Source organism: Gemmatimonadota bacterium, assembly GCA_009835325.1.
In the GTDB taxonomy this organism is placed as follows: domain Bacteria; phylum JAAXHH01; class JAAXHH01; order JAAXHH01; family JAAXHH01; genus JAAXHH01.
The window spans coordinates 38,668-96,338 of the sequence record VXWP01000083.1; the positions used below are offsets into that span (position 1 = coordinate 38,668).

The 57,671-nt window shown below is 62.8% G+C and carries 48 protein-coding genes and 1 pseudogene (2 of these 49 only partly in view); 31 read left to right on the plus strand and 18 right to left on the minus strand.

Going from position 1 to position 57,671, the window contains the following annotated elements; all coding sequences use genetic code 11:
• Both F4Z81_11080 and F4Z81_11085 read left to right on the plus strand, forming a co-directional pair.
• Window positions 1-3 (plus strand): annotated as a pseudogene (locus F4Z81_11080) (RNA polymerase sigma factor); it begins 510 nt to the left of the window's first position.
• A gap of 43 nt (window positions 4-46) precedes the next feature.
• Entirely contained in the window at window positions 47-1,723 is a 1,677-nt protein-coding gene (locus F4Z81_11085; GenBank protein MXW05598.1) for a hypothetical protein, read from the plus strand.
• Window positions 1,724-1,848: 125 nt separating this feature from the next.
• Here F4Z81_11085 and F4Z81_11090 read toward each other — a convergent pair whose 3' ends face one another.
• Both F4Z81_11090 and F4Z81_11095 read right to left on the minus strand, forming a co-directional pair.
• The gene (locus F4Z81_11090; protein ID MXW05599.1) at window positions 1,849-2,412 is read right to left on the minus strand and encodes a DUF4976 domain-containing protein; all 564 of its coding nucleotides are present in this window, start codon (window positions 2,410-2,412) and stop codon (window positions 1,849-1,851) included.
• A complete protein-coding gene (locus tag F4Z81_11095) occupies window positions 2,135-3,250 on the minus strand; it encodes a sulfatase-like hydrolase/transferase (protein ID MXW05600.1) in 1,116 nt (371 codons plus the stop codon). The genes F4Z81_11090 and F4Z81_11095 overlap by 278 nt, the downstream gene beginning before the upstream one ends.
• A gap of 283 nt (window positions 3,251-3,533) precedes the next feature.
• Between F4Z81_11095 and F4Z81_11100 the strand changes: the two genes are divergently transcribed.
• The 5 genes from F4Z81_11100 (at window position 3,534) to F4Z81_11120 (ending at window position 13,083) form a co-directional block, all read left to right on the plus strand.
• Window positions 3,534-4,235: a M48 family metallopeptidase gene (locus tag F4Z81_11100; GenBank protein MXW05601.1), complete on the plus strand. Its 702-nt coding sequence runs from the start codon at window positions 3,534-3,536 to the stop codon at window positions 4,233-4,235.
• A 261-nt stretch (window positions 4,236-4,496) separates the two neighbouring features.
• A complete protein-coding gene (locus F4Z81_11105) occupies window positions 4,497-7,745 on the plus strand; it encodes an isoleucine--tRNA ligase (GenBank protein ID MXW05602.1) in 3,249 nt (1,082 codons plus the stop codon).
• A gap of 14 nt (window positions 7,746-7,759) precedes the next feature.
• Window positions 7,760-9,205, plus strand: a complete 1,446-nt coding sequence (gene pyk / locus F4Z81_11110; GenBank protein ID MXW05603.1) for a pyruvate kinase — start codon at window positions 7,760-7,762, stop codon at window positions 9,203-9,205.
• A 64-nt stretch (window positions 9,206-9,269) separates the two neighbouring features.
• Entirely contained in the window at window positions 9,270-10,790 is a 1,521-nt protein-coding gene (locus F4Z81_11115; protein ID MXW05604.1) for a sodium/solute symporter, read from the plus strand.
• Window positions 10,777-13,083: an MFS transporter gene (locus F4Z81_11120; GenBank protein MXW05605.1), complete on the plus strand. Its 2,307-nt coding sequence runs from the start codon at window positions 10,777-10,779 to the stop codon at window positions 13,081-13,083. Before F4Z81_11115 ends, F4Z81_11120 begins: the two co-directional genes overlap by 14 nt.
• A gap of 4 nt (window positions 13,084-13,087) precedes the next feature.
• On the opposite strand, the gene F4Z81_11125 is transcribed toward F4Z81_11120, so the two are convergent.
• Genes F4Z81_11125 through F4Z81_11135 form a run of 3 tightly spaced genes read right to left on the minus strand, consistent with a single transcriptional unit; the run spans window position 13,088 to window position 16,218 of the window.
• Window positions 13,088-13,804 carry a ribonuclease activity regulator RraA gene (locus F4Z81_11125; protein ID MXW05606.1) on the minus strand — a complete coding sequence of 239 codons (717 nt, stop codon included), beginning with the start codon at window positions 13,802-13,804 and terminating at the stop codon, window positions 13,088-13,090.
• A 4-nt stretch (window positions 13,805-13,808) separates the two neighbouring features.
• The gene (locus F4Z81_11130) at window positions 13,809-14,726 is read right to left on the minus strand and encodes a nucleotidyl transferase (GenBank protein MXW05607.1); all 918 of its coding nucleotides are present in this window, start codon (window positions 14,724-14,726) and stop codon (window positions 13,809-13,811) included.
• A 34-nt stretch (window positions 14,727-14,760) separates the two neighbouring features.
• Window positions 14,761-16,218: a GHMP kinase gene (locus F4Z81_11135; GenBank protein ID MXW05608.1), complete on the minus strand. Its 1,458-nt coding sequence runs from the start codon at window positions 16,216-16,218 to the stop codon at window positions 14,761-14,763.
• Window positions 16,219-16,478: 260 nt separating this feature from the next.
• Between F4Z81_11135 and F4Z81_11140 the strand changes: the two genes are divergently transcribed.
• The 15 genes from F4Z81_11140 (at window position 16,479) to F4Z81_11210 (ending at window position 31,057) form a co-directional block, all read left to right on the plus strand.
• Window positions 16,479-18,689 carry an AAA family ATPase gene (locus F4Z81_11140; protein ID MXW05609.1) on the plus strand — a complete coding sequence of 737 codons (2,211 nt, stop codon included), beginning with the start codon at window positions 16,479-16,481 and terminating at the stop codon, window positions 18,687-18,689.
• 70 nt (window positions 18,690-18,759) lie between these two features.
• Entirely contained in the window at window positions 18,760-19,044 is a 285-nt protein-coding gene (gatC, locus tag F4Z81_11145; protein ID MXW05610.1) for an Asp-tRNA(Asn)/Glu-tRNA(Gln) amidotransferase subunit GatC, read from the plus strand.
• Between the two features lie 7 nt (window positions 19,045-19,051).
• Window positions 19,052-19,822, plus strand: a complete 771-nt coding sequence (gene kdsB / locus F4Z81_11150; protein MXW05611.1) for a 3-deoxy-manno-octulosonate cytidylyltransferase — start codon at window positions 19,052-19,054, stop codon at window positions 19,820-19,822.
• The gene (kdsA, locus tag F4Z81_11155; protein MXW05612.1) at window positions 19,819-20,649 is read left to right on the plus strand and encodes a 3-deoxy-8-phosphooctulonate synthase; all 831 of its coding nucleotides are present in this window, start codon (window positions 19,819-19,821) and stop codon (window positions 20,647-20,649) included. The genes kdsB and kdsA overlap by 4 nt, the downstream gene beginning before the upstream one ends.
• A 19-nt stretch (window positions 20,650-20,668) precedes the next feature.
• The gene (locus F4Z81_11160; protein ID MXW05613.1) at window positions 20,669-21,565 is read left to right on the plus strand and encodes a lysophospholipid acyltransferase family protein; all 897 of its coding nucleotides are present in this window, start codon (window positions 20,669-20,671) and stop codon (window positions 21,563-21,565) included.
• Window positions 21,566-21,713: 148 nt separating this feature from the next.
• Window positions 21,714-22,340, plus strand: a complete 627-nt coding sequence (gene lptC / locus F4Z81_11165; GenBank protein ID MXW05614.1) for an LPS export ABC transporter periplasmic protein LptC — start codon at window positions 21,714-21,716, stop codon at window positions 22,338-22,340.
• Entirely contained in the window at window positions 22,237-23,727 is a 1,491-nt protein-coding gene (locus F4Z81_11170; GenBank protein MXW05615.1) for a hypothetical protein, read from the plus strand. Before lptC ends, F4Z81_11170 begins: the two co-directional genes overlap by 104 nt.
• Window positions 23,728-23,748: 21 nt before the next feature.
• On the plus strand, window positions 23,749-24,483 hold the full coding sequence (gene lptB / locus F4Z81_11175) for an LPS export ABC transporter ATP-binding protein (protein ID MXW05616.1): 735 nt from the start codon (window positions 23,749-23,751) through the stop codon (window positions 24,481-24,483).
• 15 nt (window positions 24,484-24,498) lie between these two features.
• The gene (gene rpoN, locus F4Z81_11180; GenBank protein ID MXW05617.1) at window positions 24,499-25,923 is read left to right on the plus strand and encodes an RNA polymerase factor sigma-54; all 1,425 of its coding nucleotides are present in this window, start codon (window positions 24,499-24,501) and stop codon (window positions 25,921-25,923) included.
• A 48-nt stretch (window positions 25,924-25,971) separates the two neighbouring features.
• Window positions 25,972-26,274 (plus strand): ribosome-associated translation inhibitor RaiA, encoded by a 303-nt coding sequence (gene raiA / locus F4Z81_11185; protein ID MXW05618.1) that lies wholly within the window; start codon window positions 25,972-25,974, stop codon window positions 26,272-26,274.
• 10 nt (window positions 26,275-26,284) lie between these two features.
• Window positions 26,285-27,268: an HPr(Ser) kinase/phosphatase gene (gene hprK, locus F4Z81_11190; protein ID MXW05619.1), complete on the plus strand. Its 984-nt coding sequence runs from the start codon at window positions 26,285-26,287 to the stop codon at window positions 27,266-27,268.
• A 38-nt stretch (window positions 27,269-27,306) separates the two neighbouring features.
• Window positions 27,307-27,570 carry an HPr family phosphocarrier protein gene (locus F4Z81_11195; GenBank protein MXW05620.1) on the plus strand — a complete coding sequence of 88 codons (264 nt, stop codon included), beginning with the start codon at window positions 27,307-27,309 and terminating at the stop codon, window positions 27,568-27,570.
• A 1-nt stretch (window position 27,571) separates the two neighbouring features.
• Window positions 27,572-29,332 carry a phosphoenolpyruvate--protein phosphotransferase gene (gene ptsP, locus F4Z81_11200; GenBank protein MXW05621.1) on the plus strand — a complete coding sequence of 587 codons (1,761 nt, stop codon included), beginning with the start codon at window positions 27,572-27,574 and terminating at the stop codon, window positions 29,330-29,332.
• Window positions 29,333-29,369: 37 nt separating this feature from the next.
• The gene (locus F4Z81_11205; GenBank protein MXW05622.1) at window positions 29,370-30,344 is read left to right on the plus strand and encodes a phytanoyl-CoA dioxygenase family protein; all 975 of its coding nucleotides are present in this window, start codon (window positions 29,370-29,372) and stop codon (window positions 30,342-30,344) included.
• On the plus strand, window positions 30,341-31,057 hold the full coding sequence (locus F4Z81_11210) for a hypothetical protein (GenBank protein MXW05623.1): 717 nt from the start codon (window positions 30,341-30,343) through the stop codon (window positions 31,055-31,057). The genes F4Z81_11205 and F4Z81_11210 overlap by 4 nt, the downstream gene beginning before the upstream one ends.
• Before the next feature lie 47 nt (window positions 31,058-31,104).
• On the opposite strand, the gene F4Z81_11215 is transcribed toward F4Z81_11210, so the two are convergent.
• From F4Z81_11215 to F4Z81_11225, 3 genes are all read right to left on the minus strand, one after another.
• Window positions 31,105-32,223 carry a TRAP transporter substrate-binding protein gene (locus F4Z81_11215; GenBank protein ID MXW05624.1) on the minus strand — a complete coding sequence of 373 codons (1,119 nt, stop codon included), beginning with the start codon at window positions 32,221-32,223 and terminating at the stop codon, window positions 31,105-31,107.
• Between the two features lie 94 nt (window positions 32,224-32,317).
• Window positions 32,318-33,265, minus strand: coding sequence for a ribose-phosphate pyrophosphokinase (locus F4Z81_11220; protein ID MXW05625.1), 948 nt, complete (start codon window positions 33,263-33,265; stop codon window positions 32,318-32,320).
• A gap of 139 nt (window positions 33,266-33,404) precedes the next feature.
• Complete coding sequence (locus tag F4Z81_11225) at window positions 33,405-34,913, minus strand: hypothetical protein (protein MXW05626.1); 1,509 nt, start codon at window positions 34,911-34,913, stop codon at window positions 33,405-33,407.
• A 170-nt stretch (window positions 34,914-35,083) separates the two neighbouring features.
• Between F4Z81_11225 and gcvT the strand changes: the two genes are divergently transcribed.
• The gene (gcvT, locus tag F4Z81_11230) at window positions 35,084-36,181 is read left to right on the plus strand and encodes a glycine cleavage system aminomethyltransferase GcvT (GenBank protein MXW05627.1); all 1,098 of its coding nucleotides are present in this window, start codon (window positions 35,084-35,086) and stop codon (window positions 36,179-36,181) included.
• Window positions 36,182-36,205: 24 nt separating this feature from the next.
• Here gcvT and F4Z81_11235 read toward each other — a convergent pair whose 3' ends face one another.
• The 7 genes from F4Z81_11235 to F4Z81_11265 form a co-directional block, all read right to left on the minus strand.
• Window positions 36,206-37,165, minus strand: coding sequence for a carbohydrate kinase family protein (locus tag F4Z81_11235; protein ID MXW05628.1), 960 nt, complete (start codon window positions 37,163-37,165; stop codon window positions 36,206-36,208).
• Between the two features lie 90 nt (window positions 37,166-37,255).
• Window positions 37,256-38,002, minus strand: coding sequence for an isochorismatase family protein (locus F4Z81_11240; GenBank protein ID MXW05629.1), 747 nt, complete (start codon window positions 38,000-38,002; stop codon window positions 37,256-37,258).
• A 15-nt stretch (window positions 38,003-38,017) separates the two neighbouring features.
• On the minus strand, window positions 38,018-39,706 hold the full coding sequence (locus F4Z81_11245) for a dihydroxy-acid dehydratase (protein MXW05630.1): 1,689 nt from the start codon (window positions 39,704-39,706) through the stop codon (window positions 38,018-38,020).
• Window positions 39,688-40,416 (minus strand): phytanoyl-CoA dioxygenase family protein, encoded by a 729-nt coding sequence (locus F4Z81_11250; GenBank protein ID MXW05631.1) that lies wholly within the window; start codon window positions 40,414-40,416, stop codon window positions 39,688-39,690. Before F4Z81_11250 ends, F4Z81_11245 begins: the two co-directional genes overlap by 19 nt.
• A 1-nt stretch (window position 40,417) precedes the next feature.
• On the minus strand, window positions 40,418-41,983 hold the full coding sequence (locus tag F4Z81_11255) for a Ppx/GppA family phosphatase (GenBank protein ID MXW05632.1): 1,566 nt from the start codon (window positions 41,981-41,983) through the stop codon (window positions 40,418-40,420).
• Between the two features lie 7 nt (window positions 41,984-41,990).
• Window positions 41,991-42,932: a D-glycerate dehydrogenase gene (locus F4Z81_11260; GenBank protein MXW05633.1), complete on the minus strand. Its 942-nt coding sequence runs from the start codon at window positions 42,930-42,932 to the stop codon at window positions 41,991-41,993.
• 70 nt (window positions 42,933-43,002) lie between these two features.
• Window positions 43,003-43,959: an LD-carboxypeptidase gene (locus tag F4Z81_11265; GenBank protein MXW05634.1), complete on the minus strand. Its 957-nt coding sequence runs from the start codon at window positions 43,957-43,959 to the stop codon at window positions 43,003-43,005.
• A gap of 197 nt (window positions 43,960-44,156) precedes the next feature.
• Between F4Z81_11265 and F4Z81_11270 the strand changes: the two genes are divergently transcribed.
• The 4 genes from F4Z81_11270 to F4Z81_11285 all read left to right on the plus strand — a co-directional run bounded on the left by F4Z81_11270 (window position 44,157) and on the right by F4Z81_11285 (window position 49,838).
• A complete protein-coding gene (locus tag F4Z81_11270; GenBank protein MXW05635.1) occupies window positions 44,157-44,837 on the plus strand; it encodes a gluconate 2-dehydrogenase subunit 3 family protein in 681 nt (226 codons plus the stop codon).
• 13 nt (window positions 44,838-44,850) lie between these two features.
• Window positions 44,851-46,515, plus strand: coding sequence for a GMC family oxidoreductase (locus F4Z81_11275; GenBank protein ID MXW05636.1), 1,665 nt, complete (start codon window positions 44,851-44,853; stop codon window positions 46,513-46,515).
• Window positions 46,516-46,562: 47 nt separating this feature from the next.
• Complete coding sequence (locus tag F4Z81_11280; GenBank protein ID MXW05637.1) at window positions 46,563-47,840, plus strand: aminotransferase class I/II-fold pyridoxal phosphate-dependent enzyme; 1,278 nt, start codon at window positions 46,563-46,565, stop codon at window positions 47,838-47,840.
• A 165-nt stretch (window positions 47,841-48,005) separates the two neighbouring features.
• Window positions 48,006-49,838, plus strand: a complete 1,833-nt coding sequence (locus F4Z81_11285) for an ABC transporter ATP-binding protein (protein MXW05638.1) — start codon at window positions 48,006-48,008, stop codon at window positions 49,836-49,838.
• 59 nt (window positions 49,839-49,897) lie between these two features.
• Here the strand turns inward: F4Z81_11285 and F4Z81_11290 are convergent, their stop codons facing one another.
• Entirely contained in the window at window positions 49,898-50,629 is a 732-nt protein-coding gene (locus F4Z81_11290; GenBank protein ID MXW05639.1) for a hypothetical protein, read from the minus strand.
• Between the two features lie 316 nt (window positions 50,630-50,945).
• Here F4Z81_11290 and F4Z81_11295 point away from each other — a divergent pair, with 316 nt between their 5' ends.
• Together F4Z81_11295 and F4Z81_11300 are read left to right on the plus strand one after the other, a co-directional pair.
• Complete coding sequence (locus tag F4Z81_11295; protein ID MXW05640.1) at window positions 50,946-51,923, plus strand: TIM barrel protein; 978 nt, start codon at window positions 50,946-50,948, stop codon at window positions 51,921-51,923.
• Window positions 51,857-53,125, plus strand: a complete 1,269-nt coding sequence (locus F4Z81_11300) for a D-galactonate dehydratase (protein ID MXW05641.1) — start codon at window positions 51,857-51,859, stop codon at window positions 53,123-53,125. The genes F4Z81_11295 and F4Z81_11300 overlap by 67 nt, the downstream gene beginning before the upstream one ends.
• Window positions 53,126-53,180: 55 nt before the next feature.
• Here the strand turns inward: F4Z81_11300 and F4Z81_11305 are convergent, their stop codons facing one another.
• The gene (locus F4Z81_11305; GenBank protein ID MXW05642.1) at window positions 53,181-54,311 is read right to left on the minus strand and encodes a hypothetical protein; all 1,131 of its coding nucleotides are present in this window, start codon (window positions 54,309-54,311) and stop codon (window positions 53,181-53,183) included.
• 39 nt (window positions 54,312-54,350) lie between these two features.
• The gene (locus tag F4Z81_11310; GenBank protein MXW05643.1) at window positions 54,351-55,442 is read right to left on the minus strand and encodes an exo-alpha-sialidase; all 1,092 of its coding nucleotides are present in this window, start codon (window positions 55,440-55,442) and stop codon (window positions 54,351-54,353) included.
• Window positions 55,443-55,721: 279 nt separating this feature from the next.
• Between F4Z81_11310 and F4Z81_11315 the strand changes: the two genes are divergently transcribed.
• Window positions 55,722-56,240, plus strand: a complete 519-nt coding sequence (locus F4Z81_11315; GenBank protein ID MXW05644.1) for an Rrf2 family transcriptional regulator — start codon at window positions 55,722-55,724, stop codon at window positions 56,238-56,240.
• Between the two features lie 102 nt (window positions 56,241-56,342).
• A protein-coding gene (gene sufB / locus F4Z81_11320) for a Fe-S cluster assembly protein SufB (protein ID MXW05645.1) crosses the window boundary here: on the plus strand, window positions 56,343-57,671 show its 5' portion. It continues 105 nt past the right edge of the window; only the first 1,329 of its 1,434 coding nucleotides appear in the window; its start codon is at window positions 56,343-56,345; the stop codon falls past the right edge of the window.

Below are 57,671 nucleotides of genomic sequence, written 5' to 3' on the forward strand. Positions count from 1 at the left end.
TGATTTACCGAGCCAGAAGACGATTGCGAGAGGAGTTGACCGGACTATGCCGACCATGACCAGCGAATCGTTGCACCAGGACGCGTGTCCATCCGAAATCGTCTGCTCGACCTATGCCGATGGCGAGCTGGCCGGTTCCGAAGCACGGGCGTTCACTGCTCACCTGGAAAACTGCCCACGGTGTCAGGGCCTCGTACAGGCGTTCCGCAGGGAAAGAGAAGCCCTTTTCGAAATCGTGGGAAACGCGGAGGACTTTCTGGCTGAAACGCAACCGGCACCGGTCTCTGCGCCTTCGCCCATCCACACCATGAAGCTGCTGGGACTGGTCATCGGACTCGCGGCACTGATGCGGGTGGGCATTGGCTGGGTGATGGGACTGGAATTACCATGGAGTATCGAGTGGCTGAATCCACTGAACGTTTCCGGTCAGTTGTCCATGCTCTTCAGCACTGGCGCTTATTTCATCGAATACTATCAGAACGGAGGTACGACCATGGTTACGCTGATAAGCGATATAGGCCTGACTGTCGGGCTCATCATGCTGCTGGGTTCGTTGTTTCTTCTGTTCCGGAGACCGATCGGCACGTTGGTTGTGCTTGGAGGGCTACTGTTGGTTTTGGGATACGTCCGCCCCGCGGAAGCCATCGAAATACGTTCCAGTGAGGATATCTCGGTGGATGCCGGCGAGATCGTCGACGACACCTTCGTCGCCTTCGGCCGCACGGTCAGGATCGACGGCGAGGTGACGGGAGACCTGATTGCCTTCGCCCAGTCGATCGAAATCTCGGGTTCGGTCCTGGGGGATATCTACACATTCGGCAGGACCATCGAGGTAGAAGGACAGGTGGGCGGCGGATTCGCCGGGTTCGGCCAGGTCATTCGCATAGGAGATTCGATCGGTCAGGGCGTCTACGGATTTGCGCAGTCGCTTCGGTCCAGCCCTGACGCAACGATCGAGGGAGACCTCTTCGCGTTCGGGGAGAACATCATTGTAGGTGGATCAGTCGGCCGGAACGTTACGGTGTTCGGCAATACGCTGACGATATCGGGCGCGGTGAAGCGGGACGTTACTTTCGCAGGCCGCCTGGCAACGGTCCAGTCTTCCGCATCCATCGGCGGGGACATCGACGTGGGGTTGCCTGACGAGGATAGCCTGGAGGTGGATTCCGCCGCGATCGTTGGCGGCGAAACCATCGTGGAAGTTCCCGAACCGGATCAGGACGAGGGTGAGGACGGGCTCTTTTCAGCCTGGACCATTGCCTGGACGGCCCTTTGGCTGGTCACGGCGTTCCTGTCGGGCCTGCTGCTGCTCTGGGCGCTTCCCGTGCTCCGGCGCGTGCCGCTGGACAATCTGACCGGCATACTTACGTCCGCGGGACTCGGGTTCGTGCTGGTCACGGCCACGCCGGTCCTGGCGGTTGTGCTCGCCGTGACGTTCATCGGGCTGCCCGCCGGACTGGTCATTGGCGCTGTATGGGCATTGAGCCTGTATGTGTCCAAGATCGTCGTGGCCCACTTCCTGGGCAACGCGCTGTTGCGGCCGAAACAGGAGGGCGTCCGTGCACTGTTGCTTCCCCTCCTCGCCGGCCTGGTGCTGGTCCTGATCGCCGTCAGCCTGCCCTACGTGGGCTGGGTCATCAATCTGCTGCTGGTCATCATCGGCATGGGCGCCATGGGGCAAGCGCTGTACCGGAGCGCAGGTAACCGGGTGGCCGTGGCCTGACGATCATAGAGGCAAGGCCGGAAGGGTGGGACCAGATCGGGCGGCCGCGTTCGGACTTTCGGACGCGTCCGCCCGATTTTCATTAAGAGCAAGACCTCAAGTGGCAGGCGTCACGTACTCTAACCTCACGCGTCGTACCCGGTCCAGAAGGCCCGGCCCCACTCGCTATCCGCGTCATCCCATTCGTCCCGCCAGTCGGAAAGCCTGGATCGGAGGGCCGCAAGCCGGTCGGCATGAGCAGTTTCGCCGGCCAGATTGCGGCATTCCAGCGGGTCGCGTTCCAGGTCGAACAGCTGGGTCGTCCGGCACCCGTCGACCACGTATTCGATCAGTTTGAACCGGTCGTCCTTCACCATGCGCTGCCACTGGCGGTAGGCCGCGAACAGCGTGTCCCTCGGGTGTACGCCGGGATCATCGAACGCCGGCGCCAGGCTCACACCCTCCACGGAACCGGGCGTATCCAATCCCGTCACATCGCACAGGGTAGGGAAGATATCGAGCAGGTAAGCGTAGGCGCTGCGTCGCACACCGTGCGGGATGCCCGGGCCCGGAGAAGACCAGGGGGACGCGTATGCTGTGCTCGTAGAGATTCTGCTTGCCGAACAGCCCGTGCTGGCCGATCGCCAGGCCGTTGTCCCCGGCGAAGACGACGATGGTGTCGTCCGCCATGCCGCGGTCTTCCAGCGCATCCATGACCCGCCCCATCTGCGCGTCGAGATGGGAAATCATCGCGTAGTATTCGGCGATGTGGCGCCGCACGCTCGCGGGATCCCGCGGGAACGTCTCCAGGACTTCGTCCCGTACCTTCAGGTCGCCGTTATCGAAGGGATGGCCGCCCATGAAGTTCCGCGGCAGCGGGATGGCCTCGGGATCATACAGCTCCAGGAACTCCCGGGGCATCGTCCTGGGGTCGTGGGGCGCCATGAACGAGACGTACATGAAAAAGGGATCTTCGGAATCATACCCCTGTAACCATTCGGCGGCACAGTCGGCGAAGATCTCGCTGGAGTGCCGCCCGGCGTGCACGTGGTCCCCCTTCCGGGTTTTCACTTCGTTCGAGCGGAAGGCATCCGGACACTGAGGCAGCCTTCCTTCGTACTTCCCCTCCGGGTCGTAGTTGAAGACCGGTACGTTCCAGTGGTCGTCCATGCCCCCGAAGAAGATCTCCGCGCCGTCCGAAAAACTGCGGGCGTATGACGAGACGCCGTTGTGCCATTTTCCCGTGCCCCAGGTGCGGTAGCCGTGGGACCGCAGGTATTCCCCCATCAGCGTGTGCTCCGGCGGAATGTCCGCACCGGCGCCGTCGAGATGAAACAGCGTGCGGCCTGTATGCAGCATGGCCCGGCTGGGCATGCAGATGGCGGCCGATGTGCCCCCGGGGATATGGGCTTGCGTAAAGGACACGCCCCGGTCGACCAGCCGGTCCATGGCGGGCGTGTGAACCAGGGGATTCCCCAGCGCGTGAATCGTATCGAAGCGCTGATCGTCTGTAAAGAAGAACAGGATATTGGGCTTGCCGCGGCTCAAATCGCGTCCCTTTCCAGGCTAAGGGTTCGTACGGCTGCGGACTCCGGAGGATTCATCGTGAATCTGGAATTAACGGGTTGGCATGATCAAAGTCAAACCGGTTAGTTGGTCGGGGGGAACGCTCTGTTCTCCTTTTGCAGGTCCGCTTTCCGTCCTATATTGCGGAGTCGTCAGGAGAAAAGGGTACTCTCGGCGGGGCCGAGACGACAGGATCCGACTGCCGTAGACCTGGACCGAAAGCGAGCAACCTATCGCCGCGACAAGAACATCAAAGGTTTATCGATTGCGCGTGGACGATATCGAGGTGGAAGTCCACCGGAAGCGGATCAGGCACCTGTACCTCAGGGTAGGTCCACCCGACGGACGCCTGAGGGTCTCCGCGCCGCTTCGCGTCGGTGATGATTCGATCCGCCAGGCTGTGGCGAGACGAATGCCCTGGGTCCGGCGGCAGCAGGAAAGGCAGCGCCAAAGGGAACGGGAATCCGCCCGGTCCTGGGTATCGGGCGAGCGCCATTTCGTGGAGGGGATCGACCGCGTGTTAAACGTCACAACCCACGAAGGACCGCCGCAGATCGGCCTCCTGGGCGACTCGACGCTGGAAATGCGCGTTCGACCAGGTACCGGCCGGGACGAACGGGCGGACCTGCTCTCTGCCTGGTACCGAGAACGGCTGAAAACGAGTATCCCCCGCCTGATCGCGGCATGGGAACCGTTTATGGGCGTGACGGTGAAGGAATGGCGGATCCGTAAGATGAGAACCCGCTGGGGAAGCTGCAGCGTACGAAACGGCCGGATCTGGCTGAGCCTGGAGCTGGCCAAAAAACCGATGCGATGCCTCGAGTACGTGATCGTCCACGAAATGGCCCACCTGATCGAACCCTCGCACAATCGCCGCTTCTGGGCCATCCTCGACCGACACCTGCCCGACTGGCGCGCGCGCAGGGACGAACTGAACCGGTTCCCGGTCATGGACGGCGAGGGGTAGAATCGCGGTCCGTTGATCGTTGTCGTCCACCGGGTTGCCGACCCAGTCGCTGACCCGGCCGGCCACTTGGCCGCCAGCCCTCTTGCCAGCCCTGCCACAAGCCAGAAATACCTTGTGCAACACCCCCTTACGGCCTATTTTCAGACCGGCGTTCCGGATCGGCCGAGATGCCCTTTCAGGCGGCAGTTTCCGAATGCCGGGTGGTGCTAAAACAGCAAGATAAGTCGTAAACCGTTTAACCTTTGGAGTATCGAGTTACCAGTGTCTGGCCAGATGTTCAAGCCCTTTGACGGAAAGATGGAATACCCCGCCATGGAGGAGCGCATACTCGCATGGTGGGCGGAGCATCGGATTTTCGATAAACTGCGCGCGCAATTGGCTGAACGCCCCATCTGGTCCTTCATCGACGGTCCGATAACCGCCAACAACGCCATGGGCGTCCACCACGCCTGGGGCCGGACGTACAAGGACATGTACTGCCGCTACAAGGCCATGAAGGGGTTCAACCAGCGGTGGCAGAACGGGTTCGACTGCCAGGGACTCTGGGTGGAAGTCGAGGTCGAGCGGGCGCTGGGATTCGATTCGAAGCGGGATATCGAGACCTTCGGCCTGGCGGAGTTTTCCCGGGCGTGCCGCGCGAGGGTGGACGAGTACGCGGAGCGGATCACGCGTCAGTCCATCCGCATGGGCCACTGGATGCAGTGGTACCATGAAGACGGCCATCCGGCGTCCTACTTCACGCTGGACGACAACAACATCGAACATATCTGGCACTTTCTCAAGGCCTGTGACGACCGGAAATGGCTGTACAGGGGCCACCGGTCCATGCCCTGGTGCTGGCGGTGCGGCACCAGCCTGAGCCAGCACGAATTGGTCGACTCCTACCAGGAACAGACCGATCCCTCCTGTTTCTTCCGCTGCCGCGTCGGCGGCCGTGAAGACGAGTACTTCCTGGTCTGGACTACCACGCCGTGGACCCTGACCGCGAACACCGCGCTGGCGCTGCACCCGGAAGCCGAATATGCGAAGGCGGTCCTGGACGGCGCGCACTACTACCTGATGAAATCGCTTGTCGCCACGGTATTGCCGCCGGAAGCCGAAGTCGTCGAGACGGTGAAGGGGGAGGACCTGATCGGCCTTCCGTTCCACGGTCCGCTGGAGGATCTTCCGGCGCAGCGGGAGGTTAACCGCACCACCGTCGCCTGGGAAATGGTCTCGGACGAGGAAGGCACGGGGATCGTCCATATCGCGCCGGGTTGCGGCGCCGAGGACTATCAGCTCGGACAGGAGCTGGACCTGGCCATTATCGTGCCGATCGATGAAAATGGCTATTTCACGGACGACATCGGTCCGCTCGCGGCCACCCATGTACGGGATTCGGCCGAGGGCGTCCGGCGCGAGCTGGAATCCAGGGGCGTGCTGTTCCGCTGGGAAGACTACACGCACCGGTATCCCTTCTGCTGGCGGTGCAAGACACCCCTGGTCTTCCGCCTGGCCGACGAGTGGTTCATTTCCGCGGACGAGATCAGGGCGCCCATGAAGCGGGCCGCCGCCACGGTCCAATGGGTACCCGAGTACAGCGGACTCCTGATGCAGGACTGGCTGGACAACATGGGGGACTGGTGCATTTCGCGCCGGCGATTCTGGGGGCTGCCCCTGCCCTTTTACTGTTGCGGGAACTGCGACCATATCAATGTCATAGGAAGCACGGCCGAACTGCGCGAGCGGGCCGTGGATCCTGCGCTCGTTGACGACCTGCCCGAACTTCACCGCCCTTGGATCGACGAAATCGAGATCACCTGCGAACGGTGCGGCGAAGCCGCCCGCAGGGTGACCGAAGTGGGCGACTGCTGGCTCGACGCCGGGATCGTGCCCTTTTCGACCTTGAATTACCTGCCGGAACACCGCGGGATCGAAGGCACGATCCGGTCGGAGCGCGGACCGGAAGCCGAAAGGGACAAGGCGAGTGTTGCCTCGCCCGGTCCGGAATCCACCTGGGAATCGTGGTCTCCCGCGGACTGGATCACGGAAATGCGGGAACAGATCAGGCTCTGGTTCTATTCCCAGTTGTTCATGTCGGTGACCCTCTACGACCAGTCGCCGTTCAAGGCCGTGCTCACCTACGAAGAAATGAGGGACGAAAACGGCGAGCCCTTCAGCAAGAGCGGCGACAACGCCATCGCCGTGGAGGACGCCACGGCCCGCATGGGCGCCGACGTGATGCGGTGGCAGTACGCCGGCGCGCCGCTGAACATGGTCTTCCGGTTCGGTTACGGTCCCGCCGAGGAGGTAACCCGGAAGATGCTGCGGCTGTGGAACGTTTACGCGTTCTTCGTGACCTACGCCAACCTGCCGGATTGCCCGCCGATTTCCACTGCCGCCCCCGTAACGGACCGCAGCGAACTTGACCGATGGGTGCTCTCGCGGATGCATCAGCTGATCCGCCATTGCAACGACCGGATGGACCATTTCGATTCGGCCGCGGTGGTCCGCGAAACAGAACGGTTCATCGACGTGCTTTCCACCTGGTACGTCCGCCGGAGCCGGCGGCGATTCTGGAAGAGCGGCGATGACGCGGACAAGCAGTCGGCGATCCAGACGCTTTACGAAGTGCTGGTGACGATGAGCAGGCTGATCGCGCCCATCCTGCCTTTTTCCGCCGAGGAGCTCTACCGGAGCCTGGTCCCTCCCGTCGACGCATCGGCGCCGGAGAGCGTCCATCTCTGCGCATATCCTGAGGCGTCCGGCGAACTGATCGACCAGGATCTCATGGACGACATGGATGACCTGATGCTGGTGATCGAACTGGGCCGCTCCGCGCGCAACGAAGCCCGGATGAAAGTCCGCCAGCCGGCCATCCGGCTGCTGGTGCAACCCGCGAGCTCCCGGCAGGGCAGAACCATCGAGCGGATGCGCTCGCAGGTGCTGGAAGAACTGAACGTGAAAGACCTGGAACTGGTCGACAGCGAGGACGCGTTTCGCGGATACGCGGTGAAGCCGGTTTTCTCGAAGTGGGGTCCCCGGTTTGGCAAGCGGCTCAACGCCGTGCGGCAGGCGCTGGAGACACTGGACGGCGACGAGACCGGCGCCCTTGTCGCAGGCGGCGAGGTCCTTACGCTCGAGGTGGAGGGTGAACGGGTCGATCTGTCGCCCGAAGAGCTCGAGGTCGAACGGGTGGACGCGGACGGGCTGTCCGTGACTTCGGACTTCGGATGCACGGTCGCCATCGACACCACGGTAACCCGCGATCTCCTGCTCGAGGGACTGATGCGGGACTTCGTCCGCCACGTGCAGAATCTCCGCAAGGAAGCCGACTTCAACGTGGACGACCGGATCACGCTTTACTACGAGGCGGACGGCGACCTGGCCGAGGCCATCGATACCCACGCCGACTACATCAGGACGGAAACGCTGTCGACGGCGCTTCGCGACGAGCCCGTACCCGGAGATGTCCATTCCGGCGAACTCAGGCTCGGTGAGCACGTCGCCCGCATCGGGGTATTGAAGTAAGCTTCGGTTGCCTGATGCGGCCCGGCCCGCGAAAGGACGGACCGATGCGACGTACCAAAATCGTTTGCACCGTGGGTCCCTCCATCCGTTCGCCCGAGATGATCCGCCAGGTACTCGAGGCCGGCGTAGACGTCTTCCGTCTCAATTTCTCCCATGGCACCCCGGACGACCACAGGTGCAGCGTCCACCGCATCCGGTCCGCCGCGGACGACCTCGGCAAGCCCGTCGCGATCCTCCAGGACCTGCCCGGTCCGAAGATCCGCGTCGGTACGTTTCAACACGGTCCCGTTCAACTCGATGCGGGCGATGGTTTCACCCTGACAACGGAACCGGTGCCCGGCAGCCGGACCAGCGTGTCGGTGAATTACGCAGGCCTTCCGGAGGAGGTATGCCCGGGACAGCGCCTGTTGCTGGCCGACGGTCTGGTCGAACTGCGTATCGAGGCGGTGGAACCGCCCGATATTCGGTGCAAAGTACTCCTCGGCGGTTCACTCTCGGATCACAAGGGCATCACGGTACCGCGTGGAGCAAAGGGTATCAACGCCTTCACGGACAAGGACCGGGAACTGCTGGTGGAAGGGCTCGATATGGGCGTGGATATGGCCGCGCTTTCCTTTGTCCGAAACCGGGGTGACGTGTTGAGCGCACGCAAGCTGCTGGACGACAGGGGGGCAAGCCTGCCCCTGATGGCGAAGATCGAAAAACCGGAGGCCGTGGACGCGCTGGACGACATCCTCCCGGCCGTGGATGCGCTCATGGTCGCGCGGGGAGACCTGGGCGTGGAAATCCCCTACGAGGATGTCCCGCTGGTGCAGAAGGACATCATCACCAAGGCCCTGCAGGCCGCTAGGCCCGTCGTAACGGCCACGCAGATGCTGCGGTCCATGGTCGACAGTTCCCGGCCCACGCGGGCGGAGGCCGCCGACGTGGCCAACGCGGTCCTCGACGGATCGGACGCGGTGATGCTATCGGAAGAAAGCGCTACGGGCGCCTATCCGGTGGAGGCCGTGCATGCGCTGGCGACTATCGCGGAACAGGCCGAAGCCAGGTTGTTCCAGCGAACGGTGCACGGAAACCCGGTGCGTCGAGGGATCCCCGGCGTTTCGGAAGCAATCAGCCATGCGTCCTGCGTCCTGGCCCTGGAGGCAGGCGCGAAGGCCATCGTCTGCTGCACGCGGTCGGGTCACACCGCCCGGGTGGCCGCGCGACACCGGATCAGCGTGCCGATCATCGCCGTGAGCCCGGAGGTGGCGACCGTTCGCCGCCTCGCCCTGGTCTGGGGCGTCAAACCGGTGCTGTGCGCCGAGTTCGACACGACGGACGGGATGATCCGCACGTCGCTCGACGCGGCCCGCGAGGCCGGTGGTCTCAGCCGGGGAGGCCACATCGTCATCGTCGGCGGATCGCCGTCGGCAGGACCCGGTCACACGGATTTCGTCCGAATCGCCGCCGTGCCCTAGCCGCACGTGGTACCTGTCGTCCTGTAGATACATTGTATACACTACGCAGTGGAAGCGAGGATCCATGACTCCCGGCGGACTGACGCCCGTCGACTGGACCATCATCATCGGATACGCCCTGGCGACCATATCGCTGGGCTATTACTACAGCCGCAGGCAGAGCACCGTCAGGGAGTATTTCACCGGCGGGGGGCGCATGCCGCCGACGCTGATCGGCTTCTCGCTGTTCGCCACGCTGCTCAGTACCATCTCCTACCTGTCCATTCCGGGCGAGGCCATCGGCAAGGGGCCCGTCTGGATGCTCAACTACCTGACGATTCCGATCATCTTTTTGGTAGTCGGCTACGGGCTGATTCCCGTCTACATGCGGACGCGCGTGACCAGCGCCTACGAACTGCTGGAGGACCGGCTCGGTCTGGGCATCCGCCTGCTGGGCGCGGTGATGTTCATCCTGCTCCGGCTGGTCTGGATGGCTCTGCTGATCTACCTGTCCGCCAAGGCCATGACCGTCATGCTGGGCGTGGGTGATGACTGGATCCCCGTCATCACCCTGGTTACCGGGCTCGTGGCGGTCATCTACACCTCGCTGGGCGGACTGCGGGCCGTGGTGATTACCGACACGCTCCAGACCCTGCTCATGCTCGGCGGCGCCATACTGGTAATCGTGACGGTTACCCTGCATTTCGACGGATTCGGCTGGATTCCGGGCTCCTGGCAGCCCCATTGGGACGCGCAGCCTGTCTTCAGCCTGGACCCGTCCGTGCGCCTGACCGTAATCGGCTCCATGATGGCGTCCATGACGTGGGCGATTGCCACGGCCGGGGGCGACCAGACCGTGGTGCAGCGTTTCATGGCAACCACCGACGCCCGCGCGGCCAGGCGGTCCTACCTGACCCAGCAACTGGTGGGGCTCTGCATCGGGGTCACCCTGTGGGTCGCGGGTTTCGCCCTCCTCGGATTCTTCCAGGACCAACCCGGCCTGCTGCCCGCCGGCGCCGACCTGGACGGACTGGCCGACCATGTGTTCCCCCATTACATCGCCTACTACCTGCCGCCCGGCGTATCGGGGTTCGTGGTCGCCGCCATGTTCGCGGCCGCCATGTCCAGCCTGGACTCGGGCGTCAATGCGATTACGGCCGTGGTATCTACGGATTTCATCGACCGGTTCAGAAAGTCGCCGGCTACCGAGAAACAGTTGACGCGTACGGCTAAAACGCTCGCCTTCGTCATCGGCGCCATTGCCGTGGGCGCGAGTTCGCTGATGGAACTGGTACCCGGCAACATCACGGCGGTGACCAACAAGACCTCGAATCTGCTGACGACGCCTATATTCGCCCTGTTCTTCTTCGCGCTGTTCGTGCCGTTCGCCCGCCCGGCCGGCGTCGTCGCAGGCGCAGTGTGCGGCGTCCTCACCGCTTCGCTCATCGCCTTCTCCGGTCCGCTCTTCGGCATGTTGCCCGATGGGAACGATCCGGTCAGCTTCATGTGGATCAGTCCCGTGGCCCTGGCCGTGAACCTGGGGGTCGGCACGACGGTCAGCTGGATACTGGCGCGGAACGGGAAATCGAATCATGCAACAGGATAAGAAACTGACCCGGCTGCAGACGGCGCGCGGGATGCGCATGTGGAACGTGAACGGCATGCTCGAGTCGGTGCATTCGGCGATTACCACGGGCGTCTACACCACGGGTTACGCGCTGCATCTCGGCGCATCCAGCGCCATGATCGGTTTTATCTCCGCGTCCATTTCCATCGGCCAGTTGCTTCAAGCCTTCTCGCCGCTGCTGATCGAGCGCCTGCGACGGCGCAAGTCGCTGTGTCTTTCCGCCAATGCCGTCAGTTCGTCGCTCTGGCTGCCCATCGCCTTCATCCCCTTTCTCTTCTTCGAGGTATACCAGGTGCTGGCACTCATGGGCTGCATCGCCCTTTCGAAGGCCGTCATGTCCCTGGTTTCCCCGGCGCGTCAGTCCTGGCTGACCGACCTGGTACCCGACGAGATGCGCGGCCGCTTCGTCGCCCGGCAGCGCAGTCTGACGGCGTCCGCCGGACTGATCACGTCGGTCTGCGCGGGGTTCTTCCTGAGTTCGTACGCCGCGGGAGACGAGCAGGAAGGCTTCACCACCCTGTTCATCGTGGCCGTGGTCTTTTCCGGCTTCGGGGTCTGGGCCTGGTCCCGCATTCCCGAACCGCAGAAGAGCCGGGGAGAGCATGTCCCTTCGAACCAATTGCTTCGCCTGCCCTTCCGGCACGGTCCCTTTCGCAGACTGATGTTCCTGGTTTCGGGCCGGCTCCTCATCGCCCAGATCGCCGCGCCTTTCTTTACGGTCTACATGTTGCGGACGCTGGAGGTCTCCTACGCCCAGATCGCGATCTACTCAGCGATTCAGACCATCGCCACGATTATCATGAATCCCTTCTGGGGCTACCTGGCGGACAAGTACGGGTACAAGCCGGTCATGTCGCTTACCGCCGTGGGGCTGGCCCTGTTTCCGCTGGGATGGGGATTCGTGACCCTGGAAAACTACTGGGTCATGGTGCCGCTGGTGCAGGTCTGGGGCGGCACTATGAGCGCGGGGTGGGGCACCGCCCGGTTCAATCTCATCGTCAAGACGGCCCCGGCGGTCAACCGATCCGCTTTCCTGGGATGCTACTCCGCGGTATCAAGAGGGTGCGCGGCCTGCGGCGCCGTACTGGGCGGTATAGCCGCCGATCTGTGTACTTCCATCCCCGCCGTTTCTTTCTTCGGCTACACCTTCGCGGGCCTCCAATACCTTTTCCTTGCCAACGGGACGCTTCGCATCGCCTACATGGGCCTGCTGACCCGCGTGACCTCCGATTCGCAGGTCTCTTCCCGGGACGTGATCAACCGCGTGCGCAAGGGGAATCCCATCGCGACCCTGTGGCACCTGGTGCGCATGGGGAAATCGAGCAATCCCTCGGTCCGGGCCCGGGCCGCCCGTGAACTGGGTGAAACGGGCAGTCACCTGGCCGTGGACGAATTGATAGCGTTGCTGGAGGACAGCGACCGCAACGTGCGACGGGAGGCCGTACAGTCCCTGAGCAGGATCGGCGCGGTGGAGGCCGTGAATCCGCTGCTCGAATGCGTGGGCAGCCCGTCGTCGGACATCGCCGAAGAGGCCGTGGAAGCCCTGGGCGCGGTGCCATCGTCGCTCAGCCTCAACATCCTGGTGACCCTGCTGCACGACGAACGCCCGGGCATCCGAAGAAGCGCCATTCTCGCCCTGGATCGAATCGGGGACCGGCGCGCGGAAACCGCGCTGGAAGCCCTGCTCGAGCACGAGCGGGACCCCGCGATCGTCCAGTCCGCCCTGGAAACGCTGGCCAGGATGGGGAATACCGGCATCCTGGGACGGCTGCAGGACCTCATACGGGCCAGCGAAACCAGCCTCGAGCGGGGGGTGCTGGTCATGTCGGCGGGACATCTCCTCGGCGCACCGGATCTGCTGTACCGGTTGCTCCAGTCCGGCGAGATGGACCAGGACCGGGCGACGGTGCGGATTTTCCGATCCGTCCGCCGGCAACTGGGCGGCTGGTCGCGTGTGGAAAGAGCGGCAAGGAACCGGTTCACGGACGCCGTCGACCGCGCCCTGAGCGCGTTCGAGCGTCAGCAGACCGGTGAGGTGCTGACGCGGCTCGTGGAGATCGCACGGGACATCGCCGGGGAAGCGGGTGCGGACCGGGCGGCCGATGATGCGGCGTCCGAGGGAGGATCCGCGGCCGGCCCGGACGATCTCGAACTGGCGTACAGGGTCCTGGCGGACCTGGAATCGGAAGGCCGGAACAGAACCCTGCACGCCGAAGAGAGACTGCTGGCGGTTGTGGCCTTTCAGCGCATGGCGGATCTGGCCACCGACTGAAGGATCAGCCCTTTTTTGCCTTCCAGGCCTCGTATTCGGCCAGGGTCTTTTCATCGGGCGGGTAGACGCCGATGATGCTGGCTCCCTGCTGGATCTTCTGCAGGATGAAGACTTCGCGGTCCTCCTGCGCCACGGCCCTGGCCGCCACTTCTTCGGCAAGGTGGCGCGGGATCACCACGACGCCCTCCGTATCACCCACAATGAGATCTCCGGGGAACACGGCTACGCCGCCGCAGGCGATGGGACGCTGTATATCGCTCGGGTAGTGCACGCTCTTGCTGTTGTGGGCGTTCATGGCCTTCGCATACGCGGCGAGCCCGGATTCGACGATGGCCGGGGTATCCCGGAACGCGCCGTCGCTCACCACCCCCGCGGCGCCGCGCTGCAGAATTCGCGTGGCGAGGATGTCGCCCATGACGCCGGCCCGGGTGTCGCCCCGCGCGTCGATCACGAGCACCTCGCCTTGTCCGATGCTTTCGATACCGATCCGCTGCATGTCCGTCAGGTTGTCCACGGGCACGTGCGTGATGTCCTCCCGGCCGGGTATGTACCGGAGGGTAAAGGCGGGACCGGCTATGCGCGTGTCCGGGGCCAGGGGCGCGACGTCCTGCATGAACGTGTTGTACAGGCCGAATTCCGTGAGTACGGAGGTCAGCGTGGCCGTACTCGGAATGAGCAGGGATTCTAAGGTTTCCCGCGATGGTGCCTGCTGTTCAGACATGGTATCAGCATTCCTTTCTGTGGTTGGAAATGCCGGTTGGACCGGCGAAGGCCGCCACAGCCTCCACGTATCCTTCCGGCGAACCCGTGTCGAAGTGATCGCCGTTGATTTCCAGGGCGAAGTACGCCCGTTGAGTGGCCAACATGGCTTGTGCCCCGGTCAGTTGAAGTTCGCCGTTATCCATGGTGCCGCCTCCTTCCATCCGCGCCAGGCAATCGAAGATGTCCGGCGTCATGGCGTGCAGGCCGAACCAGCAGAGGTAAGTGTCCGCCGGCATGCCCTCCACGCGCAGCCGTTCCCACGCCAGGTCCGGTTCGGGCTTTTCCACCGCGGTGTCCAGTTCGTAGAGTCCGTTCCACCGGGGCACGGGACGGCCCGAAACCGTCCCGAAGCGGCTGATTTCATCGACGGATTTGCGGATCACGCCCGAAACCGGGGCCTGCAGTTCCGCGTAGGCGTCCAGCAACTGACGCGCGCAGCACCGGTCCTCCCCGCTGAGGTACAGGTGATCGCCCAGCATGACCAGGACCGGATCGCCGCCGATCCAGGCCTTCGCGCGAAGGGCCGCGTCGCCGAACCCCCGGGGACGGTCCTGCGTGATGAAGGTCAGTTTCTCCGAAAGTGCGCCGGGGGATTCGGCCGCGGCGAGCAGGTCCGCACGGTTTCCGATTACGGATTTCAATGGGCCGGGCAACCGCGAGAAGTAAGCGCGGATCAGTGCCTCGTCTTCCGGTGCAATCACCAGGCCGATTTCCTCGATGCCCGCGTTGACCGCCTCCTCGATGATCAGTTGCAGCACGGGGCAAACCCGTCCCCGGACGTCCACGATGGGGAAGAGCGCCTTGCGCACGGCGCGGGTCGCCGGCAACATGCGGACGCCGTGTCCCGCCAGGGGGATGACCGCTTTTCGTATTGGTTTCAAACCGGTCCGACTCCTTCAAACCCGCCGTGAATGTTCAGGGGATCCGATAGACGCGGTGCCCGAATTCGAGGGCACCGGGCGAAGTTCCGGTGAAGAGTTCGGCCTCGATCCCGGTCGCTTCGCCGTAACGTTCCAGCAGATGATCCAGGTGGTCGAACATGCGGTCGTTTCCCGCGACGGCGACCGTCCCGCCTGCTCCTCCGCCCGTAATCCTGGCGCCGTAGAATCCGGCTTCCACCCCCAGTTTCCTTACTTCCCGGACGATCCAGGCCGTTTCGGTGGACCCGAGCCCGCACCGGTGCGTGTAACTCCAGTCCGAGGCGAACATCAGCCTGCCCGCCCGTTCGAGTAGTGCCGGTTTTTCGGAAGACCCCGCCCGCCGGATGCACTCGGTGAAGTCGGTCACCCTACGGTGTTCGTACACCGGGTGTTCCACGCGGCTGCGCACCTTGTACACGACCTCCGGGACGACGGTCGTCACGGGATCGGGCGTGGTTCCGTAACGCCGCATGAACACCCGGCCCGAGATGCTAGATGGCAACAGGGACCGGCAGGAATGCACATATTCGGACGTGGACAGGTTGCACAGGTAGCCCAGGGGGAGATGCGCGGCGGCTCCGTTGCCGGACCGCACCTGATCCCGCAGGATCGCCAGGCCCATGAACGCGCCGATTCTGCTGTTCGTATACCGCGCGCCCTTGATTTCACGGCGGATGCCGGAGTTGATGCCGATAAAGCGTATCCCGTCCGGGATCGGAATCTGTTCCCGCACGGTATGGGGCTGGCAAAGCAGGGAAAGGAGATGGCCCCGGGTACCCATTGCGCAGGTGACCTGGTCCATGATGCCGCAGGCCGCGCCGACCAAGTGGTTTTCCACCTTCTGGGAAAGGACGGCCAGCGTCATCCCGTCCAGGTTGATACCGTAAAGCAAGTTCAGTCCATGCATGGCCGCGATTTCCAGCGCGGCCGACGAGGACGCGCCGACCCGAAGCGGTATGTTGCTCCCCAGCACGATCGTGGCGCCGTGGGGGAATCGTTCCATATGCCCTTCGCCCTGCAGCACACTGAAAGCCCCGGCAACGTAGGCCGCCCAGGCGGATTCCGGCGTGCTGGAGAAACGCCGTTTTACGGATTCGTAATCCACGGTGCCCGAACCCGGCGCCAGGTCGTCGAGCGCCAGCGTAACGTCCGGAGAAAGGCCCAGTTCGTCCACGCCGGCGCTGTGCACGACCACCTTCCGGTCGTCCCTGGCCTGAAGGCCCATCAGAACAGCACGGTCGAGGGTCATCTCGCAGACCAGCGAACCGCTGTAGTCCGCGATGCCGCCCATGCAGTCGAGCCGCGCGGGCGCCCGCACGACGTAAATCGGTTTCCGTACCGCGAAGCGCATCCCCAGCGGGCCGAACGGACTCTCCGGCGAACAGGCCAGGGCGTGCTCGAAGGCCTCCGCGTCGGCGGGCAGGTTTCCACGATCCGTCAGGCAATCCAGCATTTGCAGCGATCCCGCGTTTCATGCTCCGGACAAACAGGTTGGAAACGATCCGCCTTAATATATCCGACTGCCCCGGATATTCAACGAAACTTTGGCTCGGACGTCCTTCGACGGTCGTCGCCCGGGCCATGATTGTATTGACAGGACCGATTTTGGCCGTGTATTATGATATCGCCCTGCTCACCGAAATTTCCAGATGGATGAAGCTGGCTGAATTCCGGGTGGACTGTCCTTCTCTCTTGGCCGTTTGGGAACGGTGAATGAACCTCGCTGGCGAACTGAATCCCGCTCAAGTCAAGGCCGCGTCCTATGTCGATGGGCCGTTGCTTGTGCTCGCCGGCGCCGGCAGCGGCAAGACCCGGGTGTTGACCTTCCGGATCGCTTACCTCGTCGAACATCTCGGCATCGAGCCCTATCACATCCTGGCGGTCACCTTTACCAATAAGGCGGCCGCCGAGATGAAGGACCGGATCGACCGGATGCTCGGGCAGGGCGACGTCCCCCAGTGGGTGGGCACCTTTCATTCCCTCTCGGCCCGGATACTGCGCCGTGAAGCGGAGATCCTGGGGTTCCGCCGCGATTTCGTGATCTACGACGGCGAAGATCAACTGGCCCTCATCCGCCGGATGATGAAGGAGCTGGAGATCTCCGACAAGCGCTACTCCCCCGAGGCGGTTCGCAGCTATATCAGCGGAGCCAAGGACCAGCTACTATCGCCCGACGAGTACAAGGCGCAGAACACGGATTTCTTTGAACAGCAGGTGGTTTCGCGAATCTATGACGCATATCAGCGCGCCCTGGAAGACTGCAACGCACTGGATTTCGACGATCTCATCATGCGGCTGGCGGTCGGTTATGCGTCACATCCGGATCTGCTCAACCGGTACCAGGAACGGTTCCAGTACATCCTGGTGGACGAATACCAGGACACCAACCGCGCCCAGTACGAATGGATCAACCGGCTGGCGCGCAAATACCGGAACCTGTGCGTGGTGGGGGACGACGACCAGTCCATCTACGCCTGGCGCGGCGCGGATATCCGGAACATCCTCGAGTTCGAAAAGGACTATCCCGAGGCGCGGGTCATCCGACTCGAACAGAACTACCGTTCCACCCGGCTGATCCTGAAGGCGGGTAACGAAGTCATCCGCAACAATAAGGGCCGCAAGGGGAAAGAGCTGTGGACGGACAACCCTGGCGGGGAGAAGATCGGCCTGGTCGAGACGATGGATGACCGGGATGAAGCCCGGTGGATATCCCGTAAGATCCAGGAGATGCGTAACGATTCCGGCCGGGTGCTGAGGGATTTTACCCTCCTCTATCGAACCAACGCGCAGTCGCGTACGCTGGAGGACGAGTTGCGCCGCGCCGGCCTGCCCTACGTGATCGTCGGCGGCGTCCGGTTCTTCGAACGGAAAGAAGTCAAGGACGTCCTGGCCTATCTGAAGGTCCTGGTCAACGGCCGGGATGCCATCAGCTTCCGACGTATGGTCAACACCCCCGCCAGAGGCATCGGCGCCGTCAGCGTGTCACGCGTCGAGCAACTGGCCGTCGAGCGGGGCATGGACTACCTGGAAGCGCTGTACCATGCCGGAGAGGCGGGCATTTCGGGTAAAGCGCACCGCGCCGCCTTGGAACTCGGGGAGTTTCTGCTGCGTCTCAGGTCGCGCCTGTCAGAGATATCGGGCGCGGAGGCGGCAAGGCGTGTGCTCGAAAAGACCGGCTACCTGCGGGCACTGGAACTGGAGGCCGCGAAAAACGTGGAGGCCGAGACCCGGGTGCAGAACGTGAACGAGCTGATGGCCGCCCTTGAAGAGGCGACCGAGCGGCCTGAGGAGGGACAGCCGGTCTCCGGGCTGGACGATTTCCTGGAGGAAGTGGCCCTGGTAACCGATATCGACCGGTGGGACGAATCCGTGGACTGCGTCACGCTCATGACCCTGCACAACGCCAAGGGCCTGGAGTTTCCCGTCGTCTTCATCACGGGCATGGAAGACGGCCTTTTCCCCATTTCGCGCGCCATGGAAAGCCCCACCGACCTGGAAGAGGAGCGGCGGCTCTGTTACGTGGGCATCACGCGCGCCCGGGAACGACTGTTCCTCACGCACGCCAATCTGCGTCGCAGGTTCGGGGGAACGCAGACCTCCCTGCGGTCCCGTTTCATCGACGAGATTCCCGACGACCTGGTTTCCGAGGAGCGCACCGGCCGGTTCTATTCGCGGTCGTCCTGGCCGCAGGAAGAAAAGGCCTCCGCCCCCCCGTTCGAAGACGATATCACGACCCCCCGGACCGTGGAGACGCCCATGGGCAGGGTGCGGATATCCCAGGGACAGGATGTCAAACACCCTATCTGGGGCAAGGGACGCATCATACAGGTCGCGGGAAGCGGGGACGACCTGCGGGCGACGATACGCTTCTCGGATACGACCAAGAAGGTGATCGTGAAATACGCTGCCCTGGAAATGATATAATGACAAATCGATGTATTGATATATTGAATAAGCGCCGGTCGATCCGGCGCATGCGAAGGGGCGACAAACCATGACGGTAACCGTCAAAGACGTCGATCATGTCGCGGCATTGGCCCACCTGAAGTTCTCGGATGAAGAACGGGAACAGCTGGTGGATCAGTTGAATGCCATACTCGCGTACATGGAGAAGCTCAATACGCTCGACACGACGGCCGCAGGTCCGACTTCCCACGTGCTGCAGCTGAAGAACGTCCTCCGCGACGACGAAGCCGGAACGTCGCTGAGCCAGGAAGAAGCGTTGCGGAACGCACCGGCGTCCGATCGCGGCCATTTCACGGTACCCAAGGTAATCTGAAGGCGATATGGGATCCGATATCCCGAGAATCACGGGTCTCATACCGGCCCGCTACGCTTCGACGCGTTTCCCCGGCAAGGCGCTGGCGCCCTTGCGGGGCAAACCGATGATACAGCATACCTACGAGCGGTCCAGCCGGGCGCGGTGCCTCACCGATCTGTACGTCGTGACCGACGACCGGCGCATAGCGGACGCCGTCCGCGGGTTCGGCGGCGAGCCGATCATGACCGCGCCGGATCACCCGAGCGGTACGGACCGGCTGGCCGCGGCCGTACGGGAGATGGATACGGACGTGGTCGTCAACATCCAGGGAGACGAGCCGCTGATCACGCCCGAAGCCATCGAAACGGTGGTGCAGCCCCTGATCGACGATCCGGACCTGCCCATGACGACCCTCGCGCACCGGATCACCAGGACGGAGGACCTGCTCAATCCCCACATGGGCAAGGTGGTCTTCGACGGACGGGGTCTGGCGCTGTACTTTTCCCGCTCGCCGTTGCCCTGGCCGGGGGCACGGCCGGACCGGGAGTACCTGCACGAACACCGGTTCTACAACACCGTGGGTCTCTATGGTTACCGGCGGTCGTTCCTGCTCACGTTCGCCGGGCTTGAACCGACGCCCCTGGAGCGGATCGAACGGCTGGAACAGTTGCGGGCCCTGGAAAACGGATACCGCATCACCGTACGACAAACCGACTACGCCCCACTTGGTGTCGATGTGCCCGAAGACCTGGTAAAGGCGGAACGCAGGCTGGCCGCGGAGGAAGATGCGTCGTGAAAGAAGTCGTCGTGGGAGACGTGGCCATTGGCGGCGGAAGGCCGCTGGCGCTGATCGCCGGGCCTTGCGTGATCGAGAGCGAGGCCGTGGTCATGGAGACCGCGGAACGCCTGATTACGGTCACCGGGCGCCTGGGCATCCCGCTCGTGTTCAAATCATCCTATGCGAAGGCGAACCGCTCTTCGGCAGCCTACTTCGCAGGGCCCGGGCTGCACGAGGGGTTGCGCGTACTCCGGAAAGTTCGAGAGCTCGGCGTGCCCGTGCTTTCTGACGTTCACGCGTTGCCTGAGGTAGAAGAGGCCGCGGAGGTCCTGGACGTTCTGCAGCTTCCCGCACACCTGTGCATGCAGACGGAACTCACCCTCGCCCTGGCCCGGACCGGAAAGCCCGTCAACGTAAAGAAGGGACAGTTCCTGGCGCCGGAAGACGTGGCGTCGGTCGTGTCCAAGATCGAAAGCACGGGCAACCGGAGCATCCTCCTGACCGAACGGGGCGTCTCATTCGGATATCACGACCTGGTCGCCGACATGCGGTCGCTGGCCATCATGCGCCGGACGGGATACCCCGTGGTATTCGACGCCACCCACGTGGTGAGGCTATACGGCCGTCCGAGCAGCGACGCGAGCGGCGGCACCCCTGAGTTCATCGAACCTCTATCCCGTGCCGCGGTGGCCGCGGGATGCGAAGCGGTATTCATCGAGACCCATCCCCGGGTTTCCGAAGCGCTGTGCGACGCCGCGAGCATGTTGCCGCTCGACCGCCTGGAACCACTGCTGCAAAGCCTCAAGGCGATCGACGAAGTCGTGCGGCCCCACACCGTGGATTGACTTCCATGCGAGTGCACTCTTGGCCTCTCTGATCAAGCGCATGCGAAATGCCGTGATCTATCAGGCGGTGTGCGCGATTATCGGCCTGATGAACGCGTTGCCGAGACGGCAGGCGTTGTCCGTCGGGGGGTGGATCGGCGGACTGGCGTACCTGGCCGCCCGCGGTCCCAGGCGCCTTGCCCTTTCCAATCTGACGCTGGCCTACGGCGAAGCGCAGTCGCGCGGGCAGATCAGGCGGCTGGGCCGGACTGTCTTCCGGGAGCTGGGACGGAATGTCGTGGATGTCGCCCGGCTGCCCCGGGTCACGGCGGAGAACGTGGATGGACTGGTCAGGGCCGATGGCCTGTCCCTCCTGGAATCGGCCTATGGCGAGGGGAAGGGCGTGGTAGCGGTCAGCGCCCACCTGGGCAACTTCGAACTGATGGGCGCGTTCCTGGCGCTCAAGGGATTCGCGGTAACCGTGGTAGCGGCCCCGCTTTACGATGCCAGGCTGGACGCGCTCCTGCGGGAGAACCGGGTGCGGAGCGGATTGGAAGTGGTGCCCCGCGACCGGGCAACTACCGCCATACTTCGCGCGCTGAGAAAAGGGCATGTGGTGGGGCTCCTGGTGGACCAGGATACCCGGGGTGCCGGCATCGCGGTCCCCTTCTTCGGCCACCCGGCGCGTACTCCGACCGGACCCGCGGTGCTGGCGGACCGAACGGGCGCGCCCATCGTGCCCATGGCCATTCGCCGTTTGCCGGACGACACGCATCTCGTGATGGTCCGGCCGCCGATCCGGCCCACCGGACGGACGCCGGAAGACGTGGAAACAACGACGAGGGCGTATACCGGGGAACTGGAACGGTTCATCAGGAAAGCGCCGTCGCAGTGGGTATGGATGCACGACCGCTGGAAGGCGTCCAAGGAGGCTTGACACGGCGCGCGTGGCGACCTGACAAGGCGTCCAAGGAGGCTTGACACGGCGCGCGTGGCGACCTGAAAAGGCGTCCAAGGAGGCTTGACACGGCGTCAACGGCCCAACTTGATCTTGCAGCTACGGATCAAACCAGGTATATTCAGTCATGCCGACTACCCACGATCTTCATGTTTCGCCCCGCCTGATTCTCCATGCATTCAAAAGGCACGCCCGTTACCGGCCGTGGCGCCTGGTCGTGGTAATCGTCCTGTGCGCGGCTGTCCTTTTCCCGGCCGCATGCCAACCCGTGGATCCGCCGGTTCCGGAAGAAGGCGCGCAGGATGCGCTGCCGGACCAGGAAGCGTGGAACACGACTATATACCTGAGTCGGGATGGCAGGCAGGAAGCCACGATCCGGGCCGGGCACCGCCTTTATTTTTCGGAAACCAACGTCACAGTCATCGATGAGGGTATCCACGTCGAGTTCTTTGAAGAAGACGGCAGCCTGGCCTCTACGCTCGAAGCGGAGTGGGGCGAAATCGACGGGCAGACCCACAACCTGCGCGTCCGGGGCGGCGTAACCGTCCACAGTACGGAACGGGGCACCCTGGAAACCGATTCCCTGACCTGGTTGAACGCGGCGAATCTCATCGTAACGGATGCCGCCGTACGATTGACCGGGGACACGGATGTCATTGCGGGCGATGGGTTTGAGGCCGATCCGGGCATGCGCGGATATATCATCCGGCGCAACATCAAAGGCCGTTTTCTGCCGGATGAACAACCGCAATGACCCCTTCGCAGCGCAGCACTTCGACCGCCGTCACGGGGGGCACGCATCCTTGACGTTCAACGGAAATTCCGGTATATTGTATCGTGGTACAGGGTCCGTCAGATGGTTGATTACGGTCTGCTGTTTCATCGTGCTTTCCGCTACTCAGGCAAGTGGCCAGGAGCGCCGCGAGCCGGTGCAAATCGAGGAAGCGGGCAGCTTCCGGGCTACCGGTGTCGACGAGGTTTTCGATCTGGCCGAGTCTGTGAGGCTCAAGCACGGAGATACCGTGCTGACGAGTGACCGGGTGAACTATGATCGCTTGAAAGGTATCGTACATCTTTTTGGAAACGTACGCATGATCCGCGGGACCACCACGCTCACCGCCGACGCCGCGGTGTACTATGAACAGGACCAGCGGGCTATCGGAGCGGGGCAGGTGAGGCTCGACGACACGTTGGACGGCGTGGTGCTGACGGGCAGTCGCATGGTATTCACCCAGGATCCCCATCGCGCCGTGGCGACGGGCAAGCCGAACATGACCTGGCGGCAAAACGAAAGCAGGATCAACATCGAGGGCTTTCGTCTTGAGTACTACTTCACTGAAACCAACTCCCTGCTGAAAGCACTGGCCGAGGAATCCGTCATCGTGGTGGACGAGGGCGAAGGCGTGACCATTTATTGTGATCACGCGGAGTATTTCAAGGCAACGGATAGCGCTCGTTTCAGCGGCGATCCCCGGCTGGTCAAGCGACTGGAAGGCGATGAGGGCGAAATCGTGGCGAACGGGAAAGGCATGGCCTACGCCTTCGAAGACCGGACCGCCGACGTGTTCGATTCGGTCAGCGTCGTGAAGGGAACGCTGGAGGGGATCTGCGATACGTTGCGCTTCGACAGCGAAGGCCAGCAGATCGATCTCCTCGGCAACCCGGTGATCCGGAGCGTTCACAGCGAGATCACCGGGGATGAGATCATCCTCGAAATGGAGGACGGCGAGGTCATACGCGCCCTGGTTACGGGCAACGCCCGGGGTTCCTATACCGCGGAAGAGCAAGAGGGGACGAATCTGGCGGACGATGTGGCGGACCGGACGGCCGGCCAGGCAGACAACCAGACCGACCAGACTGACCAGGCGGAACAGGCGGAACAGGCGAACCGCAGTACCATTGAAGGCCGCAGTATGGTCGTGGACTTCGAGGGCGAATCGGTCAGGATGATTACCGCGCAAGGGAACGCGGTGAGTACCTACAATCCGTCTGCGCTCGAAGGTGGCTCTACCGGCCACAACGTGGTCCGGGCGAAGGAAATCGTGATCGAACTGAATGAAGGCGAACCGGTCAAGGTGAACGCGGACGGTGGCGTGGACGGGTCCTATCTCAACCCTGAAGACGAGGACGGAAACCGTTGAATCGGAGGATCCGTGCAGTGCCTGCGAGCTGAGAACCTGGTAAAGTCCTACCAGAGTCACCGCGTCGTCGACGATGTGAGCCTGCGCGTAGACCAGGGCGAGGTGGTCGGACTGCTCGGCCCGAACGGGGCGGGGAAGACCACCTCGTTCTATATGATCGTCGGCATGATCAAGCCAGGGTCGGGACGGGTGCTCATCGATGACCGCGAGACCGGGAAAAGCCGGAACATTACGCGGTGGCCGATGTACCGCAGGGCCCGTGTGGGGATCGGCTACCTGGCCCAGGAACCGTCGATCTTCCGCAGGATGACGGTGGAACAGAACCTGATGTCCATACTCCAGACCTTGCCCATGACCCGCAAGGCAAGGCGCCGGAAGATGGAGGATCTGCTGGAGGATTTCGGCATCGCGCATCTGGCCAAGCACAAAGCCTATACCCTGTCGGGCGGCGAGCGGCGAAGAACCGAGATCAGCCGCGCCCTGGTGACCGAACCGAAGTTCATTCTGCTCGATGAGCCCTTCGCCGGCATCGATCCCATTGCCGTCGAGGATATTCAGAGGCTCATCGGACGCCTCAAGGAACGAAAACTGGGCATCCTGGTCACGGATCACATGGTACGGGAAACGTTGCAGATCACGGACCGATCCTATATCATGGCCGACGGCCGGATTTACATATCGGGTACGGCCAAGGACCTGGCCGAGGACCCCGAAGCGCGCCGTATCTACCTCGGCGAGCGGTTCCGCCTGGAGTAACCGGAAGGCACGCCCATGGAATTTCAACTTCAGCCCCAGACCAGACAGCAGTTTTCTCCCCAGTTGATGTACTCGCTCAAGCTGTTGCAGTACACCACGTTGGAACTCGAGCAGGAAATCAAGGAGAAGATCGAGGAGAATCCGCTGCTGGAACTCGAGGAAGAGGCGGGAGAGGCGGCGGAGGACCCCACGGGCGAACCCCTGGCGGAGGAACCCGCGTCCGAACGGGACCGAATCGATTGGGATGCCTACATTCAGGACGGCATGCACAACCAGATGGATGCCCGTGAAGAGACGGAAAAAAGGGAAGATCAGCACATACTGGAACGGGAAGGAAAGTCGGATACGACGCTCACCGAGTACCTGATCGAGCAATTGCGTCTTCTCGACCTCTCCGCCCGGGACCGCGAAATCGGGGAATACCTGATCGGAAACCTGAATGACAGCGGTCTCCTCGACGTCCCACTGCTGGACCTGGCGCTGGAGTCGAGCGTGTCGTTCGACGAGGCGGAACGGGTGCTGAAGGTCGTGCAGACCCTCGAGCCTACCGGCGTCGGCGCGCGGGACCTGCGAGAGAGTCTCATGCTTCAACTGGAAGCGTTGAACTTGAGCGATTCCCTAGCATACCGGTTGGTATCGGAACACTGGCGCGACGTCAAGTTGCGGCGCATCGCTTCGATTCGAAAGAAGATCAGGGCGTCCGAGCAGGAAATCGGCGACGCCCTGAACGTGATCGCCGGACTCAATCCCCATCCAGGGCTGGCCGTCAGCGATTCATCCGTTATCGCCATACATCCCGACCTAATCGTCGAGAAAGTAGACGGCGAGTACCTCGTCTACCTCAACGATCGCAATCTGCCCAGGGTGCGTGTCAGCCATGCCTACCATGCCATCCTCAACCGTAACGCGCAATCCTCCGACGAAGACAGGCGTTACGTGAGGCGCAAGCTGACCGAGGCGAACCACTTTGTCAACTCCATCGAACAGCGGCGGTCAACCCTGTTGAAGGTGACGAATTGCATCGTCAGGGCCCAGCGCGAGTTCCTGGATGCGGGCCTTACCAGTCTCAAGCCGATGATTCTGCAGGAAGTGGCCGACGAGGTGGGTCTGCATGTGACGACCGTCAGCCGGGCCACCCAGGGCAAGTACGTACAGACGCCCCGGGGCATTTTCGCGCTGAGGTTCTTCTTCGACGGTCGATTGAAGAAAAAGACGGACGAGGAGACCGGGGAAGCCGCGGCGGGCCAATTGGCGACCAAGACGGTCAAAGACCGCATCGCGCGGATCATCGAGGAAGAAGACGCGCGCGCGCCGTTGAGCGACCAGGCGATAGAGGAGATTCTCCGCACGAAGGAAGGCGTGCAGATCAAGCGGCGGACGGTGGCGAAGTACCGCGAGAACCTGGGAATACCCATTGCGCGGATGCGCAGAAGGATCTGACCCGATCAGCCATACAGCAGATCAGCCATACAGCGAAGGGAGGCGAACGTGCAGAAATCCATGACGGCCCGACACTGCGAACTGGCAGACGCCTACAAGGAGCATGCGGACAGAGAGATCGACCGTTTGAACAGATACAGCGACAACATCCTGAGTGCGGACCTTATCGTCTCGCAGGAAAAATACCGGTACATGGTTGAACTGAACGTGCACGTCGGAGGGCACGTCCTGACCAGCAAAGAGGAGAACGCCGAAGCCTACACGGCCCTTGACCAGGCGGTCAACAAGATGGAAACCCAATTGAAAAAGCACAACGGCAAGCTGCACGATCACAGAACCCGGCGTCACTAGGTAGCGGACGATGGCCACGACATCGCCCCTGAAATCGCGCGTCCTGCTGATCAAGAACCTGGTAGAGCAGGTCGACCTGAAACTGTCCCCGTTGACGGGTGAAACGGGACTGTCCAGGAAGATAACGAACGCGGAGACGAATCGCCCCGGACTCGCGTTGGCGGGATTTGTCGAGCGGTTTTCCAGCAACCGGATCCAGATCCTGGGGGAGACCGAGTTATCCTACCTGAACAGTCTGCCCGCGGACCAGCGGCTTGCGTCGCTGGACCGGCTGTTCGACCAGGGTTTTCCCTGCATGGTGATAACGAAGGGCATGGATCCGCCGCGGGAATTGACCGAGACCGCCGAACGGTTCGATACCGCCGTCCTGGGTACTTCACTGACGACGGATGCCTTCACGCAGTCCTTGATCGAGTACCTGGAACCCTATTTCGCACCGATGACGACCGTGCACGGCGCCCTGGTCGACGTGTACGGCGTGGGTCTCCTGTTCACGGGACGCAGCGGAATCGGCAAAAGCGAAACGGCCCTGGACCTGGTGGAACGGGGCCACCGGCTGGTTGCCGACGACGTGGTTACGGCATACCGGATGCGGCGCGGCGTCATCATGGGTACGAGCAACACGATCACGCAGCATTTCATGGAAATACGCGGCGTCGGCATTATCGACGTCACCAGCATGTTCGGCATACGCAGCATCCGCGTGCGCAAGCGGATAGAAGTCGTCGTAAACCTGGAGGACTGGAACAGCGACGAGGTCTACGAACGGACGGCGCTCGATGAGAAGACCACGACTTTGCTCGACGCGGAACTGCCCTATGTCCGGATTCCCATCAATCCGGGCAAGAACCTGACGGTTATTTCCGAGGTCGTCGCACTCAGGCATCTCCTGAAGGTCGTTGGGATCAACCCGGCGTCCATATTGAATCAGCGGGTGCTGGAGGTCATGAAGGAAGGCGAAAAGGTACGGTATCGCAGGGAAGACTACGAGTAGAAGCATGTCACGCAGGGCTGAATGGATCGGGCAGCGACTTGATAAGGAAAACCGTTTCCGTAAAGAACAGGAAGGGGTTGCACATGCGACCCGCCGAGCAACTGGTTCGCACGGCGTCCAGATTCAAGTCGGAAGTCACGCTGGTCAAGGACGACATTCCGGTGAATGGCAAGAGCATCCTGGGGGTCATGATGCTGGCCGCGGAGCACGGCAGTTCCATTACGGTGGAGATCGATGGGCCGGACGAAACGGATGCCCTGAAGGCGATATCCGACATGTTCGACCAGGATCAGGAGCCGTAATATGAGCGAAGAGCGCCGCGTACTGAAAGGCATTCCGGCATCGCCGGGCATCGCCATAGGCCGCGCTTTTATCTACAATCGCCGCTTCGCCGCCATAAACCAGCGTTCGATCCCCGCCGACGGCGTGGAGGCGGAGATTCTTCGATTCCGTACCGCCGTCGACGAGGCGTTGGACGACCTGACCCGGTTGCAGCGCCGCATCGCAGTGGATTTCGACCAGGACGTAGGGAAGATCTTCCGCGCGCACCAGGCCGTACTTGAAGACCCCGAAGTGGTGGACGTCACCATCGTGCGCATCCGGCGTGAGTTGACCAACGCGGAGTATATCTTCGACGATGTGATGCGGGGCTGGATCGCCAATTACTCTTCGATCGAGAATCCGTTCTTCCGGGAACGTACCGCCGATTTCGAGGACGTGCATTATCGGGTCCTGGCGAAACTCACGGGCAGCTCGCAAAGCGGGATTGAGGCCACGGACGGGGAGATCGTGCTCGTGGCGCACAGCCTGTCCCCTTCGGACACCGCGGAACTGGACCGGGACGCGGTCTGCGGCTTCATTACCGATGCCGGCGGTCAGACGTCACACACGGCGATCGTCGCCCGCGGCCTGGCCGTGCCAGCAGTGGTCGGCACCAACATCGCCACCCAGGCCATATCGGACGGCATGATGATCATCATCGACGGCAACAGCGGGATGGTCCATCTCGATCCGGATGCCGATACGATCGGGCGGTACCGGGAAACGAAGTCTCAGCTATCGGTGCTGGAGCATGAGCTGCAGGAACTCCACGACCTGCCCGCGGAGACGCGGGACGGAAGGCGCATCGAGCTGTCGGCGAATATCGAACTTCCGGCTGAACTGGAAGACGCCCTGAACCACGGCGCGGACGGCATCGGCCTGTACCGTACCGAGTTTCTCTATCTGGTTCGCAACGAATTGCCGTCCGAAGAAGATCAGACCCGGACGTACCAGCGCATCGCGCGGCGCATGGCGCCGAACCACGTGATCATACGGACGCTGGACCTCGGGGCGGACAAGATGCCGAAGCAGATGCCGGACGAAGCCAATCCTGCCCTGGGCCAGCGCGGTATCCGGCTCTGTCTTGACCGGCCGGAAATGTTCAAGGTACAGTTGCGCGCCATCCTGAGGGCCGGTGCGGATGGCAACGTGAGTCTCATGTTCCCCATGATATCGGGATTGCAAGAGCTCAGGAGGGCGAAGGCGCTTTTTGAAGAAGCGCGGAACGAACTGCTGGAGGACGGGGTGCCCGTCGACCAGTCGATGCCGGTCGGAATCATGGTCGAAATCCCTTCGGCGGCTCTGACGGCCTACGACCTGGCGAAGGAGGTGGACTTCTTCAGCATCGGCACGAACGACCTGATCCAGTACACCGTGGCGGCCGACCGGGGCAATCCGAGCATCGCCTCCCTGTACAACCCGTGCCATCCGGCCGTGCTCCGCCTTGTCGCGTCGGTGATCGACGCCGCGCATGACAACGATATCTGGGTGGGCGTGTGCGGCGCCATGGCCGCGCACCCCCTTGCGGCCTGCATACTGCTCGGTCTCGGCGTTGACGAGCTCAGCATGAGCCCCATAGATATCCCCGAGATCAAGAGCCTGATCCGCTCGGCGGATTACCAGGAGCTCAAAACCATTACCCGGGAGGCGCTGGACCTGTCCACGTCGGAAGAGATCATGCGTTTCCTGAAACCCCACCAGCCGAAGACCGAGCTGGACGTGTCGGACATGATGCGCATCTGACGGCCGGGTGTGGACCTGGGAACATGAGAGGCGTACAATGGGTTTTACAAAGGCAGAAACCACGCAGTTCGATACGCGGGGATACGTGGTCAAAGCCGGGTTGCTGTCTGAAGTCGTTTTGCGGCCGTTGATCCTCGCCCTGAGTGACATCGTGGACGAAGGCGCGCGCCGGCTGCACGGCGAGGGAAAACTGGCCAGTGCCTACGAGGAAGAGGGGTTCGAGACCCGGTTGGCGCAGATTTACAAGGAGTCCGAAGAAGCCGGCGAGGCCGTCCTGGCGATGATCATGGGCCGGGGTGGTGGACAGTTCAACGGCGAGTCGATGCTGGAGTTGTTGCGGAATACGGAATTGGTAGACTGTGTTTCAGATCTTATCGGACCGGACATCGTGGGCGCCTCCGCCTATCGTATCCGTCCGAAGCTCCCGGGGCATACACGGACGGAAGTACCGTGGCACCAGGACTCCGGTTACTTCCTGCCCCATTGCGACCGTCACCTGATCGTGACCTGCTGGATCCCGCTGGTCGACACGACGGTGGAAAACGGCTGCCTGAACGTGATTCCCGGAGTCCACAAGGGTGGCGTGTTCCGGCATTACACCGGCGGGCACGGCGGCTACCTGGAGATCCCCGGGGACGAATTGCCGGAGAACCAGCCCATTCCCCTGGAGATGAAACGGGGCGACGTCCTGTTCATGACCAATCTGACCCCCCACGCCTCCTTCGTAAACCATACCGGGATCGTTCGCTGGAGTATCGACTTGCGGTATCAGTCCATGGACGCGCCGAACAACTCGGAGGAGGATCCGGAGACCTACACGCCGGAACGGGATCCGGTCACCATGGCCTGCTATCCGAGCGAGGCCGACTTCGTGATCCGGGATTCGAGTCATCCCGAGCGGGAGGTCACGACGCCGGAAGCCTTCAGGGAACTGCGCGACCGCTACCACGAGGCGAAGCCCTATAACCCGGGCAGGGGCTGGACCCGTCTCAAGGACAGGAAAGAGGCATGAACCCCACAATCACCCGATACATGCGTGCACCGTACAGTGCGCCCAACGGCCTGCAGGTCACCGATGAAGGCCTGTGGGTCGTCGATCAATTCACCGATCGCATCGCGCTCCTCGCCCTGGAAGCGCCCCATGAGTACGGTGCCAGCAGGATACTGCGCGAGCTGCCGACGGAGTCCTCCAACACGAGCGGGATGTCGTATGGCGAAGGTGGGCTGTGGCTGGCCGCGAACGGCCCGGGCGAACGGTGGCGTTTCTCGAAGGAGACCGACGCGCCGCCCGGGACGGGCGAGATCCTCAAGGTCGACCCGCGTACCGGCGCTACCCTGCTGCGCCGGCCGCTTCCAGCCCCCGGCGGCACCCATGGCCTGGACTACGATTTCGTGGAAACCGGCACGATCTGGTTGAGCACGCTAAAGGAGAAGACGCTCACGCAGGTCCGTATCCCGGACTGGTCGATAAAGCGCGTCATTCCGCTGCCCTACGACGCCGGCCACGGCGTCGTGAGGACCGGTGATAACGCCCTGTGGATGGTGTTCAAGGTGGACCGCGTCATCGCGAAGATGGACGTCGAGACCGGAGACGTGCGCGACGAGATCCACATCGGACCGGAACATCCGGAACCGCACGGCCTGGCGCGTTGCGGAAACGACCTGCTGTACTGCGATGCGATGACGGGCTGGATCGCCCGGATCGAAGGCGTTTTCGACGGATAGCGGCAGCGTCCTGCCGCCTCATCGCCCTGCCGCCCCACCCCATGGCCCTACCCCATGGCGCCCGAGTAGTAGATCTTCTCTCCCAGGTCCGTCCATCCGGTGACCGTGTTCCGGAAAGCAGTGAAGGACTCGTACACCCGCCTGCTGTCTTCGTCCGTTTCGACGAGCTGGGCGATGACTTCTTCCGAGTATCCCTTGAGGGTCGTGAGCACGGTATCCGGAAAGCGCCTGAGCTGTACCCCTTCTTCGTTGACCAGCTTCTGAAGGTATTCGTTATTCCTGGCGTCGAATTCGGACAGCACCCAGTGCGTCGACCGCGCCGCCGCGGTCCGGATCACCGTCTGCAGATAGGCCGGAAGTTCCTCGAAAGCACTCTTGTTGACCATGAGTTCCGTCACGGTGCCCGGCTCATGCCACCCCGGATAGTAGTAGTACTGGGCCGCCCGGTAGAAGCCCATGAGGTAGTCGTGGTACGGGCCGATCCATTCGGTGGCGTCGATGACCCCGCGTTCGAGGTTGGTATAGATCTCGCCGACGGGGGACAGAATGGCCGAACCGCCCGCCCGCTTGATCACGTCACCGCCCAGGCCCGGTATCCGCATCTTCAGTCCCTGGAGGTCGTCGGCGGTGTTGATTTCCTTCCTGAACCAGCCTCCCATCTGGAAGCCGGTATTGCCCGCGGGCATGGGGATCAGGTTGAATGGGGCGTAGATTTCCTCCCATAACTCCAGTCCGCCGCCGCTGTAGAGCCAGGCGGTGACCTGTTGCGCGTTCATCCCGAAGGGTACCGACGAAAAGAACTGGGTGGCAGGCGCTTTCCCCGCCCAGTAGTACGCGGCGCCGTGTCCCATTTCCGCCACACCCTGGCTGACCGCTTCGAATCCCTCGAGGGCCGGAATCAACTCGCCGCCCGCATACACCGTGATCTTCATCCTCCCCTCGGACATTTCCTCCACCCATTGGGAAAGGAGTCGCGCACTCTCCTGCAATATGGGCAGGTTCGGCGTCCAGGTGGTGACCATCTTCCACTCATAGGTCCTGTCCGTACGGATAGCGGGACCGCTGCTTTCCTGCCCGGATCCGCAACCAGCCATCAGTGCGGCCCCACCGGCCAATCCGGCCGTGGATGCCGTCTTCAGAAACTCGCGCCGTTTGATCTGGTCCATCCTCTTCCTCCATGAATCGGGTTAGTCCCGCGTTTGGTTCTTATAAGTCGTCCCGCGTCCTGCGGCCGACCGGAAGCAGCCCTCCGGCCGAACCCTACATCGTATCGGCAAACAGGCTGCTCACCGATTCTCCGTTGTGGATCCTTCGAATCGTCTCCGCCAGGAGCGAAGCGACGGAAAGGATGACCATGTGGGGAAGTCGCTTGTCTTCACCGATGGGTACCGTGTTCGTCGTGACGATTTCGTCGATCCGGTCACTCTGTCTGAACCGCTCGATGGCCCCGCCGCTGAATACCCCGTGCGTACAAACGACGGAAATCCGCTGTACGTTGCGTTCTTCCAACAGCTGGATCAGTTCGAAGATACTGCCGCCGGTTGCGATCTCATCGTCCATGATGATCGCATTCTTGCCGGAAACGTCCCCCACGATCATGTCGATTACGACCTTTTCATCCGAGATGCGGCGCTTGTTGCCCGCCGCCACCGGCAGCATCAACTGCCGCGCGAAATGGGCCGCATTCTTCGCGTTGCCCAGGTCCGGAGAAACCACGACCGTGTTGCTCAGATCCCGCTGCTGGAAGTGCTGCGCCAGTACCTTGATCGCGTTCAGGTGATCTACCGGGATACTGAAAAACCCGTGAACCTGCGGTTGGTGCATTTGCAGGGTGAGTATGCGATTGGCGCCGGCCGTTCCCAGCAGATCGGCGACCAGGCGACCGGCGATGGATATGCGGGGAGCATCCTTCTTGTCGGATCTCGAGTAGGAGTAATAGGGTAGCACGGCGGTGGTGCGCGCCGCCGACGCCCCGCGGGCGGCATCCAGCATCAACAACAGTTCAACCAGGTTCTCCTGCACCGGAGGACCCAGCGGTTGGATGATGTAGACATCGCCTTCCCGGCAGTTCGCATTCAACTGGACCTGGAGGCAGTCGTTGCTGAATCGCGTCAGGGTACTGGCTCTCAGCGGTACGTTCAGATAGTGGCAGACCTCTTCCGACAGCGCGGGATGGGAAGAGCCGCTGAATACCACGATACTGTTCATGTATCCGTCTCTGTACGCGCGACCCGATTCAAACTCCGGGCGGCCTGGAGCGATGCTGCTTGAAGCCACCGTAAATCAAGGGAAACCAGGCCCCCATGTCAAGTACAATATCCGGCTGTTCGCGGCGAAATCCGGCCGTTCATGGCGAAGCGGCGATCACGACCAGATGCTTGGAAGCCGTCAGCCTGTCGAGTGTGGGCAGCATCTGTTCTATGTATAGTATGTACGGGCCGGCAGGCAGCCCGCGTCCGTGCTGATCCGTTCCGTCCCAGGTAAAGACATGACGGCTGGCTACCGTCGCTTGATCGATGAGCGTTGTGAGAAACCGTCCATGGATATCGAATACCATGGCGTGTAGAATTCCGTGGGATGCGGGCAGGTCGACTGTCACCAGGCAGACGTCTTCGTAGTTGTCGCCATCAGGTGAGAACGGATTGTTGCTGAAATGCACGGAAACGCCGTCCGGAATGCGGGATACATAGAGTGCGTTTCGCCGGCCCGGGGTACCGCCGCCCGCGTCGGCGGACGGTCCCCAGACGGGCGGATCGAAGTCCGGGTTCACCAGTTCCACGGAACGGCCTGGGTCGGGATTCGAGGCCTCGTCGTATTCCGCGTCATGGACGGGTGTTCCCAGCGCGTCCAGTAGCCATATCGTCGCACCGCTGTTCCGCAGCCTTTCCCAGCCGCCCATTGCCTCCACCACGGTACCGCCGAAGCCGGGGTGCGTTTCCCGGAACAGGGCGGCGTCATGGGCAATGACGACATAGCCATGGCCTTCGATCGTCAGTCGGTCCGTGGAAATGAGGCGCACCCGTTCCACGTGATCCAGCCTCAACGCGCTGCCGGCAAGATCGACCGCACCGCTCCCCCTGTTGTACAGTTCGATCCATTCGGTCCGGTTCGGACCGGGGTTGAACATAATTTCATTGATGACCACGTTTTCCATTGAACTCCCGGTGTCTTGTGGCGCCATGGGTTCCAAAGGTTCGGCGGGTTCTTCCGGTTCCTCCGGCACTTCCGGTTCCTCCGGCTCCACCGGCCCGGACGTGGGAGGAAGGTCGCTCGCCGTGCTGTTTCGGAACCCCGGAGTGGATCCACCGTGATGTGTGGACGGCATACGGTTGGACTCGTCCACCGGCAGGTCGAATCGCGGCCGCTCCCACGAGATGCCGTTACCGCCCGCCGACTCGGTCCATGCGAACTGGTCGATCGTAATCTCGTCTCTTTTGATGAAGACCAGGTCTCCGCTGTTCCCGAGCCCGTTGCCCAGTGTCCGGTCTCCCTTGATGGTCAGCATCAGTAGACGACCGGGATCGCCCGCCGCGGCAATTCGCTCGTTGTATTCGCCTTCGTAGTCCGGATCTACGACCAGCGCGTATGCGCCCGGTGCCAGCACCGTACCCGCCAGGCCGAAGTCATGGGGGCCGGTGAAGTCCGTAATCGTGTCGTTCACATCCCGCGAATCGCCGAGCGGCCAGCCTTCGAGATCCACCGGTCCGTCCCCCGCGTTATAGAGTTCGACGAACTCTCCTTTGGATTCCGAGTGGGGATCGGCCAGTACCTCCGAAATGACGATTCCCGAGCCCGCGGCCTTCCCCGCGAAACCGAGGCATAGCACGGTGATGGCGAAATGGTATATTCGCGTCATGATATGGAACTCCTTTTGATGATGGTGATTCGGATGATTTGACCCTCGATGCCCGCCTGTTCAAATCAGTCGGAGCCCTATCATGGATCTCGTTTTTGTGTTGACACCGCAGGAAGCCCTTGCGTTAAATGCGATGGGTGAAAATCGGGATCACGCAGGGGGAGCGTTGCATGGCGGAACTCCGAAAAACCGCGCTATATGACCGCCACCTGGCGCTGGGCGCGAAGTTGGTGCCGTTCAGCGGCTGGGAGATGCCGGTTCAGTACGAGGGGATTCTGGCTGAACACCACGCGGTCCGTACGGCGGCCGGTCTCTTCGATGTCTCCCACATGGGCCGCGTCGAGATATCCGGACCGGATGCCGTCGCCTTCGCAAACCACGTCACGGTGAATGACGTCGAACGGCTTAAGCCCTATCGGTCCCAGTATACCCTGGCCTGCCGGACCGACGGCGGTGTCATCGATGACTTCCTGGTATATCGAATGCCGGACCGGTTGCTGGTCGTTCCCAACGCGGGCAACCGGGAAAAGGACCTGGACTGGTTCCGCAGCCATGCCGTCGCATATAACGTCGAAATCCGGGACCTGAGCCAGGAGAGCATGCTCATTGCGTTGCAGGGACCCCGCAGCGAGCAGATACTCGATCCGCTGGCGGAGGCCGAACTGGATTCGCTCATGTTTCAGGGATTTGTCGAAACGCGCGTCGGGGGCATTGATGCCCGCGTCTTTCGTACCGGATACACGGGCGAGGACGGCTTCGAGATCTGGTATCCGGCGGAGCATGCGGCCGAGCTATGGGACCTCCTGCTGGAATCCGGTACTTCAGGGGGCCTGAAGCCGTGCGGACTCGGGGCAAGAGACACCCTGCGCCTGGAAGCCGGACTCGCGCTCTACGGGCACGAGATCGACGAATCAATCAATCCCATCGAAGCCGGCCTGGGATGGACGGTCAAGCTGAAGAAACCGGACTTCATCGGCCGGGACGCCCTGCTGGGGGTCCGGCGTGAAGGCGTGAAGCGGAAGCTGGTCGGACTGAAGTTGCTGGAACGGGGGATACCCCGGCAAGGCTATGAGATCCTCCACGACCAGGTCCCGGTCGGCCGGGTCGTCAGCGGAGCGATTTCACCCACGCTGGGGCTGGGGATCGGCACAGGTTTCGTGCCCGCTGAACTGGCGGAACCCGGAACGGACCTGGCGATCGGCATCCGAGGCAGGCACATCACCGCCGAAGTGGTGAAGCTTCCCTTTTATGCCGGGAGCCGGAAGTAGGCCGGCCGGACTTTCCTGTCCACGCTACACGTTTTCCCGCAGGAAGGCCCTTACCTCATCCGCCCCGGGCAGGCCTTCCGAGGCGCCGGGTGTGCCGATCTTGATGGCCGCCGCGGCGTTGGCGAAAGCCGCCATTTCCTCCAGGTTCTCCTTCAACAGAAAACTGTACAACAGTCCGCTCGCAAACGCGTCGCCCGCGCCGACCGTGGACCCGGTCCGGACGTGAAAGGCGGGCTGCTCGACCATGCGGTCTTTGGAGGCCGCCAGGCAACCCCGGCCACCCAGCGTCACCGACACGATGCCGACGCCCGCCTCCAGCAGGTCGGCGGCGGCGCCAAAGGGATCCTGCCGGCCCGTGAGCTGTTCTGCTTCCTCCTGGTTGGGCAGGATGATGTCCGTATACTTCACGGCCTCGTGTACGTGAGATTCCAAGGCGGGATTGAGCCAGTACTTTCCCGGATCGAGGGCAACCGTAACGCCGGCGTCTCGGGCCGTGGCCATCGCGTCGAGGATGGCCGCGCAGGTCGATTTGTCTTCGGTCAGCACATGGCCGGTGACGTATAGGATACGCGCCGACCGAACGAAGTCGCCGGTCAGACAGTGGGAAGGAATGGTCCTGGACCCCGGGCACACGTAAAAGGTGTATTCGCCGTCCGGCGTTTCGAACATGCAGGCCAGCGAAGTCGCCCGTCCCTCCATGACGTGGAGATGGGACGTGTCTACCCCGGCAGCCCGCATGCCCTCCGCGAATTGGGAACCGGGTGCGTCGTCTCCGATCGCCCCGACGAAAGCAGCGCGCACGCCCAACCGTGCCATGCCCATGGCCACGTTCGCGGCCGCCCCGCCCGGTCCGACGCGACAGGTATCACCGACCACGCCGGATCCCCGCACGCCTTCATGGCGACGGTCCGGATGGCGCGGAACACGCATCCACACGTCGAGGTTGCCGTCTCCCACGGACAACAAGTCCAGCACACGATTCATCGAACGGCCCCGAGACCCGGCCAGCGGGAACGACGTGCATCTTCGACGTGACGGCTCTTCCGTCTGGTCAAGGCCCTGCCCTTCCCGTCGTTACGAGAGAATGTCCGAACTGTGCACGGTGGGACACCAGTGCTTCTCGATGAAAGAGACCACCAGGCGGGTGCCCTCATCATGGCTGACGTAGGGCGGCATGGCGGGATTGTACATGGCGTCGGTGAGATCGCGGACCAGCGCCACGGGAACGCCCCAGCGGACCATCTGCTTTATGCCGAAGGTCCGGTGCAGGATGCACATGTTGGTGTGCACGCCCATCATCAGCATATTGCGGATCCCGTAGTGCCTGAAACACGCATAGATCTGTGCACCGCTGTCGGACATCAGGTCCCGTTCCTGGTCGATGACGATGTCCGGATGCTGCCGGGACCAGGCGCTGAAAGTCTCTGTTTCGCCGGTATCCGCGCCTTCGTCGGATGCATCCACGGGGAGCGGGGGATCCGGGAGATCGAGATCCGGAGGGGGGTCCACGGACGGCACGGACTCGGCTCTTTTTAGCGCGGGCGTATCCCGGTAGAAATCCAGGGTATCGGACGGAGCGTGTACGATCAGGACGCCGCGGGACCGGCAGGCGGTCGCGACCTCGTTCATCCGGGGGGTCAACGCGTTCAGCCGCTCGACCGCGCCGCGGCACCAGTGGGAATCCCATATGTCGCATAGCACAAGGGCAGTTCGCTCCGGTTCCCAGCGGGTATCGGTCGTGATCGTGTTCCAAACCGCAAAGCCATTGTCAAGCACCAGTTCCTGGCGGCGCAGCTTCAGGTCAAGCGAGTGGTTTGTCATGACAGCATTCCTTTCTCAAAGAAAATCCAGGTCGGCGCCCAGGTGGGCGGGCAGGACGTGATCGGCGTATAACCGGCGCCAGCCCCGTTCGGGCGTTGGGGGAGGGGCATGACCGGCCTTCCGCCGGGCCAAATCCTCCTCCGGCACGCACAGGTCAAGCCGCCGGCCTTCCACGTCGAGTTCAATCGGGTCGCCGTCCCGTACGAGCGCCAGCGGTCCGCCGACCGCGGCCTCGGGACAGCAGTGCAGCACGACCGTACCATAGGCCGTGCCGCTCATCCGTGCATCGGAGACGCGCACCATGTCCGTGACCCCCCTTCTGGCCAGGTAGGCCGGAATAGGCAGCGACCCGGCTTCGGGCATGCCCATGGCCACGGGACCGGCGTTTCTCAGGACGAGCACGTGATCGGGAGTCAGTCCCAGTTTCGGGTCGTCAATCCGCGCGGCCACGTCGTCGGGGGATTCGAATACGGCGGCCGGACCGCGGTGGCGCTGGCGGTCGAGCGCTGCGGCGGCCCGTTTTATCAGTGCGCCGTCGGGCGCCAGGCTGCCGCGCAGGACGACCAGGGCGCCGGGTGGACCGACGGGGTCTTCCAGGGTGCCGATGGTATCCTGCCAGGCGGCCGGCGGGGCCGTGTCTTCCAGGATCTCTCCCAGGGACACGCCGTTCACGTTCAAGGCATCGGGATCCAGCCTGGATTCCAGGGCCTTCCACAGTACGGGGAGGCCGCCCGCCTTGTGGAAGTCCTCCATGTATCCCGTGCCCACGGGCTTGCAGTTCACCAGCACGGGCGTGTTCCGCGCCGCCTCGTGGAGGTCTTCCAGCGTTAGGGAGACGCCGGCGCGGCGTGCAATGGCGATGAGGTGGATCACGGCGTTGGTGGACCCGCCCAGCGCCGCGAGTACGACCGACGCATTGTGGAACGAAGCCCGGGTGAGGAACTTGCACGGATCCTCCCCGCACCGGGCCAGGTCCACGATGCGCCGGCCCGTCGTCACCGCCTGGCGTAGCCGGTCGCCCGATCCGGAGAGCGGCGTGGCCCCGCCGGGGAGCATCAGGCCCAGCGTCGCCGTGAGGCAGGCCATGGTAGAGGCCGTTCCCATCACCATGCACGTTCCGCCCGTGGGACACAGGGACTGTTCGATCTCCCCGATTTCCTTCCGGTCGATCTCGCCCGCCCGGTGCCGGAGCCAGTACCGCCGGCAGTCCGTGCAGGCGCCGAGACGTTCGCCCTGCCAGCTTCCCGTGCGCATGGCGCCGGTCACCAGCGAGATCGCCGGCAGGCCAGCCGAAACGGCGGCCATCAACTGGGCCGGCACGGTCTTGTCACAGCCCCCCAGCAGCACGACGCCGTCCATCGGTTGCGAACGGATCATTTCCTCCGTGCCCATGGCCATCAGGTTGCGAAAGAGCATGGAAGTGGGCGAAAGCAGCGTTTCGGCCAGCGAGATGGTGGGAAAGACCAGGGCGAGACCGCCGGCCTGGGCGATCCCGCGCCGGACGCCTTCCACGAGAGCCGGCATATCCCGGTGACACGTGTTGTAATCCGATGACGTGTCGGCGATGCCGATGATCGGGCGGTTGAGGTCTTCGCCGTCATAACCCGCGGAAGACAGGAACGCCCGCCGTAAATAGCGGCTGAACTCCGTATCGCCGTACCGGGTCAGGTTCCGGTCGATGCCCTTTATGCCAGTATCTGCCATGGTTGATCCAGGTGACGCATCCGCTTCGGCGTCGCCGTCTTGCGCATCAGGTCCCAATTGAGTTCGCTGCGATCGCCAGGAAGCCTGCGCCGGAGAAAGGCGAGTTCGGTCTCCGTACGGCAGGACGAACAGGCCAGCATGTTCAGCATACGACGGCGGTTTCCGCCGCCAAGAGCATTGTGCAGGGTCATCTGGTTGAACACGACGACATCGCCGGGCTCGTTACGCGGGGCGACGCAGGGTACTTCCTCCATTCCTATGCCCCAGAGCGCATGGGTATCGAGATTGCCCTTCCATCCCTGCCGATGGGAACCCGCCACGAATCGGAGGGCGCCGGTCACAGGAGTCAGGGGATCGAGATACATCGCCCATTTGACCTGGACAACCGGGTCTCCGTGACAGTCCGGATGCCACATGCCGTCACCGACATACAACTCGCCGCCGCTGCCCAGATAGTTGTAGTCCTCCCCCAGAAGGCCCGACAGCAGTCCGTCGACACCGGGGTGGTCGAGCAACGTACAGAGTCGTTCGCTGCGTTCGATGAAGCGTCCCAGACTCGACCGGGCGGTTCCGTCGTGCACGATCCCGGCCTCACGGAACACCCGTTCGAATTCCTCGATGATCCAGGGAACCTCCTCGCGCAGGAGGCCCGGCAGTACGAGATATCCGAAATCGTCGAAAAACCGCTTCTGTCCGTCGCTCAGCGTCATATCAAGGGTCTCCCGGTCGACCGGGGCGGTCCAGCTCGATAGCGAGCCGCCTGCCGAAGCATTCTTCAAAGAGTTGCACGCGGCTTCTCGCTTCCGACAATTCGACGGTGACGTCCCGGCCGTCCCGTGGAACAACCTTCATGCACACCTTCCTGCTGCCCGTCTCCAGCCTGACGTCCTCGACGATCTGCGACCGGCTCCGATCCAGGTATTCAGACAGCCTGAGCAGCGAGGACAGCCGGTACACCATGGTCCGGTCTTCCTTCTTCAAAAGGGTCTGGTACCGGGAGAAATCCGGCCTGCCGCGCCGGTGATTGAGGCAGAGCCAGGCGATTGTCACGATTTCCCGGTGGTCGAATCCGGGCAGGCCGGCGTTGAGGATGATATAGGCCGAATGCTTGTGATGATCATAGTAATCGATCACCGTGCCGATGTCGTGCAGCATGGCCGCGGCCCACAGGTACTCCCGTTCGCATTTACCGTAACCATGCACTTTCTGGAGCTGATCGTACATGGAGAGCGACAAACGGGCGACGTGGCCGGTGTGGGCGCCCTCGTAACCGTATAGCCGCGCCAGGTTAAGGATCGTGAACCGGCGCAACCGGCCGATGCTGTCCGGTCTCGACGACGGCTTGAACGCCTCTTCGAAGAACAGCCCTTCGCGCCGGCCCTGGCCGCTCACGGTCAGTTTCCGCGCGCCGGTCTTCCGCATCACGGAGGCCACGATCATGGCGCCGGCCAGGATGATGTCCTCTCTTTCCTTCTGCAACCCGGGGATCCGCCGCGACCGCTCGGAGACGGGCATGGACGCGATGCGTTCGATCAGCTTTTCCACCCGTCGCCGTTTCAGTTCGTAACCGTGCACGAGCCCAAGGGGGTACTTGCGTTCCATCCGGTCGATGCGGACCAGGGCGCGGACGACGCCCCCTACGCCGGCGATCGGTACCGTTCCGCGGGCCTTGAGCCAGTCGATGTCCTCCAGCGCCTGGTCGATGTCCGCGTCGAGCCGCTTCGTCTGTCCGGTGGTAACCTCCGGTCCGGGAAAGTAGGTCTCGGTGGTCCTGACCGTACCGAAAGGCGTGGATGCCCCCTTCGAGAACGCGCCGTCCCGGATCAACCCGATTTCCGCGCAGCCGCCGCCGACGTCCAGGATGATCCCGTCAAAGAGACCCAGGCTGTTGATCACGCCCACGGTGCTGTAGAACGCCTCCTCTTCGCCGCTGATCAGCCGGAAGTTCAACCCGGTGCCGCGGGCGATCTCCTCGAGGAAGCCGGCGCCGTTCCCGGCGTCCCGTACCGCCGCGGTAGCCACGGGCAGTATATGGTCTATATCCTGCGCGTCGCAGAATGACTTGAACATGCGGACGGCGTCCAGCGCCCGGGATCGCGCCGCGGAGCGAAGCCGCCTGCCCCCGGCGATGCCTTCACCCAGGCGGACCCGCCTGCTGACTTCGTCGGTGATCTTGAAAACCCGGTCTTGCGTGAACTGGGCGATCATGAGCCGGGCCGTGTTGGAACCCAGATCGATTATGGCGACCCGTCGCTCGAGCGGCGCGAAGGAATACAATGGGGCCTCATACGACGGAGCTCGCGAGGGGCCGTCCGGCGAGTCCCGCCTTCAGGTTCTCGACTGTCCTCCGAGCCATGGCGTCGCGTGTGCGCGTGGTCGCGCTGCCCAGATGCGGCGCGATCACCAGGTTGTCCAGTTTGAGCAGGGGGTGGTCCCGCGGCAGGGGCTCCGGTTCGGTGACGTCCACCGCCGCCGCGGCGATCCAGCCGTTGCTCAGGGCATGGTGAAGGGCGTCATGATCCACGACGGCGCCCCGGGCCAGATTGATCAGGATGGCGGTCTTTTTCATGCGCCGCAGCGCGGATTCGTCGATCAGCCCCCGTGTCTCCTCCGTGAGCGGACAGTTCAGCGTCACGAAATCCGAGACCTCGAGCAGCGACTCCAGCGAGACGTACCGGGCCCCGTAAACGCGGTCATCCGGGTCCGGCTTCCGGTTGTGATAGACGATCTCCATGTCGAAACCGCTCGCCCGCCGGGCCACCTGCTTCCCGATGCTGCCCATGCCGATGATGCCAATGGTGCTCCCATGTACTTCGTATCCGTGAAGAATGCTGGGGTCGTAATGCGTGAACCCGGGGCTGCGGGCGAACCGGTCGCCCACGACGACGCGCCGTGCCGCCGCCATCAGGAGCGTAAAGGTCATGTCCGCCGTGGCGCCATCGAGCATGTGGGGCGTGTTCCCCACGGGAATCCCGCGCTTGCGGGCCGCTTCCGTGTCGATATGGTCGACGCCTACCCCAAAATTGCTGATGACCTTCAGGTTCGGCATGCGGTCCATCATCTCCCCGTCCGTGGGGGGATGGCCATAGGTGAGATAGGCATCGACGAGGCGCCACCGTTCGTCTCCGTCGGCCAGGTCGTCGAGCATATGGAAACGGTCTCCGGCATCGAAGAGTTCCATGACCGAGTCCGGCAGGGGTACGTCCAGCAGTATGTGAATGCCCATGGAGGTTCCTGCCCACGCCAAACCGGAACACGATGGGCGTCCGGATCGGGCGGTATGGCTGACAATGTGGCTAGACGACGCCCGACTCGTCGATCGTGAGGTTGCAGGCATCCCCGTCGAGGGTGGCCCGCACGCCGAGGGGCAGCGTCGCCTTGTACGTGCCGTGACCGATGCCCAGACCGTAGATGACCGGAATCCCCAGTGGTTTCAGCCGGTCGATGAACACTTCCTCGATACTGAAACTGCCGTAGGGGAACGCGGGGTTGTGCGGCGCGCTGCCGCACCCGGCGCATTCGCCGATCACGATGCCGCTGACACGGCTCAGCCGGCCCGCCTGCAGCAGTTGCGTGAGCATCCGGTCTATCCGTTGGGGCTCTTCGCCCACGTCCTCGAAGAACAGAACGGCGCCGTCGTAATCGAATTCATAAGGCGTTCCCACAGCGGCCGCGAGCAACGAAAGCGTACCCCCGATCAGCGGTCCGCTGGCCCGGCCACCGTGTATGGCCTGCACCGGCGGCATGTCGTCGGGGTGCGGAATCTCACCGATGGGGTCGGTTCCCGCAACCGCCTTCACAAAGGCTTCCCGATTATACGGTTGAAAAACGGGGCTCATGTCGGATGAGACCATGGGGCCCCAGAAGGTGACCAGTCCGGTATGCCGTTGAATCGCCCCGTGGAGGGCCGTGATGTCGCTGTAGCCGACGAAGACCTTCGGATGGGCGCGGATGACGTCGTATTCCAGGTCGGGTAGCATGCGGACGGACCCGTACCCCCCGCGAAGACATGCGATTCCCTTGATTTCCGGGTCGGCGAACATGGCCTGGAGGTCGGCCAGGCGGTCGGCGTCCCTGCCGGCCAGGAAACCGTGGCGATCCGAATGGTGCGTGGCGGTCACCGTGCGAAATCCGAGGGCTTCGATCGACCGGCGGCCGTTCTTCAGGGCACTCGGCTGGGCCGAGCGGCTTGCCGGTGCGACGATCCCGATGGTATCACCCGGTTTCAATGCCGGGGGTTTCAAAATATCCATGCTAAATGAATATAGATTCGCGGGTATCGCCGTCAACTTCTTTGCCCGCCGGTTTACGGGCAGTCGAATTCTGTTGTCAACCCGGTATCCAGCCCTATTTTTGGAGCGGATAGTTTGAATAAACCGGGCTGTATCGTGTATACATTCCTGATGTGCGTACAGACCTGAAAACGCCGGGATTCCGGAGCCTTGATTCCATGACGAAAACGCGCTTTTCCCGCCGGTCGTTTATCGCCAGCACCGCTCAGGCGACCGGAGGCGTGATCACCCTGGGCGTGCTGTCCCGTACCGGCGCGCTGGACGCCCAGGAGGCGCCGCCCTACGAACACGAGTGGCAGCACCTGGACGCCCACCAGGGACGTACCGTCGACGCGCTGACCCGGATGATCATGCCGACTGACGACAATGGTCCGGGTGCTGCGGAAGCCCGGGTAGTCGTCTATATCGACCGGGCGCTGGGCGCTCACCGGACCGAATACAGGGAGACGTATGAATCGGGCCTGGCCGCCTTCGATCAGTACTGCCTGAATGCCCACGAAGCGCCTTTCCTGGACCTGGACGGCAGGACACAGCGTCGGGCGCTGATGGGCATGGACCGTCCGAGGTCTCCCGGGACCTGGCCGGAGGACGCCCCCATGGGCGCCCGGGACTTTCTGCGCATGGTGGTTACCCATACCATGGAGGGCATGTTCAGCGATCCTTCGTACGGCGGCAACTACCGCGAGACCGGCTGGAAGCTGATCCGGTTTCCGGGCCGGGCGCCGTTCGGCTACGATCCCCCCTTCAGCGAGTTCGACATGACCATTCCGGAAACCGAATATCCCGAATGGAAACCCTACGACGGTCCCATGAAGAGCCGGATCATCGGCGAGGAGTAGATCCGAAGCCTCCATGTCCCTACCCAATCCCAATATACGACGGCCGGACGTAATCATCATCGGCACCGGAGCCGCGGGCGCGGTCCTGGCGAAGGAGTTGAGCACGAAGGGACTGCGCGTGGTCGCCATGGAAATGGGGTCCTTCAGGAAGACCCGCCATTTCGACCAGGACGAGCTTCAGGCGATGCATCCCGCCAGCAACAATCCTGACCATCCCAACATCTACCGCCACGACCAGCCCAATACGTACCGGCAGTCGTCGGACGCGCAGGCCACCGAAGACCACGGGATCCACATGCAGAGCACCGTCGGCGGCAGCACGCTCCACTACACGGGCATTTCATGGCGGCTTCACGAGAACGATTTCAAAGAACGAAGCCTTTACGGCGACCTGGACGGCGCCGACGTGCAGGATTGGCCCATCGATTACTGGGACCTGGAACACTACTACGAGAAAGCCGAGTACGAGATCGGTATTTCGGGCCTGGCCGGCGCCAATCCCTTCGATCCGCCGCGCCGCCGGCCCTATCCCATGCCCCCGGTGCCGCGGACCAGCTCGGGCGCCCTGGCCGACCTGGCCGCCCGGAAACTCGGCTGGCATTCCTACCCGGCGCCTCTGGCCATCAACTCCCGGGAATACGGCGGAAGATCGCCGGTCATGAACTGTGGTTTCTGCGAAAGCTACGTCTGTACCATCCAGGCGCGGTCCAGCATGCTGGTCACCATGATTCCGCAGGCGCTGCGAACGGGCAACTGCCAGATCCGGGCCGACGCCTGCGTGCGGGAGATCGTGGTCGACGAGGACGGCAGGGCGGAAGGGGTCGTCTACCTGGACAAGGACCTTCGCGAGCACCGATTGGAAGCCCGCGCGGTGATCGTGTGCTGCAACGGCGTCCATACCCCCCGCCTGCTGCTCATGTCGAAATCCAATCTCTTTCCGGACGGCCTGGCCAACAGCAGCGGCAAGGTGGGCAAGCACCTGATGTTCAACTACTACCAGTCCGCCCGGGGGTTCTTCGATAAGGACCTGAACGAGTACAAGGGCGTCATGGATTCCCGGATCATACAGGATTTCTACGATCCGGACCCGGACAAGTACGGCTTCTTCGGCGGGGGCGTGGTCGAACCGCGGGGCGACGGCGAAACCATTTCCTTCGCCAACCTGAACATGCCGCGTCTGCGCAGGTGGGGCGCCCGTCGCAAGAAGTGGATCATGGACAACTACACCCGGTACATGGTCGCCCTCACCAGCATGCAGTCCATGTCCCAGGAATCCAATTCGATCGACCTCGATCCCGACGTCAAGGACAAGTGGGGCCTGCCCGTCCCGCGCGTGACCTACAACGTGCATCCCAATGAACATAAGCTCGGGGACTTCTTCCGCGAACGCGCCCGCGAACTGCTCGACGCCGCCGGCGCCCACGGGGTCGTGGCCTCGCCGAACTTCGTACCCCGCGGCGACGCCCATCTCATGGGTACCTGCCGCATGGGCAACGATCCGGCGACGTCGGTGGTCAACAAGTTCAACCAGGCCCACGACGTGGACAACCTGTTCATCGTGGACGGATCGTCTTTCGTCACCAGCGGCAAGAGCAATCCGACGCTGACGATACAGGCGCTGGCCTTCCGCTGCGCCGACTACATCGTCACCCAGATGGCAAGGCTCAATATCAGATAACAGGCTCGCGCTTTAGAACGTGTTTTAATCACTTTAACTGTGGAGGCATGATCATGGGTTTCGGGAGTGTACTGAAGAACGGCTTTACGCGGCGACGGTTCATGAAGGGCGCCTTGCTGGGCGCCGGCGCCGTGGCCACCGGTTCAGCATGGGAAATCGCGCAGGCGATGGCGACCGGAAAGAAGGCCGGCGACGTCCGCGGATACGGCGTCGAGCCGGGTCGGGTCAATATCGGATCCAACGAGAATCCGCTCGGCGCGTCCCCGCGCGCTGTCGCGGCCATCGCCGAGAACCTGCACAAGATCAACCGGTACGATTTCGGGGTGGATCTGCCCGTCCGTCTCAACAAGCAGCACAACGTCCCGGGCGTCGAGGGTTTCGAACTGAGTTTTGAAGACATGCGGTCGTTCATGCGTTTCCGGGAGCTGAACCGGGTCATGGTCACGCCGGGTTCCGGTCCAATTCTTCAGGCACTTGCCGTCATCGCCGCGGGCAACGGCGGAGAGTGCATCGAGGCGGTCCCGGGATATGGATCGGTCGCCCGGGGCTTTCAGAGCTTTCAGATGATGGGAAAGGACGTCAGCGTCGTCCGCGTGCCGACCACGGGTGATTTCGTACACGACCTCGGCGCAATGAAAGCGGCCATCACCCCGACGACCTCCCTGATCGTCGTCACCAACCCCAACAATCCTACCGGAACGATCGTGCCTTACGATGAACTGGTGTCCCTGGTGGATGCGGCGCCCGAGCAGGCCATCGTGCTCATCGACGAAGCCTATATCCACTTCGTACGCGACCCGAACTACCAGGATGCAGTGAAACTCGCCCTGGAGCGCGACAACGTGGTGGTCGCCCGCACCTTCTCCAAGATCTACGGCCTGGCCGGCATGCGTATCGGTTACGCCGTCGGCGGCCAGCGCATGATGAATATGCTGATGGCGCACATGGGATTCTTCGGCGGCGGGCTGAGCACGCTGGGCATGCACGCGGCGCTCGCGGCCCTGGACGATGATGAATTCGTAGACCGCACGCTGACGGTCGTAAATGACGGTAAGGAGTACCTGTCCGCCGAGTTCGACCGTCTGGGTCTGGCGTACACGCCGAGCCACGGTAATTACATGATCGTGGACGTGGGGCGGGACAGCCGCCGGATGTCCGGCGCACTGTTCAGGCGCGGCGTCATGGTTCGGAGCGGTTCTGGATACCGCACCCGTGAGGTCGATCTCCTTGGCAACCACCTGCGGGTGACCATCGGCAAGCCCGATGAACTCGAGGTCTTCGTGAATGAACTCGAGAACATTCTGGGTGGCTCGAGTCAGGGTTAGATTGACGATCGGTATCGAAGCAATCAGGACCAGGCCCCCGGTGGTACTAACTGCCGGGGGCTTTGCCTGTTTGTAGGGTCTTTGCAGGGTCGCCCGTAAGTATACCGCTACGTATGCGGCAGCTCGCGGGCGGATTGAGGTCGTAGACCGAAGGAGTTCATCGACATGGCGTCAGACGAACGGACAGGCCGCCGAATCCACCGGAACCGTGGTTCGGTGCCACGCACCGCCGAGATCGTCCGGCAGACCCTGTACCAACGCAAGTACACCGTTATTGCGGTGATCCTCATGATGCTTGCGGGATCGGCCGTCATGCTGGTCCAGCCCCTGTTCTACAAGATGCTGTTCGACCGGGTGATACCCGAATCGGACACCGGCCTCCTGTGGTGGCTGCTGGCGGGGATGGTGGCGACCCCCCTGGTGTCGATCGGCATTTCCTATTTTGAAGGACACCTCAGGGTCCGGATAGGCTATACGGTAACGCAGGCCCTGCACAAGGCGGTATTGAACCATCTGTTGCACGCAAGGCTCGATGCCGTCGAGAAGATACCCACGGGCAGTATGGTCTATCGGGTAACGCGAGATGCCGGCAAGATCGGCGACATGTACATCAAGCAGGAATTGCTGCCGGTGGTTTCAAGCGCGATCGTACTGGCTGGCGTGCTGGTCATGATGTTCCTGTTGAACGCCGAGCTGGCGGCCGTTTTCTGCGCCGCTTTGCCGGCGACCTATCTCGTGACCCGGTATCTGACCCGGTACTCGAAGGAAATGGACCGCGAGGTGAACGACCAGGGCAAGGCGTCGGAAAGCTTTCTGTACGAAGTATTCAACGCCTTTCGTACGATACGCATGTTCAACGGAGAGGGCCATGCCAGGATGCGTTGGGCCGGGCACATGGACAGATTCACCCGGATCAAGATTCGTGGCGCGGCCCTCCACGATATCATGCTCACTTTTCCGAACGAGGTCATCAACGGACTGGTACTCGGCGTGCTGCTGGGCTACGGCGCTTTCCAGGTCATGGATGGCACAGTCACCATCGGCAGCCTGGTGGCGATCATGGCCTATGCGCCGCGGGCGTACGCCGCGCTGCGGACGGTGCTCACCACCTATACCGGCACACGGCTGATCAAAGTCTCGGTCGAGAGTCTGAACGAGTTGTTCGATCTTCCCCTGGAACCGGGCCTGCGCGGAAACCTCAGCCGTCAACCGACCGAAGTCGACCCTCAACCGGCCGGAGTCGAACCGCCGGCCGGAGTCGAACCGCCGACCATCGAGTTCGTCAACGTTAGTTTCAGTTACGAACGGGGCTATGAGCTGAAGGACCTGTCGTTCAGGGCGATCAGCGGTGAATTCGTCGGTATCGTGGGGCCCAGCGGTGGGGGAAAGACCACGATCATCGATCTGCTGACCCGATTGCAGGAACCGGAAAGCGGCCGGATCGCCGTCGCCGGACGGGACATTCGCGAGATGTCCCTCGAATCGCTTCGAAATCAGATCGCCGTGGTCTCCCAGGACGTATTCATCTGGAACGCCACGCTCGCCGAAAACATCGCTTATCCGGATACCGGCTATCGTCCGGAGGCGGTTGAGCAGGCCGTGCGTGCTTCGGCATTGGAAGCGTTTATCGATGGCCAGCCGAAGGGCCTCGAAACGATCGCGGGAGAGGGCGGGGTCGCGCTTTCGGGCGGCGAGAAACAACGCATCGCCCTGGCACGGGCTTTCATGCGTGAACGTTCGCGGATACTGATTCTCGACGAGGCCACTTCCGCCCTGGATGCCCTGGCCGAGGAGAAGATCAGGACGGCCGTTGAAGAGGCAAGAATCGGACGAACCACGATCGCGATCGCCCATCGCCTGTCCACGATTCGCCATGCCGACCGTATCCTGGTCATCGACGGAGGAAAGCTGGTCGAATCGGGCACGCCGCGAGAACTCCTGGAACGCGGCGGTATCTTCGCCCGAATGTACGACGCTCAGGCGCTGGATTTCGAGTAGAGATGCGGTCGCCAGGGTCTTAGCGTCTGAAGACCGTCTCTACAGTGCCGGCGTCTTCCCTACAGGACCGGGCTCTCCAGGAACACCGTCACGCCCATATCCACGTATTTACTCCGATCTTCACGCGCGTGGTTCCTGAAGCACACCATCGTTTCCGAATCCTCAAGCTGGTCGACGACGTGCCGGACGCAGTCGTCCACGTTCCGGAAGGGGTGGTGCGGGTGTGCTTCAATACTGTACATGAGGTCGTTCGGGCCGAAGGACAGGCAGTCCACGCCCGCTATGGCCAGCGACCGTGCACCGGTCACCGCAGGTATTGATTCGAGCTGTATCATCAGCACGCCGTAGTTGTTCCACCATGCGGCGTACTGCAGCCGGTCGTCCCCGACTTCGCTTACTTTGCGCCGCGCCCCGCCTCCCCAGCTTCGCATGCCCTGCTGAGGATAGTAGAAGAAGTCGACCGCCTCCTCGACTGTCCCTTCAGTTTCAACCTGGGGCACTTCGATCCCCGCCGGTCCGAGATCGAGCAGGTTGCCGACCAGGTAACTGTGATAGGTGTGCTTGATGCGGAACACAACGTCGGCGTCCACCGTATCGGCTTTATCACAGAAGGCCACCAGCCGTTCCTCGCTGAAGGCACTGTGCTGTCCATCCACCCACAGAAAATCGAACTGTCCGGATTCGACGACCTTTTTCAACTGATCAAGCGTATGGGTCATGCCCACATTGGCGCCAATGACCTGTTCCCCCGCACCGATGCGCTGTTTCAGGTTGCGTTCCGCCATTTGCATCTCCTGTCGTGATGGCCTGCATGCACTGGTGTAAAGTGATACTGTGGACCTGTCTGTCCCGTCTGAACCGTCCTTGCAGGGTCCGGGCAACCCCGATTATAATGAGCGATGCCCCTTTTCGATAGCCCAATTTGGGGATAAGTACATTCATTTGCACATTTCGCAGTTGCCGAGACTACCGGCCGGTCTATCTTGACATCAGACCGTCATCCCCGAGTTCAGGCTGACAGGGCCCGGCGTTCAGGCTGACAGGGCCCGTCGTTCAGGCTGACAGGGCCCGGAGCCCGGTCCACCGTGACCGTATTGGAGGAGCCCGATGTATCTGCACGACGTCGTAAACTGGACCGATTTTGATGATGAAACGCTCAGTTTCTATCGCGCGATCAGCGTGGACATGATCCAGCTGGACCTCAGGACAGGGGGAGCATCCGAGGCGGAAATGCACGTGAGGGCCGGCAAGGACAGCACGGAACTGTTAGAACGGGCCCGGGAGAAGACAGCGTCTCACGGATTGAAGCTGCAGACCGTCTTCATGCCGGTACTGGAGGGGATCACCCTGGCCACGGAGGAACGGGACGAGGAACTAAACGCTTTCCTGCGGCTCATCGAAAGTCTGGGAAAGGCGGGGATACCGACCCTGGCCTGGAATTTCAAGCCGATGGGCAACTTCAGGACCCCCTCCGACATCGGGCGCGGCGGCGCGGTGTACAGCACATTCGACTATGCCGAATTCGACCGGAACCGTCCTCCGCCCCATGATCCGCCCGTCTCCGAGGCGGTGATGTGGGACAACATGGTCGCCTTCATGCGCGCCGTGGTCCCGGCCGCCGAGAAGGCCGGCGTCAACCTGGCGCTTCACCCCGACGACCCGCCCACTCCCGAACCGCTGGGCGGCGTCGCCCAGATCTGTTCCACGCTGGAGCATTTCGGCCGCATCTTCGACACGGTGCCCAGCGATAATCACCGGATGCTCTTCTGCCAGGGATGCATGACTGAACTGGCGGGTCCTCAGAAGGTATATGATATCATTGCCGAGATGGCCTCCCGGAACAAGATCGCCCTGGTGCATTTCCGGAACGTCCGGGGACAACTTCCCCGCTTCGCCGAGGTCTTCATCGACGAGGGCGAAGTGGATATGCGCCGGGCCATGGAAACCTATCGCGATAACGGGTACTTCGGACCCTTCGGCATGGACCACACCCCGGGGTTTCCCCAGGCGCGGGCCGGATGGGCCGGCCGTGCCTTTGCCAATGGCTATATCCGCGCGACGATTCAGACGGTCTACGGACGATAGGAGAACCGAGCATGCGAATTACACATTTTGAAATCCTGCGGGTTCCACCGAGCTGGGTATGGCTGAAGATTCACACGGACACCGAGTTGTTCGGCTGGGGCGAACCCTACCTGGAAAACCACCCCGAAAGCGTCATCGCCGAGGTGCGACGACTCGAGCCGCTGCTTATCGGCGAGGACCCCTGCCGCGTGGAATCGCTCTGGCACAAAATGTACGAAGGCGGTTCCGGTTACGTGGGCGGACCGGTGAAGATGAGCGCGATCAGCGGGATCGACATGGCGCTCTGGGATCTCGCGGGGAAGGCCGCGGGACTGCCGGTCCACGGCATGCTGGGCGGGGCCTGCCGCGACCGGATTCGCATGTATCGCGCCGTGGGGGGCCAACTTCCTTGGTGCGTCGAGCCCGGTCAGCCCTACGACGCGGGTTGGGATCCTTCCCGGGAACCGGACTGGAATTTTCCAGAGGGCCACGAGGAGGCGGCCCGGGTCATCATCGAAGAATGGGGGTTCCGGTGCATGAAACTGCACGTGGGCATGGGCACCGGACTGGAGCCTACCGCCGAAATCGATCGGATCGCCGAAGCCTTCGCCGCCGTGCGGAAGGGCGCCGGTCCCGACGTCGAGGTGGCCGTGGATATCCACAATCCCCACCCCGCGATGGCAAAACAGATGATCTCCGCCCTCACGCCCCATCGTCCGCTGTTTATCGAGGAACCCATGCCTGTGGAGCGTGTCGATGTACTCGCGGACATCGCGCGCAACAGCGAAGTCCCCATCGCCGCCGGGGAACGGTGGATGGGCAAGTGGATCTTCTACGATGCCCTGCGCAAGAATGCCCTGTCCGTGATGCAGCCGGACCTGTGCCACGCAGGCGGCATCACCGAGTGCCACAAGATCGCGGTGATGGGTGAAAGCGCCTACGCTAAACTCGCCCTGCACTGCCCGTTGAGCCCATTAGCCCTGGCCGCGTCCATCCAGATCGACGCCTGCGCGTCGAATTTCCTCGTCCAGGAACACAACGAGGTAAATTGCTGGCGCGAGGAAGGACGGACGTATATCGGCAAGGGCTACTTCGCCGAGCCTTTCGTGCTGGACGAGGACGGTTGCGTGGCGGTGCCCCAGGGACCGGGACTCGGCGTGGACCTCGATCCGGAGGGATTCGAACAGATCATGGCCCGGCCATGGCGGGACGTGCGGGGCTGATACCGGCAATCGCGCTCCCGCGCCTGACGTGCAATCGTTACGACATCATCGGCTGCTACACGCCTACCCGTGCCCACCTTGCGGTCTTGATGGAATCATCGCCGGCGTAGTAGACGACGAACACTTCGTTGCCCGGTAGCCGCACCATCCGGGGATGCCCGAACCGCCAGCGTTCCATATCGCCCCACAGTTCCGACGACGTCCGCCCGCCGCCGGCGCCGGATTCCGTGCCGGCGGTGCTGTCGTAGACCAGGAGATCCCGCTCGCGATCCCAGTGCACACCGAAATCCTCACTGATGGACAGCACGATGCCCGGAGGATCCCGTCGCCGCGGATAGGCGGCCAGCAGCCGGTCGCCGCCCAGGGACAGCGGCTGGCAGTGCTGGCCGGGCAAGCCGGTACACCGCGGGATGGTCCACGACCGGCCGTCCGGGGTGCCGAAGGCAATATGGATATCGATATCCGATCCCGCCTTGAAATCATGGGTCCAGAACATGGCGACGAGGCGCCCGTCAACGGGGTGGATAGCCAGCCGCTGGTCCCAGTAGGCCAGCGCGTTGTCCGGATGGCGGGCTACGGTGGCGTACTCCGGCCAGGTCCGGCCGCCGTCCCGGGAGAAACGAAGGCGCGCCGCGGGCCGGCCGGGTGCAGGATCCTCGTATACCTTCCACTGTTCATAAGGTTGCGCCAGGACGCCGCCGGGCAAACGGATGACGGCATGCGAACAGGGTGAAGCGGCGAGATGGGGAGACGTGTCCATGCGCCGCGGCGGGCTCCAGGTGCAGCCGCCGTCAGCCGACTCGACGTGCAGGATGCGCATGGGCAGAAGGCCCTGCGTGTCCGGGTGGATAAAGGGAAGATCCGGGTCGGATCGGTCGACCCACAGGACCGTCGCCGTGAGCCTGCCTGGATTAAGCTCCGTACTGGTCAGCCCCTTCATTTCACCCGGCGTACCGTCCCAGGATCCCCTCCCGTATCCGTCGTAGCGAAGTTCCCAGGTACGGCCCAGGTCCGCGGTCGCCCAGATGCAGGCGTGCCCGTCCGACGAGTCGCGTTCAGAGCCCCAGCGACCCGATACGAGTATCGTTCCGTCATGCAGCCGGTTGATGGTGGTGAAGGCACAGTTAACGCGGTGACCAGGGATTGTATGGCCGTCGGAGACCGTTCCGGAATCAAGGACTCGCACGCAAGCCTCACAATACGTAACCCGTTCCTGAACAAAATGTTACACGTTTTTATTCCAGTGGTAGATCAAGCTGGATACATCGTAGGACACGACCTTGCAGGCGACGTCCGCGGCGCGGAACATCTCCCACTGCCTGTCCGGTGTCCCCGCTGTGTAGTAGGCAGTGACCAGCCGTCCGTCATCGAGGCGGGCGGTGGAGGGATAGCCGATGTCGCCGCCGGGCAGGGAATCGTCGAGCACCAGCCGACGCTCATCCCAGGTGGTCCCGCCGTCCCGGCTGATCAGGCCCTCCACGCCGAAGGGCGGATGACGCCGACCGAAAACGAGCAGCAGCCAGCCGTTGGGCAACAGGGTGAGGTCCGGCGGGTGTTCCTTTGCGTCCGTGATCCGGCCGATCCCGCGCCAGGTGTACCCGCTGTCCTCCGATACGCAGGAATACAGTGCTTGCTCGGCGCGGTTCTCCGACCGTGCGACGAACAGCCACCGGCCATCGGGAAGGATGGCCACGTCCGATTCATTCAGCCCCAGCGCCACCAGGGTCGGATCGCCCCAGGAACGCCCGTTGTCTTTCGACCGGAGGATGTACGTCGGCGTCGTCGCGGGGCCGACCCGGACCGTGCCCTCACCGGGCTCGCAACACGGCGAACCGCCGTAGATCAGCATGTGCACGACGCCGCCGGCGGTGAAGATCTTGCCGAAGGGCGAGGCCCCGTTGATCGGAGTGTAATCGATGAGTGCGTCGTCCACCCAGGAACGGCCGCCGTCCGAGGAGAACACGACCCGGGTATCGGCTCGGCCCAATTCCGGTTTCCAGGCGCCCTCTTCGTCATAGGAGCCCTGCCAGTGGTACGCCAGCACGAGCGTGCCGCCCGGTGCCATGCCGAGTGCGGGGTTGCGGTCGTCCCGTTCGCTGTCGGCCACCGTCACCGGCGCGGACCAGTTCAGCCCTCCGTCAGTGGAGCGTCCCACGTCCAGCCGTCCGCCCAGGCCCATGTGCGCGGCGCCGCCGCGGTAGGCCATGAGCAGTTCACTGCCGCCGAGATGGGTTATGACCGGAAAATAACCCTGTCCCGTCACCGCGTCGACGGTCCGGGTGCCGGGGAGCAGGCGCACATCGAGTTTATTGGACATGGGTGGTCTTTGTCCTCGTTCAGGTGTGAGATTCGGATGGGTGGATATGGGACCGACGGTAACGCCGGCGGCCTTCGATGTCAAGGAGATCGCACCGGAGACGGCACCGTCCTGCTTTCGGTACCCCGTCTTGAGGATTCGACGCGGTTCAGCACCGCGGGATCCGCCCGCGACAACCGCTTCGATACGCACCGGATTTAATACTTGACATAAAAGTCAGGTTTGCTATATTCACATAGGCCATTTGACGTCAAATCGGACCGTGAAGGAGACGTTTTCATGAAAGTGACCGCCCAGGAAGAATACGGCCTCCGGTGCATCCTGCAGCTGGCGCGATACCATTCCCGCGACCCGGTTACGGGACGGCAGATTGCCGAATCGGAGGGTATCTCCCTGGACTACGTATCCAAGCTGCTGATGATCCTCCGGCGGGCGGAACTCGTCCGAAGCGTGCGGGGGATCCGGGGCGGCTACGCGCTGGCCAGGGAACCGCGAAGCATAACGCTGGGCGAGGTCATGCGCGCCCTGAGTTCGGAAGACGGGGTCGTGCTTACGAGCCCGGACGCTCACATGTGCGATCATTTCTCCGGCCACCTGGAGGCGTGCACGCACCTGAACGCCTGCGCCATCCGACCGGTCTGGACGGTCCTTGCCCGGTACCTTTCCGGCGTGCTAGATCGCATTTCCCTCATTGACCTGCTGCAGACCGAACACCAGGTCCTCGAGGTGGTGGAGCAGGTCTCCCAGGATACCATGCGGGAGCAGGCGATGGGCGGCACGATCCAGATCGGCCGTTAGCACGGCGGGACGGGCACGGCCGAGAGTGCGGCGGGTTCGGCACGACAGGTTCGGCACGACTGGTTCGGCACGACAGGTTCTACATCGTTTCAAGGAGACGCAATGGAAGCCATCGAAACTCTAGCCCAGCAGGAATACAAAGAAGGCTGGGTGACCGACATCGAGATGGAAACGGCGCCGCCGGGGCTCAACGAGGATATCATCCGGTTCATATCCGCAAAGAAGAAAGAGCCCGAGTTTCTGCTGGAATGGCGCCTGAAGGCCTACCGGCACTGGCTCACGATGAAGGAGCCCAGCTGGCAGTACATGGCCTATCCGCCGGTCGACTACCAGGATATCGTCTACTACGCCGCGCCGAAGAACACGCCGCAGTACAACAGTCTCGACGAGGTGGATCCCGAACTGCTGGCGACCTACGACAAGCTCGGCATCCCGCTGGAAGAGCAGAAGGTGCTGGCGGGCGTAGCCGTGGACGCGGTCTTCGACAGCGTGTCGGTCCACACGACCTTCAAGGACAAGCTGGCCGAGCTGGGCATCATCTTCTGTTCCTTTTCCGAGGCGGCGCAGGAACACCCCGACCTGGTGGAGAAGTACCTGGGCACCGTGGTGCCGTACCGCGACAACTATTTCGCGACGATGAACTCGGCCGTCTTCAGCGACGGCTCCTTCTGCTACATCCCGCCCGGCGTCCGGTGTCCCATGGAACTCTCCACCTACTTCCGCATCAATACGGCCGGGACCGGCCAGTTCGAGCGCACCCTGATCGTCGCCGACGAGGGTTCCTACGTGAGCTACCTGGAAGGCTGCACCGCGCCCATGCGAGACGAAAACCAGCTGCACGCGGCGGTCGTGGAGCTGGTGGCCCTTAAAGACGCGCAGATCAAGTATTCCACGGTCCAGAACTGGTATCCGGGCGACGAACAGGGAAAGGGCGGCGTCTACAACTTCGTGACCAAGCGCGGGGCCTGCAAGGGGGATAACAGCAAGATCTCCTGGACCCAGGTGGAAACGGGATCGGCCATCACATGGAAGTATCCCAGCGTGATCCTGCAGGGCGACCATTCCATCGGAGAGTTCTATTCCGTGGCGCTGACCCGAAACAAGCAGGTGGCCGACACGGGTACCAAGATGATCCACGTGGGCAAGAACTCGCGCAGCACCGTGGTCTCCAAGGGGATATCCGCGGGCAACGGCCAGAATGTCTACCGGGGACGGATCCAGGTCCTGAAGAAGGCGGACGGGGCGCGGAACTACACGCAGTGCGATTCGATGCTGATCGGCGACCGCTGCGGCGCCCATACCTTTCCCTATATCGACGTGGGTAATAACTCGGCGAACGTGGAACACGAAGCGTCGACGGCCCGGATCAGCGAGGACCAGCTTTTCTATTGCAAGACCCGGGGCATTTCCACCGAAGACGCCATTTCCATG

Excerpts from the sequence above, each read along its gene's own strand:
- F4Z81_11170 (MXW05615.1), top strand. The coding sequence starts at position 22,237 with ATGTCATTGCGGGCGATGGGTTTGAGGCCGATCCGGGCATGCGCGGAT.
- F4Z81_11275 (MXW05636.1), top strand. The coding sequence starts at position 44,851 with ATGTCCCTACCCAATCCCAATATACGACGGCCGGACGTAATCATCATC.
- F4Z81_11260 (MXW05633.1), bottom strand. The coding sequence starts at position 42,932 with ATGGGCATTCACATACTGCTGGACGTACCCCTGCCGGACTCGGTCATG.
- F4Z81_11125 (MXW05606.1), bottom strand. The coding sequence starts at position 13,804 with ATGTCTGAACAGCAGGCACCATCGCGGGAAACCTTAGAATCCCTGCTC.
- F4Z81_11310 (MXW05643.1), bottom strand. The coding sequence starts at position 55,442 with ATGTCCAATAAACTCGATGTGCGCCTGCTCCCCGGCACCCGGACCGTC.
- F4Z81_11225 (MXW05626.1), bottom strand. The coding sequence starts at position 34,913 with ATGACGCGAATATACCATTTCGCCATCACCGTGCTATGCCTCGGTTTC.
- F4Z81_11240 (MXW05629.1), bottom strand. The coding sequence starts at position 38,002 with ATGACAAACCACTCGCTTGACCTGAAGCTGCGCCGCCAGGAACTGGTG.
- F4Z81_11115 (MXW05604.1), top strand. The coding sequence starts at position 9,270 with ATGACTCCCGGCGGACTGACGCCCGTCGACTGGACCATCATCATCGGA.
- F4Z81_11250 (MXW05631.1), bottom strand. The coding sequence starts at position 40,416 with ATGACGCTGAGCGACGGACAGAAGCGGTTTTTCGACGATTTCGGATAT.
- F4Z81_11215 (MXW05624.1), bottom strand. The coding sequence starts at position 32,223 with ATGGACCAGATCAAACGGCGCGAGTTTCTGAAGACGGCATCCACGGCC.
- F4Z81_11220 (MXW05625.1), bottom strand. The coding sequence starts at position 33,265 with ATGAACAGTATCGTGGTATTCAGCGGCTCTTCCCATCCCGCGCTGTCG.
- gcvT (MXW05627.1), top strand. The coding sequence starts at position 35,084 with ATGGCGGAACTCCGAAAAACCGCGCTATATGACCGCCACCTGGCGCTG.
- F4Z81_11285 (MXW05638.1), top strand. The coding sequence starts at position 48,006 with ATGGCGTCAGACGAACGGACAGGCCGCCGAATCCACCGGAACCGTGGT.
- F4Z81_11210 (MXW05623.1), top strand. The coding sequence starts at position 30,341 with ATGAACCCCACAATCACCCGATACATGCGTGCACCGTACAGTGCGCCC.
- F4Z81_11140 (MXW05609.1), top strand. The coding sequence starts at position 16,479 with ATGAACCTCGCTGGCGAACTGAATCCCGCTCAAGTCAAGGCCGCGTCC.
- gatC (MXW05610.1), top strand. The coding sequence starts at position 18,760 with ATGACGGTAACCGTCAAAGACGTCGATCATGTCGCGGCATTGGCCCAC.
- F4Z81_11315 (MXW05644.1), top strand. The coding sequence starts at position 55,722 with ATGAAAGTGACCGCCCAGGAAGAATACGGCCTCCGGTGCATCCTGCAG.
- F4Z81_11235 (MXW05628.1), bottom strand. The coding sequence starts at position 37,165 with ATGAATCGTGTGCTGGACTTGTTGTCCGTGGGAGACGGCAACCTCGAC.
- F4Z81_11270 (MXW05635.1), top strand. The coding sequence starts at position 44,157 with ATGACGAAAACGCGCTTTTCCCGCCGGTCGTTTATCGCCAGCACCGCT.
- ptsP (MXW05621.1), top strand. The coding sequence starts at position 27,572 with ATGAGCGAAGAGCGCCGCGTACTGAAAGGCATTCCGGCATCGCCGGGC.
- F4Z81_11135 (MXW05608.1), bottom strand. The coding sequence starts at position 16,218 with ATGCTGGATTGCCTGACGGATCGTGGAAACCTGCCCGCCGACGCGGAG.
- F4Z81_11280 (MXW05637.1), top strand. The coding sequence starts at position 46,563 with ATGATCATGGGTTTCGGGAGTGTACTGAAGAACGGCTTTACGCGGCGA.
- rpoN (MXW05617.1), top strand. The coding sequence starts at position 24,499 with ATGGAATTTCAACTTCAGCCCCAGACCAGACAGCAGTTTTCTCCCCAG.
- F4Z81_11120 (MXW05605.1), top strand. The coding sequence starts at position 10,777 with ATGCAACAGGATAAGAAACTGACCCGGCTGCAGACGGCGCGCGGGATG.
- F4Z81_11205 (MXW05622.1), top strand. The coding sequence starts at position 29,370 with ATGGGTTTTACAAAGGCAGAAACCACGCAGTTCGATACGCGGGGATAC.
- F4Z81_11085 (MXW05598.1), top strand. The coding sequence starts at position 47 with ATGCCGACCATGACCAGCGAATCGTTGCACCAGGACGCGTGTCCATCC.
- F4Z81_11300 (MXW05641.1), top strand. The coding sequence starts at position 51,857 with ATGGGCCGGCCGTGCCTTTGCCAATGGCTATATCCGCGCGACGATTCA.
- pyk (MXW05603.1), top strand. The coding sequence starts at position 7,760 with ATGCGGCCCGGCCCGCGAAAGGACGGACCGATGCGACGTACCAAAATC.
- F4Z81_11290 (MXW05639.1), bottom strand. The coding sequence starts at position 50,629 with ATGCAAATGGCGGAACGCAACCTGAAACAGCGCATCGGTGCGGGGGAA.
- F4Z81_11295 (MXW05640.1), top strand. The coding sequence starts at position 50,946 with ATGTATCTGCACGACGTCGTAAACTGGACCGATTTTGATGATGAAACG.
- hprK (MXW05619.1), top strand. The coding sequence starts at position 26,285 with ATGGCCACGACATCGCCCCTGAAATCGCGCGTCCTGCTGATCAAGAAC.
- F4Z81_11090 (MXW05599.1), bottom strand. The coding sequence starts at position 2,412 with ATGCGCTGGAAGACCGCGGCATGGCGGACGACACCATCGTCGTCTTCG.
- lptC (MXW05614.1), top strand. The coding sequence starts at position 21,714 with ATGCCGACTACCCACGATCTTCATGTTTCGCCCCGCCTGATTCTCCAT.
- kdsB (MXW05611.1), top strand. The coding sequence starts at position 19,052 with ATGGGATCCGATATCCCGAGAATCACGGGTCTCATACCGGCCCGCTAC.
- F4Z81_11265 (MXW05634.1), bottom strand. The coding sequence starts at position 43,959 with ATGGATATTTTGAAACCCCCGGCATTGAAACCGGGTGATACCATCGGG.
- F4Z81_11245 (MXW05630.1), bottom strand. The coding sequence starts at position 39,706 with ATGGCAGATACTGGCATAAAGGGCATCGACCGGAACCTGACCCGGTAC.